69 protein-coding genes, 1 tRNA gene and 2 pseudogenes (2 of these 72 only partly in view) are annotated in these 52993 nt (G+C 66.1%); 57 read left to right on the plus strand and 15 right to left on the minus strand.

The genetic code is table 11. From position 1 onward, the window contains the following. The 4 genes from ACTIMO_RS06040 to ACTIMO_RS06055 form a co-directional block, all read right to left on the minus strand. A protein-coding gene (locus tag ACTIMO_RS06040) for a class I SAM-dependent methyltransferase (RefSeq protein WP_448181910.1) crosses the window boundary here: on the minus strand, positions 1 to 547 show its 5' portion. Its footprint begins 716 nt before the window's first position; only the first 547 of its 1263 coding nucleotides appear in the window; its start codon is at positions 545 to 547; the stop codon falls past the left edge of the window. Between the two features lie 151 nt (positions 548 to 698). Next, complete coding sequence (locus tag ACTIMO_RS06045) at positions 699 to 1979, minus strand: class I SAM-dependent methyltransferase (RefSeq protein ID WP_448181796.1); 1281 nt, start codon at positions 1977 to 1979, stop codon at positions 699 to 701. Next, positions 1976 to 2701 (minus strand): DUF1365 domain-containing protein, encoded by a 726-nt coding sequence (locus tag ACTIMO_RS06050; protein WP_448181797.1) that lies wholly within the window; start codon positions 2699 to 2701, stop codon positions 1976 to 1978. Before ACTIMO_RS06050 ends, ACTIMO_RS06045 begins: the two co-directional genes overlap by 4 nt. After that, the gene (locus ACTIMO_RS06055) at positions 2698 to 4074 is read right to left on the minus strand and encodes an NAD(P)/FAD-dependent oxidoreductase (RefSeq protein WP_448181798.1); all 1377 of its coding nucleotides are present in this window, start codon (positions 4072 to 4074) and stop codon (positions 2698 to 2700) included. The genes ACTIMO_RS06050 and ACTIMO_RS06055 overlap by 4 nt, the downstream gene beginning before the upstream one ends. A 220-nt stretch (positions 4075 to 4294) precedes the next feature. Here ACTIMO_RS06055 and ACTIMO_RS06060 point away from each other — a divergent pair, with 220 nt between their 5' ends. From ACTIMO_RS06060 to ACTIMO_RS06075, 4 genes and pseudogenes are all read left to right on the plus strand, one after another. After that, positions 4295 to 5248 (plus strand): LysR family transcriptional regulator, encoded by a 954-nt coding sequence (locus ACTIMO_RS06060; protein ID WP_448181799.1) that lies wholly within the window; start codon positions 4295 to 4297, stop codon positions 5246 to 5248. 82 nt (positions 5249 to 5330) lie between these two features. Further along, positions 5331 to 5459: a hypothetical protein gene (locus ACTIMO_RS06065; protein ID WP_448181800.1), complete on the plus strand. Its 129-nt coding sequence runs from the start codon at positions 5331 to 5333 to the stop codon at positions 5457 to 5459. 63 nt (positions 5460 to 5522) lie between these two features. Further along, a pseudogene (locus ACTIMO_RS06070) lies at positions 5523 to 6119 on the plus strand (SDR family NAD(P)-dependent oxidoreductase); the annotation flags it as partial. A gap of 154 nt (positions 6120 to 6273) precedes the next feature. After that, positions 6274 to 6897 (plus strand): DUF1349 domain-containing protein, encoded by a 624-nt coding sequence (locus tag ACTIMO_RS06075; RefSeq protein ID WP_448181801.1) that lies wholly within the window; start codon positions 6274 to 6276, stop codon positions 6895 to 6897. Here ACTIMO_RS06075 and metE read toward each other — a convergent pair. From metE to ACTIMO_RS06090, 3 genes are all read right to left on the minus strand, one after another. Continuing rightward, positions 6894 to 9215, minus strand: a complete 2322-nt coding sequence (metE, locus tag ACTIMO_RS06080; protein ID WP_448181802.1) for a 5-methyltetrahydropteroyltriglutamate--homocysteine S-methyltransferase — start codon at positions 9213 to 9215, stop codon at positions 6894 to 6896. The genes ACTIMO_RS06075 and metE overlap by 4 nt on opposite strands. Before the next feature lie 85 nt (positions 9216 to 9300). After that, on the minus strand, positions 9301 to 10203 hold the full coding sequence (locus ACTIMO_RS06085) for a methylenetetrahydrofolate reductase (RefSeq protein ID WP_055771925.1): 903 nt from the start codon (positions 10201 to 10203) through the stop codon (positions 9301 to 9303). Between the two features lie 238 nt (positions 10204 to 10441). After that, the gene (locus ACTIMO_RS06090) at positions 10442 to 11626 is read right to left on the minus strand and encodes an App1 family protein (protein ID WP_448181803.1); all 1185 of its coding nucleotides are present in this window, start codon (positions 11624 to 11626) and stop codon (positions 10442 to 10444) included. Between the two features lie 159 nt (positions 11627 to 11785). On the opposite strand from ACTIMO_RS06090, the gene ACTIMO_RS06095 reads away from it, so the two are divergent. The 3 genes from ACTIMO_RS06095 to ACTIMO_RS06105 all read left to right on the plus strand — a co-directional run bounded on the left by ACTIMO_RS06095 (position 11786) and on the right by ACTIMO_RS06105 (position 13712). Then, complete coding sequence (locus ACTIMO_RS06095; protein WP_448181804.1) at positions 11786 to 12139, plus strand: hypothetical protein; 354 nt, start codon at positions 11786 to 11788, stop codon at positions 12137 to 12139. 215 nt (positions 12140 to 12354) lie between these two features. Beyond that, positions 12355 to 12717, plus strand: coding sequence for a hypothetical protein (locus ACTIMO_RS06100; protein WP_448181805.1), 363 nt, complete (start codon positions 12355 to 12357; stop codon positions 12715 to 12717). A 140-nt stretch (positions 12718 to 12857) separates the two neighbouring features. Further along, complete coding sequence (locus ACTIMO_RS06105; RefSeq protein WP_448181806.1) at positions 12858 to 13712, plus strand: HNH endonuclease; 855 nt, start codon at positions 12858 to 12860, stop codon at positions 13710 to 13712. Positions 13713 to 14033: 321 nt separating this feature from the next. Here the strand turns inward: ACTIMO_RS06105 and ACTIMO_RS06110 are convergent, their stop codons facing one another. From ACTIMO_RS06110 to ACTIMO_RS06120, 3 genes are read right to left on the minus strand one after another with little or no spacing between them, the layout of a single operon-like run. Then, positions 14034 to 14276: a DUF3263 domain-containing protein gene (locus tag ACTIMO_RS06110; protein WP_448181807.1), complete on the minus strand. Its 243-nt coding sequence runs from the start codon at positions 14274 to 14276 to the stop codon at positions 14034 to 14036. Further along, positions 14270 to 14674, minus strand: coding sequence for an ImmA/IrrE family metallo-endopeptidase (locus ACTIMO_RS06115; RefSeq protein ID WP_448181808.1), 405 nt, complete (start codon positions 14672 to 14674; stop codon positions 14270 to 14272). The genes ACTIMO_RS06110 and ACTIMO_RS06115 overlap by 7 nt, the downstream gene beginning before the upstream one ends. A 41-nt stretch (positions 14675 to 14715) precedes the next feature. After that, positions 14716 to 15207: a hypothetical protein gene (locus ACTIMO_RS06120; protein ID WP_448181809.1), complete on the minus strand. Its 492-nt coding sequence runs from the start codon at positions 15205 to 15207 to the stop codon at positions 14716 to 14718. A gap of 283 nt (positions 15208 to 15490) precedes the next feature. Between ACTIMO_RS06120 and ACTIMO_RS06125 the strand changes: the two genes are divergently transcribed. The 10 genes from ACTIMO_RS06125 (at position 15491) to ACTIMO_RS06170 (ending at position 20441) form a co-directional block, all read left to right on the plus strand. Next, positions 15491 to 15805, plus strand: a complete 315-nt coding sequence (locus ACTIMO_RS06125) for a helix-turn-helix domain-containing protein (RefSeq protein WP_448181810.1) — start codon at positions 15491 to 15493, stop codon at positions 15803 to 15805. After that, complete coding sequence (locus ACTIMO_RS06130) at positions 15802 to 16134, plus strand: hypothetical protein (protein ID WP_448181811.1); 333 nt, start codon at positions 15802 to 15804, stop codon at positions 16132 to 16134. The genes ACTIMO_RS06125 and ACTIMO_RS06130 overlap by 4 nt, the downstream gene beginning before the upstream one ends. Then, on the plus strand, positions 16131 to 16367 hold the full coding sequence (locus tag ACTIMO_RS06135) for a hypothetical protein (RefSeq protein ID WP_448181812.1): 237 nt from the start codon (positions 16131 to 16133) through the stop codon (positions 16365 to 16367). Before ACTIMO_RS06130 ends, ACTIMO_RS06135 begins: the two co-directional genes overlap by 4 nt. Before the next feature lie 10 nt (positions 16368 to 16377). Then, positions 16378 to 16578 carry a hypothetical protein gene (locus ACTIMO_RS06140; RefSeq protein ID WP_448181813.1) on the plus strand — a complete coding sequence of 67 codons (201 nt, stop codon included), beginning with the start codon at positions 16378 to 16380 and terminating at the stop codon, positions 16576 to 16578. Further along, a complete protein-coding gene (locus ACTIMO_RS06145; protein WP_448181814.1) occupies positions 16575 to 16967 on the plus strand; it encodes a hypothetical protein in 393 nt (130 codons plus the stop codon). The genes ACTIMO_RS06140 and ACTIMO_RS06145 overlap by 4 nt, the downstream gene beginning before the upstream one ends. 133 nt (positions 16968 to 17100) lie before the next feature. Next, entirely contained in the window at positions 17101 to 17337 is a 237-nt protein-coding gene (locus ACTIMO_RS06150) for a hypothetical protein (protein WP_448181815.1), read from the plus strand. Next, positions 17334 to 17555, plus strand: coding sequence for a hypothetical protein (locus ACTIMO_RS06155; RefSeq protein ID WP_448181816.1), 222 nt, complete (start codon positions 17334 to 17336; stop codon positions 17553 to 17555). Before ACTIMO_RS06150 ends, ACTIMO_RS06155 begins: the two co-directional genes overlap by 4 nt. Further along, positions 17555 to 18367: a PD-(D/E)XK nuclease-like domain-containing protein gene (locus ACTIMO_RS06160; protein ID WP_448181817.1), complete on the plus strand. Its 813-nt coding sequence runs from the start codon at positions 17555 to 17557 to the stop codon at positions 18365 to 18367. The genes ACTIMO_RS06155 and ACTIMO_RS06160 overlap by 1 nt, the downstream gene beginning before the upstream one ends. 11 nt (positions 18368 to 18378) lie before the next feature. Continuing rightward, a complete protein-coding gene (locus ACTIMO_RS06165; protein ID WP_448181818.1) occupies positions 18379 to 19347 on the plus strand; it encodes a hypothetical protein in 969 nt (322 codons plus the stop codon). A 218-nt stretch (positions 19348 to 19565) separates the two neighbouring features. Continuing rightward, a complete protein-coding gene (locus ACTIMO_RS06170; RefSeq protein WP_448181819.1) occupies positions 19566 to 20441 on the plus strand; it encodes a hypothetical protein in 876 nt (291 codons plus the stop codon). A gap of 29 nt (positions 20442 to 20470) precedes the next feature. Here the strand turns inward: ACTIMO_RS06170 and ACTIMO_RS06175 are convergent, their stop codons facing one another. The 4 genes from ACTIMO_RS06175 to ACTIMO_RS06190 all read right to left on the minus strand — a co-directional run bounded on the left by ACTIMO_RS06175 (position 20471) and on the right by ACTIMO_RS06190 (position 22876). Next, positions 20471 to 21340 carry a hypothetical protein gene (locus ACTIMO_RS06175; RefSeq protein WP_448181820.1) on the minus strand — a complete coding sequence of 290 codons (870 nt, stop codon included), beginning with the start codon at positions 21338 to 21340 and terminating at the stop codon, positions 20471 to 20473. Between the two features lie 135 nt (positions 21341 to 21475). Beyond that, positions 21476 to 22111, minus strand: a complete 636-nt coding sequence (locus ACTIMO_RS06180) for a hypothetical protein (protein ID WP_448181821.1) — start codon at positions 22109 to 22111, stop codon at positions 21476 to 21478. Positions 22112 to 22192: 81 nt separating this feature from the next. Beyond that, complete coding sequence (locus tag ACTIMO_RS06185; RefSeq protein WP_448181822.1) at positions 22193 to 22525, minus strand: hypothetical protein; 333 nt, start codon at positions 22523 to 22525, stop codon at positions 22193 to 22195. 9 nt (positions 22526 to 22534) lie between these two features. Beyond that, positions 22535 to 22876, minus strand: a complete 342-nt coding sequence (locus tag ACTIMO_RS06190; RefSeq protein WP_448181823.1) for a hypothetical protein — start codon at positions 22874 to 22876, stop codon at positions 22535 to 22537. A gap of 46 nt (positions 22877 to 22922) precedes the next feature. Here ACTIMO_RS06190 and ACTIMO_RS06195 point away from each other — a divergent pair, with 46 nt between their 5' ends. The 28 genes and pseudogenes from ACTIMO_RS06195 (at position 22923) to ACTIMO_RS06330 (ending at position 41411) form a co-directional block, all read left to right on the plus strand. After that, positions 22923 to 23261 (plus strand): hypothetical protein, encoded by a 339-nt coding sequence (locus ACTIMO_RS06195; RefSeq protein ID WP_448181824.1) that lies wholly within the window; start codon positions 22923 to 22925, stop codon positions 23259 to 23261. A gap of 206 nt (positions 23262 to 23467) precedes the next feature. Continuing rightward, positions 23468 to 23836, plus strand: a complete 369-nt coding sequence (locus ACTIMO_RS06200; RefSeq protein ID WP_448181825.1) for a hypothetical protein — start codon at positions 23468 to 23470, stop codon at positions 23834 to 23836. Further along, positions 23833 to 24198, plus strand: a complete 366-nt coding sequence (locus ACTIMO_RS06205) for a hypothetical protein (protein ID WP_448181826.1) — start codon at positions 23833 to 23835, stop codon at positions 24196 to 24198. The genes ACTIMO_RS06200 and ACTIMO_RS06205 overlap by 4 nt, the downstream gene beginning before the upstream one ends. 415 nt (positions 24199 to 24613) lie before the next feature. Then, the gene (locus tag ACTIMO_RS06210; RefSeq protein WP_448181827.1) at positions 24614 to 25024 is read left to right on the plus strand and encodes a hypothetical protein; all 411 of its coding nucleotides are present in this window, start codon (positions 24614 to 24616) and stop codon (positions 25022 to 25024) included. Positions 25025 to 25084: 60 nt separating this feature from the next. Further along, positions 25085 to 25453, plus strand: coding sequence for a hypothetical protein (locus ACTIMO_RS06215; RefSeq protein WP_448181828.1), 369 nt, complete (start codon positions 25085 to 25087; stop codon positions 25451 to 25453). A gap of 392 nt (positions 25454 to 25845) precedes the next feature. Then, positions 25846 to 26682, plus strand: coding sequence for a hypothetical protein (locus ACTIMO_RS06220; protein ID WP_448181829.1), 837 nt, complete (start codon positions 25846 to 25848; stop codon positions 26680 to 26682). A 187-nt stretch (positions 26683 to 26869) separates the two neighbouring features. Beyond that, positions 26870 to 27589 carry a hypothetical protein gene (locus ACTIMO_RS06225; RefSeq protein ID WP_448181830.1) on the plus strand — a complete coding sequence of 240 codons (720 nt, stop codon included), beginning with the start codon at positions 26870 to 26872 and terminating at the stop codon, positions 27587 to 27589. A gap of 107 nt (positions 27590 to 27696) precedes the next feature. Beyond that, positions 27697 to 28191 carry a hypothetical protein gene (locus tag ACTIMO_RS06230; RefSeq protein ID WP_448181831.1) on the plus strand — a complete coding sequence of 165 codons (495 nt, stop codon included), beginning with the start codon at positions 27697 to 27699 and terminating at the stop codon, positions 28189 to 28191. Continuing rightward, a pseudogene (locus ACTIMO_RS06235) lies at positions 28192 to 28284 on the plus strand (HGGxSTG domain-containing protein); the annotation flags it as partial. 39 nt (positions 28285 to 28323) lie between these two features. Continuing rightward, positions 28324 to 28803 carry a hypothetical protein gene (locus ACTIMO_RS06240; RefSeq protein ID WP_448181914.1) on the plus strand — a complete coding sequence of 160 codons (480 nt, stop codon included), beginning with the start codon at positions 28324 to 28326 and terminating at the stop codon, positions 28801 to 28803. A 91-nt stretch (positions 28804 to 28894) separates the two neighbouring features. Continuing rightward, a complete protein-coding gene (locus tag ACTIMO_RS06245; RefSeq protein WP_448181832.1) occupies positions 28895 to 29104 on the plus strand; it encodes a hypothetical protein in 210 nt (69 codons plus the stop codon). After that, entirely contained in the window at positions 29101 to 29325 is a 225-nt protein-coding gene (locus tag ACTIMO_RS06250) for a hypothetical protein (protein ID WP_448181833.1), read from the plus strand. Before ACTIMO_RS06245 ends, ACTIMO_RS06250 begins: the two co-directional genes overlap by 4 nt. Before the next feature lie 218 nt (positions 29326 to 29543). After that, positions 29544 to 30128, plus strand: a complete 585-nt coding sequence (locus ACTIMO_RS06255; RefSeq protein WP_448181834.1) for a hypothetical protein — start codon at positions 29544 to 29546, stop codon at positions 30126 to 30128. A 156-nt stretch (positions 30129 to 30284) separates the two neighbouring features. Beyond that, positions 30285 to 30362: transfer RNA gene (locus tag ACTIMO_RS06260), tRNA-Val, on the plus strand. 389 nt (positions 30363 to 30751) lie between these two features. Continuing rightward, a complete protein-coding gene (gene terL / locus ACTIMO_RS06265; RefSeq protein ID WP_448181835.1) occupies positions 30752 to 32251 on the plus strand; it encodes a phage terminase large subunit in 1500 nt (499 codons plus the stop codon). 87 nt (positions 32252 to 32338) lie between these two features. Next, on the plus strand, positions 32339 to 33850 hold the full coding sequence (locus ACTIMO_RS06270) for a hypothetical protein (protein WP_448181836.1): 1512 nt from the start codon (positions 32339 to 32341) through the stop codon (positions 33848 to 33850). Between the two features lie 191 nt (positions 33851 to 34041). Beyond that, a complete protein-coding gene (locus tag ACTIMO_RS06275) occupies positions 34042 to 35103 on the plus strand; it encodes a phage minor head protein (RefSeq protein WP_448181837.1) in 1062 nt (353 codons plus the stop codon). A gap of 169 nt (positions 35104 to 35272) precedes the next feature. Further along, positions 35273 to 36463 (plus strand): hypothetical protein, encoded by a 1191-nt coding sequence (locus ACTIMO_RS06280; protein WP_448181838.1) that lies wholly within the window; start codon positions 35273 to 35275, stop codon positions 36461 to 36463. Positions 36464 to 36472: 9 nt separating this feature from the next. Further along, positions 36473 to 36820, plus strand: a complete 348-nt coding sequence (locus ACTIMO_RS06285) for a DUF2190 family protein (protein WP_448181839.1) — start codon at positions 36473 to 36475, stop codon at positions 36818 to 36820. Positions 36821 to 36830: 10 nt separating this feature from the next. Next, positions 36831 to 37904 carry a phage major capsid protein gene (locus ACTIMO_RS06290; protein WP_448181840.1) on the plus strand — a complete coding sequence of 358 codons (1074 nt, stop codon included), beginning with the start codon at positions 36831 to 36833 and terminating at the stop codon, positions 37902 to 37904. Between the two features lie 100 nt (positions 37905 to 38004). Next, positions 38005 to 38373 (plus strand): hypothetical protein, encoded by a 369-nt coding sequence (locus ACTIMO_RS06295; protein ID WP_448181841.1) that lies wholly within the window; start codon positions 38005 to 38007, stop codon positions 38371 to 38373. Further along, a complete protein-coding gene (locus ACTIMO_RS06300) occupies positions 38370 to 38798 on the plus strand; it encodes a DUF6093 family protein (protein ID WP_448181842.1) in 429 nt (142 codons plus the stop codon). Before ACTIMO_RS06295 ends, ACTIMO_RS06300 begins: the two co-directional genes overlap by 4 nt. A 7-nt stretch (positions 38799 to 38805) precedes the next feature. Next, complete coding sequence (locus ACTIMO_RS06305) at positions 38806 to 39195, plus strand: HK97-gp10 family putative phage morphogenesis protein (RefSeq protein ID WP_448181843.1); 390 nt, start codon at positions 38806 to 38808, stop codon at positions 39193 to 39195. Beyond that, positions 39188 to 39607, plus strand: coding sequence for a hypothetical protein (locus ACTIMO_RS06310; protein ID WP_448181844.1), 420 nt, complete (start codon positions 39188 to 39190; stop codon positions 39605 to 39607). Before ACTIMO_RS06305 ends, ACTIMO_RS06310 begins: the two co-directional genes overlap by 8 nt. Positions 39608 to 39616: 9 nt before the next feature. Beyond that, on the plus strand, positions 39617 to 39859 hold the full coding sequence (locus ACTIMO_RS06315; protein ID WP_448181845.1) for a hypothetical protein: 243 nt from the start codon (positions 39617 to 39619) through the stop codon (positions 39857 to 39859). Between the two features lie 9 nt (positions 39860 to 39868). After that, positions 39869 to 40387 carry a phage tail tube protein gene (locus ACTIMO_RS06320; protein WP_448181846.1) on the plus strand — a complete coding sequence of 173 codons (519 nt, stop codon included), beginning with the start codon at positions 39869 to 39871 and terminating at the stop codon, positions 40385 to 40387. 92 nt (positions 40388 to 40479) lie between these two features. Then, entirely contained in the window at positions 40480 to 41049 is a 570-nt protein-coding gene (locus ACTIMO_RS06325) for a hypothetical protein (RefSeq protein WP_448181847.1), read from the plus strand. Positions 41050 to 41222: 173 nt separating this feature from the next. Next, a complete protein-coding gene (locus ACTIMO_RS06330) occupies positions 41223 to 41411 on the plus strand; it encodes a hypothetical protein (protein WP_448181848.1) in 189 nt (62 codons plus the stop codon). Here the strand turns inward: ACTIMO_RS06330 and ACTIMO_RS06335 are convergent. Beyond that, positions 41364 to 41549, minus strand: a complete 186-nt coding sequence (locus ACTIMO_RS06335; RefSeq protein ID WP_448181849.1) for a hypothetical protein — start codon at positions 41547 to 41549, stop codon at positions 41364 to 41366. The two genes, ACTIMO_RS06330 and ACTIMO_RS06335, sit on opposite strands and share 48 nt — an antisense overlap. A gap of 33 nt (positions 41550 to 41582) precedes the next feature. Between ACTIMO_RS06335 and ACTIMO_RS06340 the strand changes: the two genes are divergently transcribed. The 12 genes from ACTIMO_RS06340 to ACTIMO_RS06395 all read left to right on the plus strand — a co-directional run. Beyond that, entirely contained in the window at positions 41583 to 44903 is a 3321-nt protein-coding gene (locus ACTIMO_RS06340; RefSeq protein ID WP_448181850.1) for a phage tail tape measure protein, read from the plus strand. After that, positions 44903 to 45928: a hypothetical protein gene (locus tag ACTIMO_RS06345; RefSeq protein ID WP_448181851.1), complete on the plus strand. Its 1026-nt coding sequence runs from the start codon at positions 44903 to 44905 to the stop codon at positions 45926 to 45928. The genes ACTIMO_RS06340 and ACTIMO_RS06345 overlap by 1 nt, the downstream gene beginning before the upstream one ends. A 4-nt stretch (positions 45929 to 45932) precedes the next feature. After that, positions 45933 to 47117, plus strand: coding sequence for a Gp37-like protein (locus tag ACTIMO_RS06350; RefSeq protein ID WP_448181852.1), 1185 nt, complete (start codon positions 45933 to 45935; stop codon positions 47115 to 47117). Next, on the plus strand, positions 47117 to 48133 hold the full coding sequence (locus tag ACTIMO_RS06355) for a hypothetical protein (RefSeq protein ID WP_448181853.1): 1017 nt from the start codon (positions 47117 to 47119) through the stop codon (positions 48131 to 48133). Before ACTIMO_RS06350 ends, ACTIMO_RS06355 begins: the two co-directional genes overlap by 1 nt. A gap of 8 nt (positions 48134 to 48141) precedes the next feature. Further along, on the plus strand, positions 48142 to 48621 hold the full coding sequence (locus ACTIMO_RS06360; protein ID WP_055772076.1) for a hypothetical protein: 480 nt from the start codon (positions 48142 to 48144) through the stop codon (positions 48619 to 48621). A 9-nt stretch (positions 48622 to 48630) separates the two neighbouring features. Then, the gene (locus ACTIMO_RS06365) at positions 48631 to 48990 is read left to right on the plus strand and encodes a hypothetical protein (RefSeq protein WP_448181854.1); all 360 of its coding nucleotides are present in this window, start codon (positions 48631 to 48633) and stop codon (positions 48988 to 48990) included. 48 nt (positions 48991 to 49038) lie between these two features. After that, the gene (locus ACTIMO_RS06370; protein WP_448181855.1) at positions 49039 to 49800 is read left to right on the plus strand and encodes a M23 family metallopeptidase; all 762 of its coding nucleotides are present in this window, start codon (positions 49039 to 49041) and stop codon (positions 49798 to 49800) included. Next, complete coding sequence (locus ACTIMO_RS06375; RefSeq protein WP_448181856.1) at positions 49797 to 50003, plus strand: hypothetical protein; 207 nt, start codon at positions 49797 to 49799, stop codon at positions 50001 to 50003. Before ACTIMO_RS06370 ends, ACTIMO_RS06375 begins: the two co-directional genes overlap by 4 nt. Before the next feature lie 70 nt (positions 50004 to 50073). Continuing rightward, positions 50074 to 50619: a hypothetical protein gene (locus ACTIMO_RS06380; protein ID WP_448181857.1), complete on the plus strand. Its 546-nt coding sequence runs from the start codon at positions 50074 to 50076 to the stop codon at positions 50617 to 50619. 7 nt (positions 50620 to 50626) lie between these two features. Next, positions 50627 to 52006: a hypothetical protein gene (locus ACTIMO_RS06385; RefSeq protein WP_448181858.1), complete on the plus strand. Its 1380-nt coding sequence runs from the start codon at positions 50627 to 50629 to the stop codon at positions 52004 to 52006. A 3-nt stretch (positions 52007 to 52009) separates the two neighbouring features. Next, positions 52010 to 52705 (plus strand): hypothetical protein, encoded by a 696-nt coding sequence (locus ACTIMO_RS06390; RefSeq protein ID WP_448181859.1) that lies wholly within the window; start codon positions 52010 to 52012, stop codon positions 52703 to 52705. 67 nt (positions 52706 to 52772) lie between these two features. Then, positions 52773 to 52993 carry the 5' portion of a hypothetical protein gene (locus ACTIMO_RS06395; RefSeq protein WP_448181860.1) on the plus strand. It continues 1327 nt past the right edge of the window, so only the first 221 of its 1548 coding nucleotides appear in the window; it begins with the start codon at positions 52773 to 52775; the stop codon falls past the right edge of the window.

Genomic DNA, 52993 nt, shown 5'->3' on the forward strand with positions numbered 1-52993 from the left:
AGTCGGGATCGTCGGAGAGCCAGTAGCCGCAGGAGTAGGCCATGTGGTCGTCGAGGATGAGGCCGTAGAAGTCGTTGGAGAGGTCGTAGTGGTGGCTGATGGCCGCGCGGTCCCGCAGCAGGCTGTGCAGGCGGCCCTTGATCTTCGCCTGGGATGCCGGCGCCGGCAGGGGCGGACCGAAGGCCCCGACCTCGCGAGCCACCTTCGTCAGCTGCAGGACGAGCTGCGGGGTCAGCCGCGGCATCGAGAGTCCGCGCTGCCCGATCACGGTCCACAGGTGGGTGAGCGCCTGCCCGAGGGATCCGGGGACGTCGAGCTCGCCGGTGACGTAGGCCTGGGACACGCCGAGCTCGCCCGGACTCCAGAGGATGCGGCGCAACGCGTTGACGCTGTTCAGGCGGACCTCGGGCTGGTCCTCGCCGCCCGCAGCGCTGCCGTCCCAGGCGACGAGCCGGACGGGGAGCTCCCCACCGACGATCGGTGCGAGGATCCCGGCGAGCTTCTGCGCGATCCCCTCCGTCCCGCTGCCCGATCGGCCGGTGGACATGGTGCCCTGCTCGAGGTCAGTCACGCGATACTCCTTGGTGGGACGGATGGGGACGGATGGGGACGGATGGGCCGGTTCGGGCCGGTTCGGGCCGGTTCGGGCCGCAGGGAACAACGAGAAGAGCGGGAAGCTCGGGACGAGCGCGGGCCCGTCAGGGCCGCCGGTCGAAGATGAGCTGCTGGACGTCCAGGTAGCCGGCCTGGAAACCCGCCCGCGAGTAGCAGAGGTAGAACTGCCACATGCGCTCGAACGTCTCGTCGAAGCCGAGGGCCGCCACGTCGTCGTGCCGCGCGAGGAAACGCTCCTCCCACAGGCGGAGCGTCTGCGCATAGTGGTCGCCCATGGAGAGGCGCTCGCGCACCCGCAGGCTGGTGTAGCGGTCGGTGACGTCCTCGATGGCGCGGACCGAGGGGATGAATCCCCCGGGGAAGATGTACTTGTGGATCCAGGTGTAGGACCGCCGCGTCGCCATCATCCGCTCGTGCGGGAGCGTGATGGCCTGGATGGCCACGCGGCCGCCCGGGGCGAGGACGCGGTCGATCGTCTGGAAGTACACGGCCCAGAACTCGTAGCCCACGGCCTCGATCATCTCGACCGACACCACGGCGTCGTACTGGCCCTCGACCAGCCGGTAGTCCTTCAGCTGCACCTCGACGCGGTCCGCGAAGCCGGCGGCGCTGATGCGCTGCTCCGCGAGCTCCTTCTGCTCGCTGGACAGCGTCACCGACACCACGGTGGCTCCGCGGGCGGCGGCCCGGAGCGAGAGCTCCCCCCAGCCGGTACCGATCTCGAGGACCCGCGTGCCCTGGCCCACGTTCGCCTGGTCGAGCAGGCGGTCGATCTTGCGCTGCTGCGCGGAGGCGAGTTCGTCCCACTCCACGTGCAGGAGATCCTTGCCGGTGGCATCGAAGAGAGCACTCGAGTAGGACATGGTCGGGTCGAGGAACAGGGCGAAGAGTTCGTTGGAGAGATCGTAATGCCGCGAAATATTCGAGCGCGTGTTGGCCGTGCTGTTCCGCTCGCGCCGGGGGGGCTTGGGCAGGGAGAGCCCGCGGAGCTTCTGCAGCGGCACGGGCACCAGGTGCGCGGCACGCGCCGCGAAGACCTGGATCACCTCGGTGAGGTCCGACGCCGTCCAGTCCCTGGCCATGTAGGACTCACCGAGACCGATCAGGCCGCTGTCGCCGAGCCGGGCGTAGAAATCGGCGGGCCGGTGGATGCGCATCTCCGGCCGTGGGCCGCCGCCGGGCGCGCCCAGGATGGTGCCGTCGTCGTGGATGACCCGGAGCTCGAGGGTGTTGACGGCCGCCGAGAAGATCTTCTCGGCGATGGTGGCTCGGACCTTGCCCCTCGTCCCGCCGGGGACGCCGGCGATGCCCGGCCAGGCGGCCGGATCGACGTCCGCCTGCGAGGGAACAACTGTGGTGCTCATCGAACTGCCTCCTGGTGTTCATGGAGCGGCCTGGGACTGATGGGCAGCCGCCGCAGCCAGAGTCTAATCCCCTGCCAGCGGATCTGGACGACGACGCGGAGGGGTGCCAGGGGGACCGCGAGCGCCATCCGGACCACGTTCGCGGGGGTCGCGGGCAGGCGGTGTCCGGTCATGGTGGCGGTGAAGGGTGCCTGCTCCTCGCGGTGCAGCACGATCGCGACGCCGAGTTTCTCGGCGGGCTCGGGCACGCGCATCTCGTAGTCCCCCTCCACGGGGTTGAACGGCGACACGTAGAACGCCTTCGGGGTGTGGGCCGTGCCGTGCGCATCGACGTCGAGCAGATAGCAGTGGCGCTCCCCGTAGGTGTTGTGCACCTCGGCGACGACGGCGGTGAGCGAGCCTGAGCGGTCATGGCACCAGTACAGCGACAGCGGATTGAAGAGGTGCCCGAGCACCCGGCCGCTCGAGAGCATCGTGACGCGTCCGCCGTCGTCGTTCCTGCCCTGCGAGTGCAGGAAGGCTGCCACGTTCTCGCGGATGCTGCGCCCGGGCGAGCCGAGATGGTCCTCGGGGAGGAACCGGGCGAACGGGGCGAGCCAGCGGGGCAGGACGGGGAGGTCGTCGAGGTCCACGAGCCAGCTGTAGCTGCGGTAGGTGAAGTCGTTGCGCAGCGGCGTCCGCCGGACGTGGCGGATCGTCGTCGGGTAGAGGAAGGCGCTCATGCCCGTACGTCGGCGAGTTCCGTGGCGGGGTTCCCGTCCCACGACCCGCCGATGCTCTCCGCGGCGCGACGGCCGGACAGGGCTCCGTCCTCGTGGAATCCCCAGCCGTGGTACGCGCCGGCGAAGGCGATCCGGTCGTCACCGAGCTCCGCCAGCCGCGCTTGGGACGCGAGGGACTGCGGCGTGTACTGGGGGTGCTCGTAGACCATCGTCTTCAGCACGGTCGACGGATCGATCAGCTCACCCTCCCCCAGGCTGACGATGAAGCGGTGGTTGGTGCGCCCCTCGAGGCGCTGGAGCCTTGTCATGTCGTAGGACACGAGAACGCGGTCCGGCGTGGCATCGCACGAGGGCAGGCGGTAGTTCCAGGAAGCGCGGGCGCCGTGCACGCGGGGCAGCACCGACTCGTCGGTGTGGAACTGCGTGGTGTTCACGGAGTACGGCATGGTGCCGAGGACCTCGGCGGCGTCGCCGCTCGGCTCCTCGAGCATCGCCAGGGCCTGGTTCGGATGCGTGGCGATGACGACGGCGTCGAACAGCTCGCTCGCACCGGCGGTCGTGACGAGGACGCCGTCGTCGGTCTTCCTCACGGCGGTCACAGGACTGGACAGCCGCACGTCGTCGAGGACGTCGACGATGCGCCGCACGTACTCGTTGGAGCCTCCTGTGACGGTGCGCCACTGGGGAGAGCCCTTGATGGTGAGCATGCCGTGGTGGTCCATGAAGGAGAACAGGTACCGGGCCGGGTAGGCCAGGGCCGTGGTCGGATCGCAGGACCAGACGGCCGATACCACGGGCGTCATGAAGTGGGAGGTGAAATAGGCGCTGAAGCGGCCCCGGTCGAGGAAGTCGCCGAGCGTGGGCTCCCCCTCGCCGGCGGTGCCCACCGAGGCGTCGTCACTGTGGCGCAGGAGCGCCCGTGCCGACCGCTGGAACCGCAGGATCTCGGCGAGCATGCGGAGATACCGGCCGCGGAGCAGCACACCGGGCTGGGCGAACACCCCGCGCCGGCCCTTGGCCCCCGCGTACTCCAGGCCGCAGCCGTCACAGCGGATGGACATGCTCATGTCCGAGTCCTGGGTAGGCACGCCGAGTTCCTCGAAGAGCCGGACCAGGGTGGGGTAGGTGCGGTCGTTATGGACGATGAACCCGGTATCGACGCCCGTCGTCGTGCCGTCCGCGAGATCGACCTCGTGGGTGTGCGCGTGACCGCCCGGGCGGTCGTCGGCCTCGAAGAGGGTGACCGCGTTGCCGTTCCGGAGGATCCAGGCGGCCGTGAGGCCCGAGACACCGCTGCCGATCACGGCGACCCGGCGGCCGGCCGGCTGCCCGCCGCGGGTAAGCTCGACGGAACCCGTCTCGTCGTCGGACATGTCTTCTCCTGCCGGTCGTGTGGCTGTACGGCGGAGCATCCGCAGGTTCCTACGGACTCGCCGCAAGCCGCCACACCCCGCCGGGACACCGGTGGATCGGACTCCAGAGACCTGTCGCACAGTTGATTCGGGAGAAGTTCGGAGCAACACAGATTCGGGATTGGTGCAACCACTTCTTCCGGTCAGGGGAATCATGGACCAGCCAGGGAGGACGTGCTAGATGGTCAATCCGATCCACCTGCGCACACTGCTCGAGGTGATCCGCCACGGGTCCTTCAGCGGCGCGGCCACCAGCCTGGGGTACACGGCGTCGGCCGTCTCCCAGCAGATGTCCGCCCTGGAGCGCGATACCGGGGCCACCCTCTTCACCCGCACAGCCCGCAGTGCCATCCCGACCGACGCGGCCCTCGCCGTGTCCCGCCACGCTGCGAAGGTGCTCACCGACATCGACGCCCTCCTCGCCTCCACGGCGCGCGCCGGAGCCGGTCCCGTCCACGAGCTGCGGCTGGGGATCTTCCCGAGCCTTGCGACGTTCGCGCTGCCCCGACTCCTCGGTATGCCGGAGTGGCAGCGGCTCGGCGTATCCCTCCGCGTCTTCGTCGGCGAGCCCGCCCACACCATCCAGGGCCTGCGCACCGGCGGCGATCTCGACCTGGCCCTCGTCTACCAGGTGGGGCAGGCCGGGCTCGCCTGGCCGTCGACGCTCAGCCGTCAGTGGATCGGCGACGACGACTTCCGCGTCATCCTGCCCGCGACCTGGGGGATCCGCAGCGGCGCCCGCATCACCGCGGACCAGCTGGCCGACATGCCGTGGATCATGCACCACCCGGGCACCGCCGACGCGACCGTCATCGAGCGTCTCTTCGCGAGCTGCAACCTCCACCCTCGAATCGCCGCCTACTGCGACGACTTCAACGCGACCCTCGAACTCACGGCCGCGGGCCTCGGCGCCGCCCTGGTCCCCGACCTCGCGATGGTGAGCCGACCCGAGGGGATCGTGACCCTCGACGTCCCGGAGATCCGGCTGGCGCGGAGCATCTTCGCCCTCCGGACGGGAGACGCGGACGACGCCCGCGTCCGCCTGTTCATGGATCACCTCGCCGAGATCCTGCACACCCGGAGCATCGGCCCCAAGCACACCCCGCACGTGCTCGCATCCCCCACCGCCCACTGATTCCCCGTTGCGGGTCCCTCGGAGCCGTCCGTAGGCTCGAGAGACCCGCGGGAGGAACCCCCAGGGCATCGGAGGAGCGAGCATGCGCATCAGGAACAGTGTCGTGGTCATCATGGGAGCTGCGAGCGGGATCGGACGCGCGACGGCACTGCGCTTCGCCCGCAGGCACGTGGACCTCGTCCTCGCGAGCAGGCGCGTCGAGGCGCTCTAATCCCTCGTCACCGAATGCACCGCCCTCGGCTCACGGGCCGTCGCCGTCCCGACGGACACCTCCGAGTACGACGCCGTGCAGGAGTTGGCCGGCCGCGCCGTGGAGGAGTTCGGCCGCATCGACGTCTGGGTCAACAATGCGGCGGTATCCTTCTTCTCCCCCTTCCTCGACGTCCCGATGCGGGACTTCCAGCGGGTGATCGACGTCAACCTGATGGGGTACGTCCACGGAGCGCGCGCCGCCCTCGAGCGCATGCAGGATCAGGGGGCAGGGGTGCTCGTCAAGGTCGCCTCGATCATCGGCGAGGTCCCCCAGCCGTACACCTCCGCCTACTCCGTCTCCAAGGCCGCCGTCCGCGCCCTCGGGGTCAGCCTCCGCTCCGAACTGACCCTCGACCGGCAGAAGCGGATCCACGTGTGCACGGTGCTGCCACCGACCGTCGACACCCCTTCTTCGACCACGCGGCGAACTACACGGGGCGGCGAGCGGTCGCCATGCCGCCCGTGTACACGGCCGACCGTGCAGCGAACCGTCGCGGGCAGTGCGCTCCTCGGCGCAGCACTCGGCGCCCTCGTCCTCGCCGAACCGCTGAAGACCGGGGTCCCCGTCGTGGCGGGCAGGGCTGCGACCCTGGTGCGGGATCTGCTGGGCGCCGACTGACGGGAGAGCCGTCCGGCGTCCTGCACGCCGTGCGTCTTCCCTGGACAGGAGGACGGCCCGTACGCCGGGAGGATGCTCGAGCGCCGGAACGCCAGGAGCTTCACGCCGCCCGAGGGCGCGACGGCAGCCGCACCTGCCCGTGCGAGGATCGAGCGTGACCTCCCGATCCCTGAGCTGTCCCGGCCTTCCCTTCCCTCTCGAGCCGCACGGCGGCGCCGCTCCCCGCGATCCGGACGTGACCGGCACGGTGGTGCGCCTGACCGCGGGGGCGGGCGCCGATCTGTTCCTGGACCCGCGGGGCGTCGAGGGCCCCCGCCCCGATGCGGAGCGATGGACGGCTCCCGTGGACGGTGACTTCCAGCTGCAGGCCCATGTGGCCGCGGGTTTCGTCGCCGACTTCGACTCCGGCGTGCTGCTGGGCTGGTTCGACGACGACACGTGGTTCAAGGTGTGCGCCGAGCGTGATCCCGCCGGGATCACCAGGGTGGTCTCGGTCGTGACGCGCGACGGAGCCTCCCACTATTGCGACAGTTGGCCGATCGACGGGTCGGGCACCCGCCTCCGCATCAGCCGGATGGGCGGCGCCTTCGCCCTCCATGCGTCCCACGACGGCGACCGCTGGTCGCTGGTCCGCTACTTCTCCGTCGGACGGAGCGCCGCCGAGACGCTCCAGGTCGGGTTCGTGGCGCTATCCCCCGCAGGGTCGGGCACCTGGGCGACCTCCACCGACATCCGGTTCAGCCGGACCACGCTCCTCGAGGTCAGGGACGGCTCCTAGCCGCGCACCTCCACGGCGGCACGGACGGCCCCCGCGGCAGCGACCAGGTTCCGGAGCGACTGCTCGGTCTCCCGGTAGCCCCGGGTCTTCAGCCCGCAGTCGGGATTCACCCACAGCTGTGCCGCGGGGACGTGGCGCACTGCCCGCTCCAGGAGCAGCCGGATCTCCTCCGCCGGCGGGACACGCGGGGAATGGATGTCATAGACCCCGGGGCCCACACCGCGAGGGAAGCCGTGCTCCTCGAGATCGTGCACCACCTCCATGCGGGAGCGGGCTGCCTCGATCGAGGTGACGTCCGCGTCCAGGCCGTCGATCGCGGTGATGACCGCACCGAACTCCGAGTAGCACAGGTGCGTGTGGATCTGCGTGGCGGGAGCCGCCGCCGCCGTCGCGAGATTGAAGGCCCGCACCGACCAGTCGAGGTAGGCGGGCTGGTCGGCACGGCGAAGCGGGAGCAGCTCGCGCAGGGCCGGTTCGTCGACCTGGATGATGCGCGTCCCCGCCCGCTCGAGGTCCAGCACCTCGTCGCGGAGGGCGAGTGCCACCTGGAAGGCGGTGTCGGCCAGCGGTTGATCGTTGCGGACGAAGGACCAGGCCAGGATGGTCACCGGACCGGTCAGCATGCCCTTGACCGGCTTGCCCGTCAGCGACTGAGCGAACGACGTCCACGGCACCGTGATGGGTGCGGGCCTGCTGACATCGCCCCAGAGCAGCGACGGGCGCGTGCACCGCGACCCGTAGGACTGCACCCAGCCGTGCTGCGTCACGTCGAACCCGTCGAGGTTCTCGGCGAAGTACTGCACCATGTCGTTGCGCTCGGGTTCACCGTGCACCAGGACGTCGAATCCGAGCTCCTCCTGCAGGGCGATGACGCGGCGGATCTCGTCCTGCAGCGCAGCCTCGTAGCCCGCTGCGGAGAGGTCGCCGCGGGCAGCCCGCGCACGTGCGGATCTCACCTCCGTGGTCTGCGGAAAGGAACCGATCGTCGTCGTGGGGAGGAGCGGCAGGTCCAGGGCCGCCTGCTGGGCGGACCGCCGCTCCTCGAAACCACCGCGGTCGAAGTCCGACGGCGAGAGCCCCGCCGCACGCTCGCGGACCGCGGGAACCTCGACGCCGGGGGCCGAACGCCGACCCGCGAGGACCTTCGCCGCAGCGGCGATCGCGCGATCCGCCGAGCCCGGATGCGCGACATGGCCTGCGAGGATCACCACCTCCTCGACCTTCTGGTCCGCGAAGGACAACCACGAACGGCGCTCGTCGGGGAGCGACTGCTCGACCCCGGTGTTATGCGGCACATGCTGCAGGGACGTGGACGTCGCGACGGACAGGGACACCCCGTCCGCCCTCAGGCGGTCGAGCACGGCCACGGCCTCGCCGAGGTCCGCCTTCCAGACGTTGTGTCCGTCGATGATCCCGGCCACCAGGGTCTTCCCCCTCAACAGCGCCAGCTCCGCGGGAGCGGGGACAGCTCCCCTGACCAGGTCGAGGTGGACCGCCTCGACACCCGTCGCGGCGATGGCCCGGAGACGCTCCCCCACGCCCCCGTAGGGCGTCGTCAGGAAGATCGCAGGTCGCCCGGCCACCCCCGACAGGTGCCCGTAGGCACGTCGGACGGCGTCGTCCACCACGGCGTCGGGCAGTGGCGTGTCCGTCACGAGCGCAGGCTCGTCGAACTGGATCCACCGCACACCGCGCTCCTCGAGCCGACCCAGGAGATCCGCGTACAGCGGCAGGACGTCGTCGAGCCGGTCCAGCGGATCGAAGCCGCCACCCGCTCCCTCGGCCGCCTTGCTCAGCAGGAGGAACGTGACGGGTCCGATCAGCGTGGGCCGGACGCGGTACCCGGAGTCGGCTGCCTCTGCGACCTGGCGCAGCAGGGTATCAGGGTCCAGCGCGAACGGCGTCCGCGGCCCGATCTCGGGGACGAGATAGTGGTAGTTGGTGTCGAACCACTTCGTCATCTCGAGCGGCGACCTCTGCTCGTCACCGCGTGCGAGCGTGAAGTAGTCGTCGATCCCGAGGGGGCCGCGGTCCGCGGCGAGGTCGGGGAACCGTTCGGGTATCGCACCCAGGAGCACTGCGGTGTCCAGCACCTGGTCGTACATCGAGAAGGACGCGGGGATGGAGGCGTCGTGCGGGTTCAGCCCGAGGCCGGTGAGGCGCGCGTAGGTGGTCTCGCGCAGCCTCCTGGCCTCCTGTTCGAGGGTCGGAGCGTCGCTGCGACCGGCCCAGTACGCCTCCAGGGCCTTCTTGAGTTCCCGGCGCGGGCCGATCCGGGGGTATCCGATGATGGTGCTGTGCGGGAAGAGTGCGGGCATGTCGATCTCCTGACGGCTGTCGTGGATGGTAGGGCTGTCGTGCGTCAGGGCGCGGCCATCGATCGAGCCGGACCGGTCGGACGTTTCACAGCGAGGCGGCGAGGCCTGCTTCGGGCGGGCGTTCGAGGTCGAGGGCGTCCAGGACATCCAGCGCGGCGGCATGCTCGTTGAACGTGTACAGATGGATGCCCGGGGCGCCGTCGTCCAGCGCAGCCCTCGCGAGGCCCACCGTCGCGGTGACCCCGACCCGCCGTCGCTCCTCATCGGTGCGTGCGCCGTCGAGCTTCGCCCACAGGGTCTCGTCGACGTCCACTCCCGCGAGCCCGGCGAGCTTCTTCAGACGCCGTGTACTGGTGAGGGGCATGACACCCGGGATGATCGGGATGGTGACGCCCGCCCGCCGTGCCCGTGTCACGAGCCGGGTGTAGTCCGACGGCGTGAAGAAGACCTGCGTGATGGCGAAGTCGGCACCGGCCTCCTCCTTGGCGAGGAGGACCTCGATGTCCTGCTCCACGCTGGGCGAGTCGGGGTGGCGGGTGGCATAGGCGGCGACCCCGACCGAGACCCTGCCGGCGGCCAGCTGAGCGGTGCGCCTGCCCTCCACCTCGCGGATCAGGCGGACGAGGTCGTCCGCGTGCTCGACGTCGCCCGCAGCCGGCTCGAAACCCTCGGGGGCATCGCCCCGCAGGGCGAGGATCCCCCGCACCCCGCCACCGATCAGGCGCTCGATGATCTGCGTCAGCTCGGTCCGGCTCGTGCCCACGCAGGTGAGGTGCGCCAGGGGTCTCAGCGTCGTCTCGGTGAGCAGGCGCCGCAGCAGGTGGATGGCCGTCTCGCGGTTGCTGCCGGCTGCGCCGTACGTGACGGACACGAAGTCCGGGCGCGTGTCCTCCAGCCGGCGGATGGACGTCCACAGGGATTCCTCGGCGGCGGGATTCCTGGGTGGATACAGCTCGTAGGACAGGGCGGGATAGGTAGGTGGCGGCATGGGTCCTCTTCGTACGTGCCCGCAGCTGCGCCGTGCGCGCCGGGAACGATGGTGTGCAGGGGAACGACCGGCGCGGACACCGGCGGTACTGCGTACGAATGTCAGGCCCACATGGAGGCACCCACACTTCCTCGCGGAAGTCGCTGACCCGCTACCTCAGTAGCTGAACCACACGCTACGACACATGATCGGGACCATCAAGTGTGCGGCTGTTCATGACGCGGCCACACCGAGGGCGTCAGTCGGTGGTCCCGGGGACGTCGGTCTCCTCCGGGACGTCAGCGGACCGGACCTCGCTGCGGATGATGCCGAGTTCCTCGAGGCGGGCCGACATGCCCGCGCCGTCCGCAGCGTAGATCCAGGTGATGCCCGGGGTGTCCCGCATGCCCGACTTCGAGCGGCCACCGGCCAGGACCGCCTCTCCGGCGGAGAGCTGCCGGATCGCGATGGCGCGCACGTTCTCCGGATGGCGCCGGGCGAACTCCGAGTAGATGGCCTCGTCGTGCTGGCCGTCGTCGCCCACCAGCAGCCATTTGACGCCCGGGAACTCCTCGGCGAGCCGCTCGAGGGAGGTGCGCTTGTGGTCCTGGCCGCTCCGGAACCAGCGGTCGCGGGTGGGTCCCCAGTCGGTGAGCAGCTTCGGTCCCGCCGGGTAGAGGTTGCGGGAGAGGAAGCGGGACAGCGTGGGCGCGACGTTCCATGCACCGGTCGAGAGGTACAGGACGGGGGCGGAGGGGATGGTCCGGACGATCCTCTCGTACAGGACGGCCATTCCGGGAGTAGGGGTGCGCGCGTGCTCGTCGAGCACGAAGGTGTTCCACGCGGCGAGGAACGGGCGCGGCAGGGCAGTGACCATGACCGTGTCGTCGATGTCGGACACGACCCCGAACTGCGTACCGTCCGCGACGATGCGGACGGGCGCCTCGACGGTGCGCGACTGCCCGGACTGCACGGTGATGGTGTGCCATCCGGCGTCCAGGGACACCGGTATGCGGGCATCGACCACACCACCGCGGTCGGCCACGACGTCGTGCACCGCGTCACCGACGGTCACGTGCACGACGGCGTGGGCGACGGGTGCGCTGGTGAAGTTGCGCCAGCCGCGCATCCCCTCCTGCAGTGGCTTCAGCGGGCCGGACTCCGAGCCGCCGCCGGTGTCCCGCGGATCAGCGAGGACCACGCGGGCGAGAACCCGGACCCACGCCGTCGTGCCGTAGCCGGTGTAGGGGATCACCGTGTGCACCCGGCCGCGTCGGACAGCGAGACGGGTCTGGAAGCGCAGCCAGGCATCGTCGAGGCGCAACGCCAGGTGACGGTCCGTCGCCGGTTCCGGCGGCACGGCGTCCCGGTCGGCGCCGGGTGACGGTGCGGGAGCCGCCGACGCGTTGGCGGGATCCTGGGGACGGTCTGAAGGAGGACACATGCCTCCCAGTCTGGCACGGCCCGCACCGGCCGACGAGGGGGCACTCGCCGAGGTCACGACCGGCTAACGACTTCACCCGGGAGGAGCACGCGGGTTGTAGCGGAGGGGCGCGGCTGCGACGCTGGGACCTCGGCTCGGCACACGATCATCGGGGGATGCATGGCACGGGAATGGGAATCGACCGGTCTCCGCGTCGAGGAGGAGCCTCTCCTGCGGGGCTGGGACACGGCCGCCCGCGACGACTTCGCGGGCTCCGCGGCGGACCTGGCGCATGCCATCGCGTTCGGCGCCGCGCAGGAGGCCCTCGAAGCGGTAGCGGCCGGCGGCGGCACCCTGACCGCCCAGGACGCCCGCGCACTGCATTTCGCCAATGAGATGGCGGAACTGCGTCACTACGGACCGCTGGTCGCCGTCGAGCACGACCGCCCGGTGCTCGCTCACGGCGTGCGGATCCTGATCGACGGCATGGAAGACCTGGGCCTGTGGAGGGAACGACGCCCCTGGGTCCTCTGATGCCTGCCTGACCCCTCACGCCGTCGGAGCGCCCGCTGACCACGCCCGGAGCGCGCAGCAGGACTCCTCCCCTACCGACCCATCCGTTGCCTCAGTGGCGTCGAATGCGTGCTGGTCGGCGCCCCTGTGCGCGGCCCGCCGTGCACACGCGGCTCAGTGTCGGCCCGGGCAGCGGTGGAATGCCGTCGGAGGCCCATATGAGGCGGTCTCTCTCGATGGATTCACAGGTCATGACCCAGCGCGCGTCCCGGGTGTCGGTCTCGGCCCTGCCCTTCCTGCTGCGCGTCCGCTGCGCGCCCCGGATGGTCGTGCAACGCGCTGACGTCGTGCAGGCAGGTCGGGCGATCGCCTCCTCGGGCGGATCCACCCTGCCGCTGCTCGTCGAGGTATCGGCACTCAGGGAAGTGACCTGGGATGCCCGTCAGGCCGTCCTCTCCTACCGCCACCCCGCACGCGTCGTCATCCTCGGTTCCGACGCCGTCGACCTCGTCCTCACGGCCTTCACCGTCCGCTCGCCGATGACGATCAGGTTCTTCGCCGAACGAGACGACGCCGTCCGATGGCTGCTGCAGGGCTGAGTCCTGGAGGACCGAAGCCGTCCGGGTTCTGACCGTGCACGGGAGACCGCCCGGCGACAGCCCGCACAACTGTCCACGTGACCGCGCCGTTCGGATGCGATGCGGAACACGCTGCGGCTGGTCGTGGCAGACTCGGCACCATGGTGGCCTTGATCATTGCGTGGAGCACGACGGGTCCGCAGTGGCCGGGGATCTACGCCGCCGATGCGGAGACGGTCCGGCGCACGGGCATCATCCGGCGGCACTGGCCGCTGCCAGGGCCTCCGGTCGCTCCTGTCGGGGCGGACGTCTGGCTGCTGATCGCGCACGGAGGACCCGCTATGCAGGGCATCGCGGGTCACGGCGTCGTCGCAGGCGTTTCTCCGGGGACGTCCGATGGACAGGGTATCGACGTCGACTTCGATCTCCTGGTGCAACACGGCGACCAGATTCCTTCGTCACTCCTCGAGAACACGGAGCAGGGCTTTCTCACATCGGCGGCCGCGTCCGGACTGGTGGACGACCGGCAGGCTGCAGGCCTGAGGAGCCTGTGGGCTGCGTCGGTCGTCCCGGCCCAGGGGGCAGTGCATCCGCCGCCGGGTGTCCTGCCGCCGCACCTCACCCGCCGCCTGATCGTGGATCGTTCCGAGTACGACGACGACCTGCGGCGCACTGCCCTCGCCCATCGGGGCTCGGCCTGTCATGCCTGTGGGCTCGACATGGAGTCGACGTACGGGGAGCACGGGCGGGACCTCGTCGCACTCCACCACACCACTCCCCTGGCGCATCTGACGGACCGGTATGACGTGGACCCGACAGCGGACCTGGTGCCCCTGTGCCCGAACTGCCACGTTGTCGCCCACAGCCGATGGCCGGTGTCCTATGGCGTGGAGGAACTCCGGACGATGCTTCGCAGCGGAGGCCACCTGCGCGGCGAGATCGTGACCGATGAGCAGCTCGCCGCAGAGGCCGCCGCTGAACGACTGCTGCGGGCGGACGGGACCCCTGGGACGTAGCTCAGGCGGTGGCCCCTCAGCCGGGACCACGCCCTTGCTGGCGGCCCTGCGGACACACCGCCAGCGGGCACCGCTCATTCGGCATCAGGCGTCGATCGCCGATTCGTGGCGGCTGCGCCGGCAGCGATCATCTGATCGAGGGGGTCGCCGTCGGGCGCGCGGCGACATTCGTCGCGGGCAACAAAAAACCGCCGGACTCAAGGGATTACCCTCGAGTTCCAGCGGTTCGTCGTGGAGCTAAGGGGATTCGAACCCCTTTTCGAGCGGCGCGGTTGGGCGTGTCCCCCGGCATTCCGCGGCAGGAAGAGGGCTGACGCGCAGCTATACGGTGCCATAGCGGCCGATAGTGTTCACGTTGTGAACAGGCCTTAGACGCCGCTGCATTCGTCGGACAGTCATCGGCGAGTAGGCCGGAGCCTGCTCCGTCGTCAGTAGATGCGCGAGCTGCTGGCAGTAAAGAGTGACGCTGCCGAAGAGGTCACGAATCGCACCCTCCTTCGAGCCCTGGTGCTTGAGGTGCTTGCCCTCAAAGTCGAGGATCAGCCGATCCCGCTCGGTCAGCATGCTTCCTCTCTCTGAATCAGTTTGCGGATCAGAACGACCTCGTTGGGTGACAGAGTTGAAATGTACGTGTGGATGTTCGCTGGCATCACACCCAGAATCTGCGCGACACCTACCGGACTCTCGCTGACCCGCAACGCGTCAATGAAGTCCGACGCCCTGATAAGACGGCGGGCTGCCCACACATCGGCCTGACGCTCCTGCCTCGGCGTCGTACCTTGATGGCGGTACAAGGCATGACCCAGCTCGTGCCCGAGCGTCGTCCCGTACTGCACGACACCCAGGCGCGGCCGCAGCCGGATTGTGTGTGATCTCCAGTCGTAAGCGCCCCACCAGCCATTCGGCAGTGACCCCTCAACCACCGTGACCCCAGTCTCAGCGATGTATTTCTCGAAGTCCATAAGGCCTCAGACCCTACGGACGAGCCCTGACATTATGTTGCCTAAGGCTCGTTCGCCTCGGGATCAACGTTCGGATCGCCCTTGTGTGCAGCAAGCCGGTAACCGTCAGCGTCGATTACATCCTGCAGCATCACGGTCTTCCCCGAAGCTGAAGTCGAATCTGCATCGGGCCACGGCGTCTCGTACGCCTTCCGCAGGTCCCGGGCGATCGTGATCAGAAGCTCCTGAGCTTCCTTCGGGAGGTCTCCTGCCCCAATGATGCGCAGCACTCCCCTCTCCTCGGCCTCCATGGGCAGCCCCAGACTGACGGCATACGCACGGATGACGTCCGCGATCGGGACGTTGAGGGCGCGAGACAGGCCGGCGATGGTGCGCGGATCGGCAAAGCCGGAGGCCGGACTGTTGGCAGCCTTCTGAATCGCCTTGGCGGTCGGGTAGCCGCCGGCGTCTCGCTCAAGGCGACCGTAGGAGCGGTCGCCTTTGCGGTTGAGGATCAAGTTCTGGATACCGTCACCAGGGAATGTTGTAGTCATGGGGCAGATGCTTTCGTTCCTTGTTGGGCCGTGCAATCCACTGCTTTCCGTACCGCCTACTGGTAGGCGTAAGCCCATCGTACGGTTTGCGCCTACTAAATCTTGTGATGCTGAAGGGCCTACCGCCCCACCATTGGTGACTAGCTTCGCTCCCCTAGTTGACGAGTGACTACTGGTAGGCGTAAGTTACACATCAAGCGGTTGCCAATAGGCGACTACCAAGGGAGAATAGGAGTGCACGTTGTTCTATCGCAGACCCAAGCGTTGGAGGAAAGGAACCTACATGAAGCTCACCAGTCCCGAACGCCTGAAGACGTTCGTCATCACGCAGGACGACGTCGAGGCAGCCCGCAAAGGGCGCCCCATCGACCCCCGCAAGATCCCGCAGCGCGAACTGTCCAGGCGGATCGGCGCCAGCCACTCGCTGATCTATCAGCTGACCTCTGGACGCAACCGCACCTGCACCCCCGAGACAGCTGAGCGCATCGCGGAGGTTCTCGGCGTCGACGTAACTGTCCTTTTCGACCCCGTAGAACCAACTGCTATGCGGCAAAACGGCACTGGTCAGGCGTCACGCCGACAGGCGGTGCCAGCATGAGCAACGTCATCGATCAGCTGGTCCTCGAGATCGACACTCCGGACGACGAGAAGGGCGTCGAGCGGGCCCACCGCAACGCTTCCGAACCGTGGAAGACCGTAGCCATGCGAGCCCTCGAAGCAGAGGCAGCATCCGGGCTGACGTTCGACAGCTACACGCTCGAAGCCGTCCGCGGTGTCCCTGAAGCTGACCACCCGAACCGGTGGGGCGGCCTCTTCCACGCAGCAGCGAAGCGCGGCGTCATCCGGAAGGTCGGCTACCACCAGTCCCTCCGCCCGGGCAGGTCCGGCGGCGTGTGTGCCGTGTGGGTGGGATCGGGCCAGCCGTGATCGACGACCACTACACGCCGGCGCTCCTCGCCGAAAAGCTTCACGTCTCCGCCTCGATGGTGAAGGCCAAGGGGCATTCCGGTGAGTGGCCGTGCTTGAAGCTCGGGCCCCGCACCATCCGCTTCACCGAAGCGCATTACCAGCAGATCGTCGAGCTCACCGAGCACAAGCAAAAGCCGACCGAATCGACCCGGGACCGCAACAAGCGGCTCCGCCAAGCACTAGCCAGCTAGGAGAAACACCATGGACCACATCTGGAACGCACTCGACGCGTGGGCGGACAAGCTCGGCGTGAAGCTCGGGCTCCTCTGCAACGAGGAGGAGTGCCGGAAGTTGGACGCCGACGACCGGGACGCGAAGAGCCGGGACGAGAACGTCACGGAGTTCACTCGCCTCCGGAACCAGCAGGACCTGCTCGGCGCAGCGAAGGCGGCAGCAGCATGACCGCCGTCGCGACGAAGGGCCGAGAGTTGCAGCTCTCGACCCTTCCAGAAATCAGCACCGCTCAGGTGGTTTCTTTCCTGTCCCAGCCTACCAACGCCGACACCAGCGACGTCCTTGTGCAGCTGTGGGCCAACTCGACCCCGGAGGACGCCGACAACGGGTACTCGAAGCAGGCACGAATCCTCGCGGCGGTCCTCGACCGGAACGTGAATCCGTTTGTCGTCTCCGACGCCATGGAAGCTGTCGCCACTCTGCACCGGCTGCAGGCCGGCGACTGCCTGGTCAACATGTACGGGGTCCCGAACACGGACCAGAACCGGGACAGCTGGCTCGACCACGAGCAGCAGAACCTCACGACCGCAGTGGTCGCACTCGGCGGTAACCGGTGAGCCGCCCGCCCGTGTTCGACGAGACCCGCGAAGTAGTCCGGTCCGTCCTCTGCCTCCTGTGCTGCGCCCCGATCCTCGCCTGCGCGTTCATCATCGCGGACGTCCTCCGATGATGCGCACCGAAGGCACACGAATGGCCAGCATCAGCCGAGTGATGCGCGAGCAGCACGTCGGGTACGCGACAGCCGAGCACGTCGACGCAGCCTCGTGGAAGGTCCGCGAGCGAGTCGCCGAGAAGACGGGCCGCTGCCCGCACTGCGACAACGACGCCGACTCCTACGAATGCGGCCGCGACGACCGCTACGGCTGCTTCCAAGACCCGACCCCAGCCCACCGCTGGAAAGTCACAACCCCGAAGGACCTCCCATGAGCACCGAACGCGAAGACCGTACCGCCCACTGGGGTACATGCTCCGACGAAGACTGCCTCACCAGCATAATCATCTACCCCCACTCATCCGCCGTCGCCGACCTGCCAGACGAGAAGGAGTGGGAGGACAGCCTCCTGTTCATCGAGTGCCCGGTTTGCGGAGACGACATGGAGTGGGGCGGAACTGACCACCCCGCAGACATCATCAGGGGCTACTGATGACTGCGACGATCGCCGAGACAGGCCTGATCGACGGCCTTTCGAACCAGGAGTATCACTCGCACGCCAGCCTGTCCGCGACCGGGTTGAAGATCCTCGCCACGCAGACGCCGGCGCACTACCGGCACCGCATGGACAACCCCGAGCACAAGGGCATCTTCGACGTCGGTACCGCCACCCACTCCCTCGTCCTCGAGGACGACCACTCGAAGATCCGGGCTCTCGACTTCGCTGACTGGCGGACGAAGGCAGCCCGGGAGGAACGCGACGCAGCGTATGCCGACGGCATGGTGCCGCTTCTCAAGAAGGACTACCTCGTGGTGAAGGCGATGCGGGACAGCGTCGCCGCCCACCCCGTCGCCCGCCTCGCCCTCACCGGCGGGAAAGCTGAGCAGTCCCTGTTCTGGCAGCACGACACGGGGGCCGCGCTCAGGTGCCGGCCGGACAAGCTCGACCTCGAGTCGCCCATCGGTCCGATCGTCGCCGACCTCAAGACCGCGGCGTCCGCGGATCCCCGGAAGTTCGGGAAGACCGCGTTCGACCTCGGCTACCACCAGCAGGATCCCCACTACCGCGACGGCATCCACGCCGTCACCGGCGCCCGACCCGACTTCCTGTTCATCCTCGTCGAGAAGGCACCCCCGTATCTCGTGTCCGTAGTGGAACTCGACGCCGAAGCGATCGACCTCGGCAGGGCCGCCAACCTTCGCGCCATCCACACCTACAACCACTGCCGCGCCACCGAGACCTGGCCCGGCTACCCCGAAGCCGACCCCATCAGCCTGCCCGCCTGGGCAACCCGAGAAGCATAGGAACCCCGACCATGACCGACCTCGAACTCCACCAGCCGCAGGAGATCGCCCAGTTCGGCGACTCCCAGAACGGCACCGACCTCGCCGCATGGGTCGCTGACCTCGGCGACGCATTCACCCTCGCCGACAAGATCTGCCGCACCCCGTTCGCGCCCCGCGACTTCCAGGGCAAGCCCGAAGCAGCGGCCGTCGCCATCCTCCACGGGAAGTCCCTCGGCCTCGACCCCCTTGCCTCCATGTCGTCGATCTTCGTCATCAGCGGTCGCCCCGGCCTTTACTCGAAGGCCATGCACGCCATCGTCCTCGCCGCCGGACACCAGGTGTGGGTCGAGTCCGAGTCCGCGCAGGAAGTCGTCGTGAAGGGCAAGCGCCGCGGCTCCGACGCCGTGTCCACCGCACGGTGGACCCCCGAGCGGGCGCAGCAGGCCGGGTACGCGTCCAACGCGAAGTACAAGACCGAGCCGATCGCCATGCTCCGCGCCCGCGCCATCGGCGATGTGTGCCGAGTCGTCGCACCCGACGTCCTCGCGGGCCTCGCCTACAACGAGGCCGACGTCGCCGTCATGGAAGACCTCGGCGAGCACCCCAAGCCTTCCCAGCAGTCCGCCACTTCCCGCCTCGCCGAGGCAGCAGCCTCTACTCCCCCACCGACGGCGCCCGAAGCAGCCGGGCCCGCCGAGGCTGAATCCACGGAGACGCTGTGTTCTCGCAAGCAGCAGACCGACCTCGGCAACGCGCTCAAGGCCCTCGGCTACACGACGAAGGACGACATGCTCGGCGTCGTCACAGGGTGGGTTGGTCGCGAGATCAGCGGGTCGAAGGACCTCACTGTGAGCGAGGCGAAACAGCTGACCGACGAACTAATCACCGCTGCCACCGAGAAGAACCAGGCGGCCGAGGACGTCGTCGACGCTGACGGGGTCCTTTCCGATCCTGTGGTCGACGAGGCCGCCGACGCAGCCTGGTTGGCCGGCAACTAACACCCTCCTTCTGCGCTGCTCCGCATCCCCTGTAATGCGGGGCAGCACCACCCTCTACCTCAAGGAAACACCATGCGAACCATCACCAAGCCCGAGATCTGCAACTCCTGCGGCGCACCCAATGGAATCACCGGCGAGTGCAGGTGCTCAGATTGAGCCCGCAAATCCTGTCTCTAGGTGCTGGAGTGCAGTCGACCGCGCTCCTCCTACTGTCAGCCATGGGGAAGCTCCCCAAGCTTGATGGGGCGATTTTCTCGGACACCGGCTGGGAGCCAGCGTCGGTGTACGCGCACCTCGATCGCATCGAGAAGGAGATCGCCGAGCCCGCCGGCATCCCGATCTACCGCGTCTCCTCCGGAAACATCCGCAGCGACGCACTCGACCCCGCTCACCGCTTCGCCTCGATGCCGCTCTACATCAAGAACCAGGATGGCGGCGACGGTATGACCCGGCGCCAGTGCACCAGCGAGTACAAGCTCAAGCCGATCAAAGAGCAGGTCCGCCGCTTACTCGGCGCCGAGCCGCGAGAGGACGGTAAGCCGGGCCGGGTGTCCAAGGGTCTTTCTGTCGATCAATGGATCGGAATCAGCACGGACGAGCGCGATCGGGCCCTCGATCAGGAGGGCAACCTCAAGACCGGCGATGTCTCCTACTCTCGCAACCGATACCCGCTGCTAGAGCTGGGCATGAGCCGGGAGCAGTGCATCATCCTCCTGACTTCGCAGGGCTTCGGCTCCACCCCAAAGTCAGCATGCATCGGCTGCCCGTTCCACACGAACCGCCAGTGGCGCGACCTCCGCGACAACAATTCAGCCGAGTGGCAGGACGCTGTCGACTTCGACGCTTCTATCCGGGCCGGGTCGGCGAAGGCTAATGCCCAGGGCCAGCCGCTGCTGGGTCAGGCTTTTCTCCACCGTTCGCGCCTCGCACTTTCCGAGGCTCCAATCGACCGAGTTAGCTACCACGAGTGGGCCAACAGGCAGGGCAACCTTCTGCATGCCATCGCGGCCGCCGAGTTCGAGGAGTCCCTGGAAGACGACAGCTCGCTGGGCGGGTGCAGCCCCTTCTCCTGCAGATCGGGCGGCGACGACTAATGACCACTCAAAGCCATCGGAGGCATCAGTCAGAACGACCGGGTCGTCCCGCCTTCGTGAATCTGGAACGAGTTCGTATCGCCCACGCGCCACACTGCAGCAATGTCGTGCTCGCCCAGGAGCTCGAGCAGGTCCCCATTCGGTGCGGCCGGGAGCAGCAGCCGGCAGGGTTGGCCGTCGACGTATCGCCGGTAGTCGAGCAGCTGCCCGAGTCCACCACGCACGCTGTTACGCGTGGCATCAGCCTTCGCTTCGTACAGAACGCCCTCCGTGGCGTCATGTATGTCCGTGAAAAGCGGCATCGTGCTGCCCTTCGGATACACCTTGAAACGGTCGAGCTCACGTCCACGGCTGTGCAGAACCTGCTGGAACACCTCAACGAGGTCCTGCTCCCGCTTCCTACTCGTGCCTGCATTCACGGCGGTGCGCTCGAACTCGCCGACAGTGTGAGCCTCGAGCGGCACTCGTACCGCGGAGCCCGTACCCGTGGGCGCGACGGCTTTCGAGCTCACATCTTCGTCGCGGCGCAGCACCTTGCCGACCGGGCGAAGGTGAAACACGAAGACGGTGCGCATGACGCCGTCCGCTCCTGGAGCGTCCTCGGTCGAATGGGGATGCTCGTCATCGAGTGCGAACTCGCCCAAGTAGATGCGGGTCAGCCCGTTCCCGGTCGCGGCCTTGCCACTCACGCCGAAGACACGGACTGCCCGACCGTTCAGCTTGTGGTCGCGAAGGGCAAGGTTGCCCCGGTGCATCTTCTGCGGACCCTCCCGGTCCATGCCGGTATAGGAGAAGACCTCGCCGTCGGTCGACCACCCGTCGAACTCGTACCCGTTCTCACTACCCACCTTCGGGTCAGAGAACAGCAGCACATTCGGCGACGAGCTCGGCGTCTCCATTCCCTGGAACCTCGTACCGCCGTACATCCCGGCGATTTCCTCACGCGTACCCGTCCAGCCGACGGGAGTCCCCCACTCGATAGTCATGCTGCGAACCCTAGCGACGATCGGTCGGCAGCGCCGGCAGCTATCCAATCAGAGGCGTCCGCGCCCCTCGAGGAAGTCGACTACCTCCTGTCCGAGCACGGTTGCAACCCCCTTTCGTTCGTCACGAATCTCCTCTTCGATTGCCTGACGCTGCTCGTTGGAGCCTTCAACCCACTGAGGCACCAGCCGCTCGAGCTGAGTGATCGCGTCGAGGATCCGATCCTCACTCTCTGCTTTCTCGTCATCCGAGCTGGTACTTGCCAATGCCCTGTAACGGAGAGCGACGAAGTGTTGCGGCCAGATTTGCAGCAACCTTCCAAGGCGAGCCGATTCGTCACCCAACAAGAGCAGCCTGAACATCTGGCGATCGAGTTCAAGCGCTATCTCCTGAGACCGGGCAAAGTCAGGACCCGGGAGCGTGACGAACTGATTCATTGCCGCCAAATAGGAGACCACAGCGTCGACAAGGGCATCTTGACGAGTGTTAGTTCGCACCTCCGCCATCTCTTCCCGGAGGAGTTTTTCCTGAGACCTCAGCTGCTTCTTCGCTATCTTTCGTTGCGCTTTATTGCTTCGCTTCACGACGAGCAGGGCGACCCAGACGCTGACGCCCGCAGCAACAAGCGCACCGAACGTCCCATCGAGAAGAATCTGCCACCACTCAGTACTGATCCACGGAACCATGAGCAGATCCTAACCGGGGCAGCAACTTACGACTGCATCCAACAGGTGAATGTGCGGTCGGCAGCGTCTTCATGCAGAGTTCTAGCCGCCCTCTCTCGAATTGTCTTCGATAGCGAACATGACCGCCAAGAGCAGAAGCAGCATCACGAAGAGCCAAGTCGTCCAGCCCACGACCCAATACGTCGCGAGCATATTCGGTTGGTCAGAGAAGACGACATAAAGGCAAAACATAATGGACACGAGGCTAGTGACGACGGCGGACTCTCGCCCTTTGCCGGTAATCCAGTGAGCGAAGGGGTGCAGCTTCTTCAAATCCTTACGTCGCCCGCGCAGTGTCGGCTCCAAAGCTACGACGATGAGCAAAGTCGGGATCACCTGCGCCATGAGAGCGGCAGTACCGGGAGTCATTTCCATGAAACTAAGTTAGCGCCCCTGCGTCTTTTCCTTGGTTTCCTGGTACTGCAGCACGCCAAAGAGAACGATCAACCCCAACACTGTGACCCCGAAAGCGATGCGGATGAAGAGGCCAGCGAATCGCTCCGACATGACGCCGTACAGGCCTCCAGGGTCAGCTACGTGCGCAAGCGAGACGAGTGTCCCGGTAAGGCTCAGCCCGACCACAAACCATCGTCCCGTGATGAACGTGTTTCTCGCGTCTTTGCCGAGCTTCCCGTAGTCAATCACGCGGCCTTCGATTGCAAGGATCACGAGCAGAACGGGGAACACCTGAGCGAACAAGGCCGCGGATTCATTTGTAAGAGTCACCGCTCCAACCTAGTCGAGGCCCGATCGAAGGGCGAAGAGGTATCCAATGGCCTGGTTCAACGCTGACGACAAGATGCATTCCCACCCGAAGGTCCGCCGTGCCGGCCTCGAAGCGATCGGCCTGTGGCTGGTGTGTGGGACGTACTGCACGGATTTCCTGACGGATGGAAAGATCCCCGGCTGGTTCGTCGACTCCTGGCCTCGCGGGAAGACGTTGGCGAAGAAGCTCATTGCCACCGACTTCTGGGAGGCGGACGGCGACGACTACATGTTTCGGAACTGGGCCGAGTACCAGCGAACCAAGGACCGGGTACTCAAGGACCGGGCGAGGGCAAAGGAACGGAAGGATGCGTGGCTCGCACGGCAGGACAGGAACGGCCGATAAGCCCGTTCAGAACAAGGCTGGAACGCCGTTCCGAACACCGCAAGAACGGTGGCGGAACAAAGGACCAATACCAATACCAAGACCAAGTACTTAAAGAACCTCCCAGCCCTCGAAGGTTTTCAAGATGAAATCCAAGACAAGCAAGCAATCGTTCAGGACATTAAACGCGAGGTGTGAGTCGTTTGCCTGCTGAAAATCCGGCACCCGTGACCCGACCCCAGGCATTCCTCTTGGCTCAGCTTTTACACGAGATCCGGCCCCGCTGGTCCATCGAAGCCATCGTGTCCCTGATCGGGAAGAACCTCGGCACGATCCCCAGCTACCCGGCCCTGTGCGAGGCAGCGATCCGGGTAGCGAACGACCCCACCAAGCAGACGCCGGCCATCATCTTCCTCGACGGGAAGCACTGGGAACGCCCCGACCAACCCCGCGAAGCACCACCACCCGGGCCACCCTGCGAAGACCACCCCGAACAGCAAGCCCACACCTGCCACTGCTGCAAAGCCGACATCCTCGTCGGCGACAGACCACCCACCCACCAAGGCAAACACTGGACACCAGGAGAACGATCATGAGCACCACCCACAACACGCGCTACCCCGTCTGGTCCGAGTGCGACCAGCACCAAGAGCCGGACTTAAGCGACGACCCGCGCTACGACTGCGCAGGGAACAACCCTGGATGTAGTACGGCTTCCCTGCTCGAGTGGCCGTTTCCCGACGAATGGGAGACCTACACCGTTGCTTGTCTGGGGTGCACCACGTTCTATGCCGAGCAGGAGGAATGGGAGTGCACTCACGAGTACGGGGAAGGACTCGACTGGTCCGGCGTCATCTGTAAGACCGTCCCTCCTCGGCACTACTGCAAGGAATGCTCCGAGGCCAACGAGGATGGCGAGTGGGGGCAGCACGAAGACTTCGACGAGGCCATCCGATGAGCGCGAACACCACACCCTCCCGTAGGGCGACCGACTCCCCCGACTCGCGACCTTCGCGGGCGTTGGTGGCTGAGGCCCGGTTTGAGGAGGCGAAGGCGATCACGGATGCGTTGGTGGTCCGGCTGAGCCGGGAGCGTTCGGAGTTGTCGGGCACGGCGGATAGGGTGCGTGTGCGCGTGTCGCGTCGGGTGGAGGTGACACGGATTGCGTTGGTGGATGCTCGGGCGTATGAGGCTCGGGTGTTTGCGGTGTGGGAGCATGAGCGTTCGTTGTTGGCTGGGCGGCCCGTGGCGGGGGTCAGGGGCGACGCAACGGCCCGTCGGGCCCACCAGTCCGTCTCGACAAGTTCTGGGGCTTCTGAGCGCCTTCAACGGCTCCCGATGGGCGGCAATGCAGCGTCGGGTAGGAGGGGCGCGTGAACGGCGGGTCATGGGAGTTGGTGGTTCCGGCGCCGGCCGACTGGATCAACCTGAACCAGCGCCTGCACTGGGCGAAGAAGGCGAAGCTCACCAGGGCATGGCGGTCAGCGGCGCACATTCGGGCCAGGCAAGCCCACCTGGTCATGGGTCTCGACAGGGTCAGCATCACCATGACCGTGACGAAGCCGACCGCCCGGCCGTACGACGTCCACAACCTCATGCCCACCGCGAAAGCCGTCGTCGACGGGCTCATCGACTACGGACTGTGCGCCGACGACTCAAACCAGTACATGACCGGCCCCGACCTCCGACCCGCGGAGACCAAAGGCCCAGCCCAAATCATCATCACCATCACCGAAATACCGGCCACCGGTAGTGGCTTTGCCGCCTACAAGCCGGTAGAATGAACTGACACGTAGAAGCCCCGCACTGCGCGAACAGCCGGGGCACGACCGGAGGTTAGTCCGATGAACACCAGCATAGACACAACCCGCGGGAAGCCACTCGACCACGGCATCCTCTCCGGAATCCGCCGGCGCAACACGCCCCGCCAGGCACGGCAGCACGCCGCGGGCATCGAGCGGACCATCGACCAGGCGAAGGCGTCCGTCGCCGCGCAGCAGGACACCGAGCGCCAGCAGGACATCGCCGCGAACCGTGAGCGCAACGCGCCCGTCCCGTTCACCTCCGAGGAGTTGAAGGCCGCCCGCGCCGTCCGCACCACCTCCGGGTGGCACCGCGTTGCCAAGGTCAACGCGAAGTCCGTCAGCGTCGAGACCGGCTACTCGTGGACCGACCGCTACACGCTGGCTCAGATCCTCGAGGTACGGGCATGAGCGCCGGGGAGCAGCGGGAGATTTGCTCACGAGCTGAACTCCATGCGCTCCGCCCAGGCGCAGCGGTCCTCACCTCCGATGTATCCGACACCGTCGTCCTCCGCTCAGGGGGTCGCTACGCCGTAGGTTTCATCAACGCGGACGGCGGCGAGCTGACACCCGATGTCCTATGGGAGTTCGGCGGAAAGCCGTTGATCGTCCCGTGGGAGCCAGTGCCATGACCATCCCATCGTTTGTGGACGCGCTCGAAAGCTACGCGTATGCCATCGCGTGTGGTGCCTCATCCATCGTCCAGGCGGGCCGGTTCGCTGACCTGACGGCCGCCCACCGTGCCCGCACGATACTCAATCGTTAAACGGCAACCTGCTGCTCCTTGACCATAAACTGCGGTAGTGGAATCACTGACCTGCCTCCTCATCGACGAGGGCAACGCGAGAATCATCCCCTACTGCTTCCCAATTGGGCGGGAGTGGTGGCTGCAACTCTTCAGCGGCACTATAGGCGCCATCATCGGCGCTGTAGTAGCTGCCATCGCAGCTGTGTGGGTACTCAATCGAACCAACGCTAAACAGCAAGAACTGTGGGAAGCATCGAATCTCGCGCAGGCCATCAGGGACGGAGAAGCGCGAGAGGAAGCACAAGCATCTTTGAAGAAACAGCTTGAAGCGCAGCAAGCTGGCATTGACCGAAGCTTTCGACACCAATCAGAGCTAGCGTCCCTAGAACGCGTGAAGGAGTGGGTGGGGGCGCTCGCCTCGGAGGTGTACAACATCACCGTGGCAGCGGGTATAGATGAGGACGCCATGATTGAGGCTTCGGCTGCGACAACCATAGCCACCAACCGACTTCGGCTTGAACTTGTGGGTAAGGCGGACGGATTTGCACCAGCGCTGAATTATTTCTGTCAGCGTTTCGACGCAGACAACTACGCGGTAAGCCGATATTATGTTCAGTGCGAGTTGAGGAAGTTCACAGTTGAGCAGCCGCAGATGAAGTTCATCTTCGAGCAGCGGAAAATTGTTGCCGCAATGCGAGACCATTTCATAGATTTACTTGGTGAATGGCTGTCCCAGCCGGAGCGCCGATCCTCCTTAGAGGAAGAGATCAAATCCATATGCACCAATGAAGTTCTTTGCAAGGTGGCAGATGACGGATTCGTCGACTTAAGCTTCCAGCGGCGTTTACTCGAAGAACAGTACGGACAACTGGGCTCGGATTCAGGAGTGTGAGTCGGATGGCTGAGCGTGCTGCGACGAAGCGTGAGAAGGGTGAGCGCGTGGCGCTTACGACGGCGCGGGCGTCGACGGCCGCAGACTTTCACGAAACCACGCACGGCCGCTACCGCAACCTGTTCCGGCTGATAAGCCGCATCGCAGCCAGGAACGGAATCCGCCGTCACATCGGTAGGCTCGAACGATGAGCGATGAGAAGGCCGGAGAGCCAGAAGAGATCCCCGAGGATGGACTCCAAGACGAGCGAGAGCCCGACTTGAATGTCGCGGACATAACGACTAGCGGACGCGGCATGAAACTCAGCCGCATGCGTGAGATTGAGAAGGCCGACAATGCTGGCGAGCCGCTTGACATCACACCCGAGGAGCGCGAGCAGTACGAGAAGGCGAAAGCGGACCTCTCAAAGGTGATGCGATCGTTCTCGCAGAAGCTCAACGAACCTTTCGAGGGGATCAGTAAGAAGCTCCAGGGAATCATCGCGCAGAGCGTCCAGTCACCGAAGGTAGAACTCAAGAAGACCTCGCCGGAGAGTTACATACCGTTGAGCGCCACCCGCGGTGCGGCCCAAGCAGTAGGGGATCTGCTGCCCAAGCCCGTCCGACCGGACGTTGCTGGCGTCTCTGAGGAGGCGATGGCTTCAATGCAAGCAGCGAGACGAGAGCGCGATGATCGTCAGGCGGCCATTCAGGACAACACCTATGACATGGCTATGGCCGTGCAAGGGATGCTGACGGAGATGCAGACAGAATCTGGGCGGGTCGGAAGGCAGTCAAAGAAAGACACCAAGCGGTGGTGGTGGGTCTTCGGGGTGGCGGCACTTACCCTCGTGTTCGCTGGAATTGCTGCCATCCCGATCATGGCTCCCTTCTTCGTCGACCTCTGGAGGTACGTAACTGGTGGCTGAGTGTGGTGCGAAGAAGCGTGGCGGGGCAACGTGTCAGTGAACCGTCCGCGTCAATCGCTAGGCTCGAACGTGACGCGGAACACGCCGCTCACCAACGCAGGAGAACCATGACCGAGGAAACACCCACGGAACTCACCGCCAACTGGACTGACGAGCAGAAGGACAGGCTCCGCGACGGTATCGAGGAGCTGATTTCCGAAGAGGATGATGAGTTGCAATTTGCTCTCGATCTCGTCTTGGGTCTTAACCACGACAACACAGGCAACAACATCGGACTCACCCTCGTAACCCCGGGTGGAGTGATCTCCGGCAAGGCAATCACGCGAACCGAATGGAAGAAGCACTACTACGAAGCATTCGCTGATCATCCAATGCAAAGCGTGGTCGAAGACCACGACGCGGCCTCCGACCAGAAGTGGGAGCGAGCGGTTCAGGTTCGCAAGGAGCTTGACGTCTCAAAGCCCCCGCGCCGGTACATCTTCCTGAAAGAGGTGACGATCCGCGTCGGCTCCAACTTCCCCATCACTCAGCAGTTCCTGAAGGTCTACATCAGTGAAGTCTCTGCATGGTCGCTCCACATGCTCCCCGGTTACGAGGCGTAGGTGAGTGGGGCGGAGTGCGGCGCGAAAAAGCGTGACGGCAATTCGTGCGGCGCTCCGCCCATGCGGGGCCAGAGGCGGTGCGGCCGCCACGGGGGCAAGTCCCCCCAAGCTCAGCGAGCCGCCGCCGCTCGGTTGGCAGAACAGGAAGCACGAGAGACCACGGAGAAAGCGATCGTCACACTCGGGCTACCCCAGGACATCGACCCGGCGAAAGCCCTCCTCGACGAGATCAGCCGCACCTATGGCACGGTCCTGTGGTTGCAGGCCAAGGTGCGAGAGCTCGAGCCTGACGAGCTTGTGTGGGGCAAGACCGAGACACAGCAGGGCATCGGACCGCAGGGCCCCGTAGACACGACCACGGAGAAGGCCGAGTTCAACACCTGGTACCAGCTGTACCTCGGGGAACGGAAACACCTCGTCGCAGTCACCACCGCAGCACTGAAGGCCGGCATCGAGGAACGCCGCGTCCGGCTCGCTGAGCAGCAGGGCGACCTCGTGGCCGCCGCGATCAGGTCCATCCTCGACGCCCTCAACCTGTCCCCGTCGCAGTGGGAACTCGTTCCCACTGTGGTACCTCAGGCACTTCGCGCACTCGGCGAACTCACGCCCTGAATAGCGCCCGATAAGCGGTAGAGCGGCGAGTAATACGGGTAGAATCGTACGTATGGAATCAGGGACGAGGGCGCGGCCGGTAGACCAGTCAATGGGTGAGGCCACCCTCGAGGAGATCTGCAGGCGCGCATGGGAAGCACTGCCCGGGTCCACTCCCTGGGCCGAGGTGCCCGAGAAGGTAGGCCGCACCGAATACCGGATTGAGGTGCGTGGCATCCTCACCGCCGCCGCGGACCTCATGCCCATCGAAACACTCCACGGAGCCGACGGCGCCAGCGTCTGGCTGAGAGGCGACCAATGAGTCGTTTCGACCGGCTGAACTGGACATGGTTCTGCGTCGGATACGCACTGGTGATCGCTTGGGGGCTCTCGAAGGGAGACCTTGCGCCCGCACTCTTTGAGGGGCTCATGGTTGTGCTTCTGATCGCGTACGCGCCACTGACGATCGCCGTCATTTTTGTCATCACTAAGGGCAATATCGCGTACTGGTCCGGGGCTCCGGGCAGGAAAGGGCAGGCATGACAGAGACGCTGACGCCCGTACTCGAGGCGACCCTGTGCGGGGCGCGGTGTGACGCCCCCCTGTATGACGGGTTCACCCTGTGCGAGACGCACACGTCGTACCTCACTCGGGATCTAGCAGCGGTCGGGGATGTGTGGGCAAACCTCAGGGTCACGATCCGCCGACAGGACGCGACGAGCTCGGCGATCGGCGGCGGCGCGACCGGTTCTCGTCCGTGCATGGACCTCGACGCTCACGACAAGGGCGAGACTCTGGCCTCCGTCTTGAATGGGTGGGCTGGCGCCCTGGCCGTCGACTACCGGACTCGTCGCGCGACCGAAGCTGCGGTGTTCCTCGCTCAGCACATCGGCATGGTCATCCGCGAGGACTGGGCGGGCGACCTCGCACAAGAACTCGCCGCATCCCTCGCCGAGTGCCGGCGGGCAACCGACCGGGCCCTCGACGTCATCAGCCTCGGCATCTGCGGGTTCGGGGACTGCGACGGACTTGTCACCGCCGTCGTCGGATCCCCCACCGGGAAGTGCCGGACCTGCCACGCAGTGTGGGACGTCGCCGAACGGCAACAGTGGATGATCGGACAGGCCTGGCACGCAACCGGTTCCCTCCGCTTCCTCGCCAAAGCGCTCCGGGAAGCGAAGCACATCAGCACCCCATACGAGACGCTGAAGAAGTGGGCGCAACGCGGCAAGCTGTACGGCCGATGCGACCTGAGCACCCGGGAGCACATCTACACGGCTGCTGACATCTGGCACTCATGCCAATTAGCACCCCCAACAGGGGTCACTGTTACGCTTGACAGTTGATGGCTGTCCCCATACTGTTCTCATAGTGCGATCAGTGGCTCCAGAAGCGGGGCCACTTTTTCGTACCCGCCTCAGTCTGATTGGCGGTAAGGCCACCGGGGAGAATGCCAAGCGTCCGAGATGCGCTGAGGTTACCCGAGCCACAACTCAATATTGGGCGGGATAGCTCAGTGGTAGAGCGGTCAGGATGACTTCCTGGCATGGACCCCGGTTCGACTCTTGCGGGTCCCGCCCCTCAGATGTACCTAGCTGACCGGCGCACGGAGGCTAGGGAAACGCGGCCAAGTAACCTGCACGCCGGTAACCCCCGAGGCCGGACGCAACCGCAGACTTCCACAACGTACCGACCAGCCAAGCGGCCCGCCCTGCACCAATCGATGAGGGCCAGCAGCAGCGCACGTCGGACGCAACACCGGGCACCACCTCATACCTGCGGCCGAAACAGACAGAGGCACACACCCCCGACCGACCACAACCACGGGAAGGGGGAACTGACATGTGCGAAGTCAACTACTGGCCCTACTGAGGCCACCAGGTAGGGCGCCGGTCAACCCCCAGAGGCCGGCGCCACCCAACCATCCGAGGGGAACCCAGTGAGCGCGTCCTGGTTCGAACGAGCAGCAATGCAGTTCGAACCCAAACGGCCCGCTCACGTCTGGGAAACCCCCGGGGCTCTCGCGAAAGCGATCGAGCCAACCACAGTCCAGACCCCCGCCCTCGACCTCATCGACCAAGCACTCGTCGACGTCGAAGCGGGACGCATCAACCGGCTGATCATCAGCATGCCCCCACAGGAGGGTAAGAGCACGAGGGTCACGAAGATCGGGCCCCTCTGGTTTCTCACCCGCAATCCTGAGCGGCGCATCGCTGTCGTGTCCTACGCGGCGTCACTCGCGCAGGAGTTCGGCCGGGACATCCGGAAGCACATCACCGACAACTCCGGCCAGGACGGCACGCTAGACCTCGGGCTGCGCATCGCATCCGACAACGGTGCCGTGTCCGCGTGGTCCCTCGAAGGGCACAAGGGCGGCGTGAAGGCCGTCGGCCTGTCCGGCGGCCTGACCGGCAAGCCCGCCGACATCCTGTTCATCGACGACCCCGTCGCCAACCGCGACCAGGCAGAGTCGCCCACGTTCCGTGAGCGGGCCAAGAACTTCTGGCGGTCCGTCGGATCGACCCGACTCGCGCCCGGGGCGCCCGTCATCCTGATCCTCACCCGCTGGCACAACGACGACCTCGCCGGCTACCTGCTGTCCCAGCCAGACGCCAAGAGGTGGCGTGTCATCAACATCCCAGCCCTCGCCGACCACGACCCGAACAAGGGCGAAACCGACCCCCTCGGCCGGGAACCCGGCGAGTGGATGAAGTCCGCACGGAAGAACGAGCTCACAGGCCACATCGGGCGGACCGACGAGGAATGGGAGCAGATCCGGGTCCAGTCCGGGCCCCGCGATTTCGGCGCCCTCTACCAGGGCCGCCCATCACCCGACGAGGGCGGGACCTTCCCCGCCGTGTGGGCGCGGTACGACCAGCCACTGTGGGTGGAAGCCGCGAACGGTGCACGCACCGTGCCAGGCGTCGGGGAACGCGACGACCACGAACTCATCCAGTCGTGGGACATGGCGTTCAAAGACACCGCCGGATCCGACTATGTGGTCGGGACGGTATGGCTGCGGATCAACGCGACGATGTACCTCCTCGACATGATCCGCCGGCGCATGAACTTCAACGACTCGTGTGACGGTGTCGAAGCTTTGTCCGCGAAGTGGCCGCAAGCGGCCGCGAAGCTCGTCGAGGACAAAGCTAACGGGCCCGCCGTGATGAACGTACTTGGCAAGCGGATCCCCGGCCTTATCCCCATCGAGCCTCGCGGATCGAAGTACGCTCGCGCCTCAGCCATCAGCCCGTACGCCTACTCCGGGAACATCGTCCTCCCCGACCCGAAGCTCCTACCGAACGTGGAGGAGCTGGTCGAGGAAGCGAAGCAGTTCCCGAACGGGGCGCATGACGACACCGTCGACACCATGTCTCAGGCTGGCGACTACCTACTCGGGCACCGGCTAATCCAAGACGACCTGTTCGAACCGTACGTGGAGGAATGGCACGGCATCGCGCCCTACTGATCCTGCACCCACCACCCGCACGCTCAAACAGAAGGACGCACTGTGGGCAAGATCCTGCAAGCTCTCGGCCTCCAAGAAGCAGCTTCGGTGACATCGGCTGGCGACAGCACGGTCACCGTTTCGGCGGGCCAGTGGGAGACGGTGATTCACCGCCTCGAGGAGTCGTACGCGCAGCTGCAGCTCGCGGCCGAGGACTCTGGGTGGGCGAAGCTCAACGCCGACCTCATCAACGAGTTCTCCCGCGACGGCCTCAAGCGCATCGCGACGAACGGTCGCCTCATGGCGATCGCGAACCCGCTGATCAAGCGGGCCCTCGGGATCCGTCACGCGTACGTGTGGGGTCAGGGTGTGCAGATCAGCGCCCGCGACGAGGCCGTCAACGAGATCGTGCAGGCGTTCCTCGACCGTGAAGACACGAAGGCCACGTTCACCGGCGCCCAGGCGCGTGAGCGGCGCACGAAGGCGCAGGGCACGGACGGGAACATCTTCCGCGCCCACTTCACCAATCCCCTCGACGGGACCGTCCGCGTCCGGAACCTGCCGTTCGACGAAATCACCGACATCATCACCGCGCCCGGCGACAAGACGGAGCCGTGGTTCTACCTGCGCGTCTGGCAGGAGACCACGCCGACGGAGACGTTCGGCGGGAACGGTCTGACCCGTGAGCGGAAGGCATACTACCCGGCCCTCACCTACCAGCCCCTCACGAAACCCCGGAACCTCGGCGGCGTCGAGGTCCGCTGGGACGCGCCTGTCCTCCACGAGAAGGTCAACGATCTCGAGGGCTGGCTGTGGGGCATCGGCGACACGTACGCTGCCCTCCCCTACGCCCGTGCTTACAAGGAGTTCATCGAGGACTGGGTCCTGCTGGTGAAGTCCCTGTCGAAGATCGCCTACCAGGCCGTGCCGAAGAAGGGCCTCGAGTCGCAGAAGGTCCGCGCCGCAGTGCAGGCGGGCCAGACCGCACCCGCCGGAGGCTGGGCCATGGGCTCCGAGGGCACGAAGATCGAAGCGGTCCCGAAGACCGGGGCCACCATCGACTCCGACTCCGGCCGCCCCGTTGCCGCCCTCGTCGCCGCAGCCATGGGCGTCAGCGTGATCGACCTCCTCGCCGACCCCGGACAGGCCGGGAACCGGGCCACCGCCGTCACCATGGACCTTGTCAAGCGCCTCGAGATGCGCGGCCGGCAGGAACTGTGCGAGCAGACCGACCGGGCGACCCTCGACTACGTCATCGAGCAGGCGATCATCGCGCCCCGCGGTCCGCTGAAGGGCACCGTGCTCCGCGATGGCGACGGGCTCAAGGCAGTCCTCGCCGGTGACGCTGAGCCGACCCTCGAATTCACGTGGCCGTCCCTTGACGAGGTGCCGCTCGACATCCTGATGAAGGCTATCGAGATTGCCGACGGAACCGGTAAGGTCCCGGGCGTCGAGATACTCAAGCTGATCCTCCACGCGCTCGACATCGACGACGCCGACGAGATCATCGACCGGGTCACGAACGACGACGGCGAACTGATCGACCCGCTGGTCACCGCCGGCGACGACGCAGCCCGCCGTTTCCGCGCTGGTCAGGACCCGTCCGAGGCCATCCGATGAAAGGCCATCCTTCGCCCAAGGAGCAGATGCGGGCGGGGTGGGCGTCGATCACCTTCGACCACCGGTCAGCGAAGGTGAGCAGCATGACTGTCGAGGAACTCGTCGCTTTGGATGACGACTGATGCGCGTCGTGCAGTTCGGGAAGTTCGGCAGGTTGGTCGAGGACGAGTACGACGTGTTGGAGGGTGACGATGAGCATCAACGCCCGCACACTCGCACTCCTCGTGGACCGGCGCGACGACCTCGCGAAAACCCTCGACGCTCAGACACTGGCGCTGACGAAAGCGTGGGTCGAAGCGTGGGACACCCTCGCACCTGACTTCGACGCTGCCCTCTCGGAGCTGCTCGCTGCGGCGAAGGACGGGCGCCTGAGCGGCTCGCAGGTGGCACGGAACATCCGACTCCGGAAAGCCCTCACCCTCGCAGCGGAACGGCTCGACGATCTCTCCCAATCAGCGGTGGTGACAGCCAAAGCGGACGTAGCTCGAACCGCCCTGGCTGCAGCGCAATCACAGATCGAGGTCATGACGTCGCAGCTACCACCCGCAGCCCAGGTGGCGACCCTGCCCACATTCACCCAGGTATCCACCGCGGCCATGGACGCCATCGTGCAGCGCACCACCAAGCGCATCGTGAAGGACACGCTCCCTCTCTCCGATGACGCGCAGATGGCAATGCGCCGCAACCTCGTCCGCGGCATCGCCGTCGGCGACAACCCGCGAGTCACCGCACGCCGCATCCTGCGCGAAACGGAAGGCCGCTTCAACGGTGGGCTCACCCGGGCACTCACCATAGCGAGGACCGAAACACTCGACGCCCAACGAGCCGGGGGCCAAGCCGCCGACCTCGCTAACCCCGACGTCACGGCGGGCTGGATCTGGGGTTCAGACCTCGATGCGAGGACTTGCATCGGTTGCCTCTCGAAGCACGGCACCGAGTACCCAAGCGATGAGTCAGGGCCCAATGGACATCAGAACTGTCGGTGCGATCGCATCCCGAAGACAAAGACGTGGAAGGAACTCGGATTCGAAGGCATCGAGGAGCCGCCGTCGCTCACTCAGGACTCGGAAGAGTGGTTCGGGAACCTCAGCGACAAGACGCAACGCCAGATCATGGGCCCCGAACGCCTCGCTCTGTATCAGCAAGGTTCCGTCCAGTGGTCCGACCTGGGCCGGGTGCAGCAGAACGCCGGGTGGCGGGACAGTGTGACCATCACACCCGTGAAGGACCTGCGGGCGTCAGTCCTGGCGTGACGGCCGATAGCTGAGAGCACCGCAGAAGCGGCACTGCTGAGACATGCGAGCCCCCGTCATGTCGAACTGCAAGCTATGCAGCACCCACTCGTGACCTGGGCACTCCCCCGGCTTCCCGCCGTCATTCGCATCATCCATGCCCACCCGCACATCGTATAGGAGGCCCTCCGTGGCTGTAGCGATCACAGAGTCGGTCGACACCCTGACCGGCAAGCTCGAGAAGACCGGCGCGAAGCGGTTCCGCATCAAGATCATCGACGAGGGCGTCGGCTCGTCGGGCACGTACCCGAAGGCGACGCTGGAGCTCGCCGCGAAGGAAGGCGTGTTCGGTAAGGGCGTCCACATGTACCTCGACCACCCCACCGCCCTGGAGTCTATGGACCGGCCGGAGCGGACGGTGAAGGACCTCGCCGCCGTCCTCGACGGGCCTGCCGTGTACGAGGCCGGCGCTCTGTACGCGCCGATCAAAGCGTTCTCCGCCTACGCGGACACCATCGAGGAGATGAAGGACGACATCGGCGTCAGCATCCGCGCCAGCGCCGAGATCGAGATGGGCGACAGCGGTGAGCGGATCATCACCCGCCTCGTCGAAGCGCAATCCGTGGACTTCGTGACGAAAGCCGGGCGCGGCGGGAAGGTCATGGAAGTCCTCGAAGGCGCCCGGGTCACTCACTCCGCGATCACGAATGGCGTCGCCGAAGCGACAGCGAACCAGACCCGCGACCTCCTCCGCACCGCCGTGAAGGACGCGCACGGTGGCCTCAACCGGTACACGTACGTCCGCGACTTCGACGAGGCCCTCGTCTGGTTCACCGCGTCCTCCGACTACGACGAGAGCTCGAAGATCTGGCAGCGCGGCTACACCCTCGCAGGCAACACCGTCACCCTCACCGGCGAACCCGCCGAGGTCCGCATCGAGACCAGCTACGTGCCGGTCTCCACTCCCACCACGGAGTCCAAGAATTCCCCACCGATCCCGGCTGGGGTAACCGAAAGGAAGGAGCCCACCGTGGCTACAACCCAGATTGAGGAAGCCGAGCTGGCGACCCTCAAGCAGGACGCCGGCCGGGTCACCGCGCTGGAAGCCGACAACGCCGACCTCCGCAAGTCGGTAGCAGAGTCCGTGATCGCCGAAGCGTTCGCAGGACTCGAAGCGCCCCGCACGAAGGCCCGCATCCTCGAGTCCTTCACCAGCACCGGCTCGACCATGACCACGGACGCGCTGCGCACCGAAGCCACCGAGTCCGCCGCGGAGATCAAGGTCCTCCAGGGCGCCGGCAAGGTCGAAGGCGTCGGCGAAACCAAGACCGTCGGAGAGTCCAAGACCATCACCGACGACGACATCGTCAACGCCCTCTAGGAGGCACCCATGAAGAACCAGCGATACACCAACGCGCTGCACATCAGCGTGCCAGTACCCGAAGGCGTGAAGTCCGGCGAGCCCGTCAAGGTCGGCCAGATTTGCGGAGTCGCCATCATCGACCGCGAAGCTGACGGCACTGCCACCGTCTGGCTCGACGGGTCCTACACCCTGCCCGTCACCGGAGCCGTCGCCAACTTCGGGGCGCCCGTCTACATCCGCGAGGACCGCGGCCTCACCGCCACCGCGGCCGGGAACTTCCTCTTCGGCACCGCTCTGGGGACCAAGGGAACCGGCGTCGGCCCACTCGAAGTAGCCCCGATCGGCTACACCACCCAGACCGCCGCTGGCGCGTAAGGAGACCACCATGGACACACTCGTCAACGAGGGGTTCCGCAAGGCACCCACCCACCAGGAGCGCGTCTTCGAAGCCGCCCGCCTGTTCAAGGCCGGGAAGTCCGGCGCCGACTACTTCAAGCAGGCCACCCTGCTCGAAGCGTTCTCCACCTCGGACTTCCCCGTCCTCCTCGGCCAGGCCTTCTCGAAGCAGGCTGTCACTGCGCAGAAGGACGCCGTCAAGGAGTTCGAGCCCCTGCTAGTCGACATCACCGTCGACGACTTCAACCGCCGGAAGCTCGTCGACCTGTGGTCCGGCGACGCCTTCGAGACCGTGAAGCAGGGCGGCGAGTACAAGGGCGGCACCCTGAACGAGACCGAACTCGATCACGGCAACGCGAAGCACGGCAAGTCGTACGGGCTGACGTGGGAGCTGCGCCGCAGCCGCGACTTCAGCGCGCTCGCGAACTTCCCGAAGTTCCTCGGCAACGGCTCCATCAAGGGCCAGAACAACGCCGTCGCGGACCTCCTCGTGAAGGACAACGGCTGGAACGCGGCCCTGTTCGGTGAGATCAAGGCGCTGCCGTTCACGCCGGAGAACCTCGACGCGGCGATCAAGGAACTCGCGATCCGCGAGAACCACCGCGGCGAGCTCGTCGACGTGTCGGACCTCGTCCTCGTGCACGGCCCCGCGCTGCGCACGGAGGTCACCCGCGTCCTCAAGGCCACCGAGCTGGAGATGCAGCTCATGGACGGCAACAAGGTCACGAAGACCCGCGTTGTGAACCCGTTCGCGAACGTCGTCACCCCGCTCGAGTCCCGCACGATCGGCCAGCGCCTCGGCGCCAGCCAGACGACGGCGTGGGCCATCGTGCAGGGCAAGTCCTCGGACCTGCCGTCGATCATCCGCACCCTCCTGTCGGGTGAGGAGACCGTCGACATCCGCGTCAAGCGCGACCAGGGCGCAAGCGTCGGCGGCGGCGACCTGCCCATCGAGGCGGGCTCGTTCAACGACGACACGATCTGGTTCCGCGGACGCGACGTCTACGGCATCGACCCGGGCTTCACCCCGGGCGTCTGGGCTTCGACCGGCGTCGCCGCGTAGCCAGCACCACCCGCCCCCGGTGGGATGACCGCGACTGTCTCGTGGCATCAATCCCAGTACGCGCCCACCGGGGGCACCCCCAACTTCCAGAGGAGTCGTCATGGCCATCAACTACGGCGAGCCTGTCGGCCGTGTCCGACTCCTCATCGCGGACCTTGACGAGGACGCGTTCATCTTCCAGGACGAGCACCTCAACGCCTACCTGTCTCTCAACGACGAGAACCAGCAGCGGGCAGCCGCTGATGCCCTCGACGCGATGGCGACGACCGAGTCGCTCCTGTCGAAAGCGATCCGGACGCAGGACCTCGCGACGGACGGCCCAAAGGTCGCAGCAGACCTCAGGAAGCGGGCAGCCCAGCTGCGGGCCAAAGCCGACGCGGACGACGCCGCAGCAGCGGATCAGCCGTTCTTCGAGATCGTCCCGTTCGGGTCCAGCTTCAAGCCTGAGGGCGCGGAGTACCGCTGGTGAGCCCGATCCCCCGGTACCGGGTCATACCGCCCGGCTGGGCAGCACGGCACCGGCCGGTAGCGGCGGCGACCATGCAGTCCCCTGCCGTGTTCCGGCGCATCAGCGCAGGCCCTGCTCCCTTCCCTCTTCCCGAGGGCTGGGACGGCTCGCAAGAGATCTGGGGCACCTCAGATGTCCCGGTCCTCGTTCGTGTGCAGCAGCTCAACCGGGAGGGCGTCACAGCTTCCGCGGAGCAGCCAACGACCGTGCACCAGTACCTCGTCACCGCACCTGTCGACGGCCCCCCGATCCGGTCCGGCGAGCAAGGCGACGTCATCGACGTCGAGGGACGCCGCCTCCGCATCATCAACGAAGCGTTCGGCACCTACCTGTGGGAACGCGACTTCACCTGCGTGGACAACCTCACCCAGCAGAACCCCGACTAGAAGGACGGTGAGCCCGTTGACGAACAGCGTCTACTTCGACGGGGCCGAGCTGAATCAGCTAGCCGTCGTCATCGGCAAGGCAGCAGCGAACACGGGCAGGCTGGCGCAGCTCGTCATGCGAAAGACGGCACGGGACATCGTCGCCGACGCGAAGTCTTTCGCACCCGTCGACACCGGAAACCTCAAGAACTCCATCGGCCATTCAGACCTGCGGACAGTGGGCACCTCGGATGACATGGCAGTCGAGATAGGGCCAACGGCGAACTACGGCATCTACGTTGAGTTCGGCACCACCCAGCATGCCCCAGCTGCCTTCATGGGCCCGGCTGCTGACCGGCGCTTCGGACCATTCGAGCAGTCCATGGCGCAGCTCGCCGAGGACGGCCTGAATGGTTGACGTCATCGCGCTTCGGGGCGCCGTACAGACTGCCCTGTCGACGATCACAGGCGCCACCTTCTACGACGGGTACGTGCCGGAGAAAGTCCCAACCGACCCGGCCGGGTTCGTCCTGCCCTACATCGTTCTCTGGGCTGGTGTCGGCGACGAAATCCCAGAGCGGGACCTCTCCGACCTCGTGGACCTCGACGGGCTGCGCTGGGACTTCCAGACGACAACGGTCGCCGCGTCCGCCGGCCTGTGCGCCCAGGTCGGCGACGTCGTCCGCAGGAAGCTCACCAACCTGCCCCTTGGAAGCCACCACGTCCTCCCCAACGAAGACGGCTTTCGGCAGGAAGTGCCCATCCTCGACCAGACCATCACCCCAGCCCGGTTCATGCTGCCCCACCCGTGGCGGCTCGAAACAACGTAGGAGCCCCTCATGCCCGCTGACTTCGTCCGCGCCGTGTCCAAGCGCACCGGCAGGAAGATCCCCCACCCCGTGCCCCGCGCACACCTCGAACTGTTCAACCTCCGCGAAACCGCCTCCTCGAAGCGACGCACGGAGCAGGTGACTGAACCCGTGCAGCCCGCAATGGAAGCACCCGTCACCGAACCGCAGACCCCCGCACCCAAGCGGAGGACCACCACCATCACGGAACCGGCGACGCCGGACCAGAAATAGGAGAGCACCATGCCTAAGTCCTTGGCCGACGGCCGCAAGAAGGTTTCCCTGCTCGTCGAGGAACCCGCCAACCCCTACGCCCCCACGATCGCCGAACTCAATGCCGGCATCGACGCGTCCTGCCGGATCCTGTCCTCCGACTACATGCTCGGCCCCACCGACTCCGACAAGATCCCCGAGAAGGAGCTCTGCAAGGAGGGCAACGCCAACGCGATTGGCGCGTCCAACTACCAGGCGCGAATGACCCCGTTCCGGTACTGGGACGAGACGACGAACGCGGCTCACGCCACGGAGGACGAGGTCTACCAGGCGCTGAAGGAGAAGGGCACCGAGTTCTTCGTGTACGAGCGGGACACGGCGAAGAAGTCAACGGAAGCGTGGGCTATCGGCGACGAGGTCGAGGGCTACCGGATCATCACCGACAACCCCCAGCGTCCCTCCGACATGGGCGGTTACCAGAAGCGCGTCGTCCCCATGGAGGTACAGGACGCCTTCCTCAACGGTGTTGTCGACCCCGTCTCCGGCTAACACCCGCATTACCAGCGGGCGCGTGTGTCTCAGCCTCCACGCGCCCGCTGCACCACCCCTCAGGCTGCCCCGACCTATGGAGGCTGAACCCCATGACCGACACCCAGATGAGCACCGAAGCACTCGACCCGGAGACGTTTGACCTCGCCGGTTGGATCAGCGGCGCCAAACCCCACACCGAATCAGTGACGGTGTATCAGCGCCCCGACGTCATCGGCGACCTCGCGCAGCTCGAGCGCCGCATGAAGATCGAGGAAGCTGCCGTCGGAGTGGAGACATCCGTCGGCGAGGAGACGTCGCCGGCCAAAGCTGAGTACATCGCTCTCGCCCGCAAGTTCACGGAATCCGCTCTCACCTTCTACGTCCGCGGCATCGACGTCGACGAGCAACGCAGCATCACCGAGAAGCTCGGCGACGACGCAACCAAGGAACGCCTCGGATCCGCCACGATCGCCGCGGCCATCGTCGCCGTACAGCCGCCCAACGGCGAAAAGCGGGATGTAACCCTGACCGCGGACCAGGTCGACGATCTGCGGAAGGCCGTCGGCGACACGCAGATGTCCCTGATCAACAACGCCTGGCTGAAGACCACCCGGGAGCTTCCCTCCGTGGACGCAGATTTTTTGCGCGCACTCTCCTCACCCAAAGATGGGGACAAGTAGTAGCGGCGCTCAAAACATCTGAGCGTTTCCAGCGCCCGCCGTCCGCTTACATGGGCGGGCGTGAGTGGGGCCAACGGGACCACCTGCTAACCCTGGCCTACACCCTGTACCTCGAGGGGATGCACTCATGCGGGTTCCCCAAGCACGTGTGCATGCACCCGGAAAACGACGGCATGTTCGAAGTTCCCGGCGTCACCACTGTCTGCCACGCGGACGCGGCGATCGAGCGCGAGAACCGGGAACGGCGGGCCAACAAGACCTACGAGCCCGAGCCGGGCGAGATCTTGTCCGTCGTCTACACGAGGGAGGGGCCGCTACCCGCGCTTGCCCCACGCCGCAACGATCGCGGCGACGACTCCTAGCAGGAGGAGCGGTAGGCCCAGCGCGAAGAACAGGGCGTAGGAGATCGCGTTCATCACCGCGACGATTCCCAGCACGGACAAGAGCAACCCGACCGGGATAGCGATCAGTGCGGCCCTCCGCATCGTCAACGTATCCATAGGCGAATCATAACCAAATAGTGGAGGCCCATCGTGGCGACGAGATCCGTTATCGTCCGGCTTCAGGCCGAAGTGGGCCAGTACATCGCGAACATGCAGAAGGCCGCTCAGTCCACTGAGCAGCTGGCGAAGCGTGCGGTCCGCTCTGGGCAGGAGCAGCGGCAGGCACTGGACCAGGTCGGGCAGGCCGCGACGGTCGCAGGGGCAGTGACTCTCGCCGGGGTTGGCTTGGCAGTGAAGACGTACGCGGACTTCGACAAGCAGATGTCGAAGGTCGGGGCTGCCACGCACGAGACCGAAGAGAACATGGCCGCCCTCGGAGACGCCGCGGTGCGAGCCGGCGCCGAAACCGCGTTCTCTGCGGAGGAAGCCGCGAAGGGCATCGAGGAGATGGCCAAGGCGGGCGTCTCGACGAAGGACATTCTGGGCGGTGGGCTCAATGGGGCTCTCGCTCTCGCTGCGGCGGGATCCCTTGGAGTCGGTGAGGCTGCGGAACTGGCGGCCACCGCAATGACTCAGTTCGGCCTGTCGGGCGAGGACATTCCTCGCATCGCGGATCTCCTCGCAGCTGGCGCCGGCAAAGCCCAGGGCTCAGTGCAGGACATGGGTGAGGCTCTGAAGCAGGCCGGCCTCGTCGCTGACCAGACCGGCTTGACCATCGAGGAAACGACAGGCGGTCTCGCTGCCTTTGCGTCCGCGGGCCTTGTCGGCTCAGACGCGGGGACCTCCTTCAAGTCCATGCTGCAGCGTCTGAACCCTTCCTCGAAGGAAGCCAAAGACCTGATGTCCGAGCTGGGTATCAGCGCATACGACGCGCAGGGCAACTTCATCGGACTCTCGGAATTCGCGGGGAACCTCCAGACGTCCATGAAGGATTTGACGGTCGAGCAGCGAAACGCTGCTCTGTCCACGATTTTCGGATCGGACGCTATCAGGGCAGCCTCCGTCCTGTACGAGAACGGCGCAGCTGGGGTCGAAAAATGGGAAGAGGCAGTCAGCGACGCTGGCTACGCCGCGGAGACAGCTGCGATCATGCAGGACAACCTGGCCGGCGACCTCGAGAAGCTCGGTGGGGCGATCGACACCGTGTTCCTGAAATCGGGTTCCGGGGCAAACGACTTCCTGCGCGGTGGCATCCAGCAGGTCGAAGGGTTCGTCGACGCAATCGGCAAGATCCCTACCCCGGTCCTGACTGGTGTGACTGCTGTCGCGGGCCTAACTGGCGGGGCACTCCTCCTCGGAGGAGCGTTCATCACCGCGATACCCCGCATCGCGGATACGGTATCCGCGATTGGCGAGCTACGGTCGTCCTCCCCCCGAGCGACGACCGCCATCGGGAAGCTAGGTGCAGCTGCAGGCATCGCGACTGTGGCTCTCGTCGGGCTGGAAGTGGCATCCAAGCTGGCGGGTACCGGCTTGGACGACATCGGCTCGAGCACGGAATTCGAGACAGCGATCCGGCAGCTGTCCCAGGACGCTGACGCCGGAGCTGAATCACTGAACGAGCTGTCCACCGCTTCAGGGTCGTCTCTCACGAGCGTCGACGGGCTCGGCGCTGCACTGGAAACGGTGGACCTCAATGGCTTCCTGAAGACCCTTGACTTCGTCGGCTCCGGCTTCGGCGTCTTCGATACCGAAGTAGGTCTCGCCGAAGGCGTCCTCTCCAAGTTCGACGATGCCCTGACCGGGCTCGTGAGCAGCGGCAACCTGGAACAAGCAGCTGATGGATTCCGGCAGGCCGTCGCCGAAGGCGAGAGGGTCGGCAAGACGATGGACGTCGTCGCCGAGTCCTTCCCCGGCTACATCGACGGGCTGCGGGAACTCAGCAACACGGCCGGCGTCACCCTGACCGACCAGGAGCTCCTCAACTGGGCCATGGGTGAAACACCAGCCGCGATGGACGCCGCATCCGCAGCAGCGGAAGGGGCCGCCAACGGCATCGGGACTCTCTCTGATGCCGCGGGTCAAGCTGCCCCCATCACGGAGGAGATGGCGGACAGGCTCGAAGACGTTGGGCTGACAGCTGAGGGCACCATCATCTCCCTGAGCAAGTACACGGAGGCGCTCTTCGCCGCAGGTCTGGCTCAACTCTCCTCCCGTGACGCATCGAGAGCCTTTCAGGAGTCCATCGATGCCATTGCCCCCGGGATCGAAGGGCTCGTCGCGACGTATGGCGGGCTCGGTGACGTTCTGAATGAGACCGGCACCGACTTCAACGACCAGACCGACGCAGGCCGTGAGGCTGGCGCCATGTTCGACTCCATCGCGAGCTCGGGACTGGCGTACACGCAATCCCTTGCGGACGCAGGAGCCGGACAGGACGAGCTGACGGCCAGCATGCAGTCCACCTATGACGCGCTGATCGTGGCCTTCGGGCAGTTCGGCGTGACAGGTACGGCCGCTGAGGACCTTGCTTCGAAGATCATGACCATCCCCCCGGGTGTGGACATCCAGACCTACTTCTCCGATCAAGCCATTCTCATGGCCGCTGAGACAACAGGTGCGGTCGATGCCATCCCGAAGGACGTTCAAATTCGGTCGGCGATGTCGGCTGCTGCGAAAGAGACTGCTGACGCCACAAAGAAGTCCGCCGAGGACATCCCGAATCAGGAAACCATCGATTCGTGGATGTCCGATGCGGCTTTCATGGAAGCGATCCGGACTCGGGCGGCAGCGTTGAACATCCCCGAATCGGAGGCTATTGCGTCGTTCATGTCGTCGGCGGCCCGCAATGAGGCTGACAACACAACGTCGGCGATCCTTGGCATCCCGGCAGGCGCGTCCGTCACGTCGTTCATGGACGCCTATGCCCGAGACATGGCGTACCAGACCCGAGACGCGGTCAATAGCATCCCAACGAACAAGGTCGTCACTATCACGACCCGGAACGAACGGGTCGGCGTTGGACAGAACGGGCTGAATGCTTTTGGTGGGCGCCTTCCAGCGCACTACGACGGTGGCCGGCTCCCCACGACAGGGCCGGGCACGGAGCGGCAGGACGGCATCCTCGGCATCTCCTCAATGACGGGGGCGCCGACGACGTGGGTTGACGCGGGAGAGCACATCACCCGCCGGTCCATGACGGAAAAGCACAGCGGCCTACTGTGGGCCATCCACCGGGACGACCCGCGCCTGTCCGCACTTCCGGCGTTCGCTGATGGCGGCCGGCTGGGCAGAGACTATACGCCCGGCGGAACTGGTATGGGTGCGCCTTTGATCGCACAGCACACTCACCACCACACCCATGTCAGCGCGGACCCGGGCCTCGGCCACGAGTACGCCTCACGCATGGCGACCATCGGCGAACAACGATCCCGCGACATGGCCGCAGCATACGGAAACAGGAGGAACTGATGCCCAATCTCCTGCTCGGCATGTCCGCACCCAGCCCCAGCACTCCCTCCGACAGCGCAGACCTCAACGGCATGCGGATGCGGTGGGAGGGCTGGGACGGGTCAATCTGGGACGTGTGCGACCGCCGGTCCGGCGTGTTCCTCCTCTCCGGGCTACGCGGCCTCGGACAGCCCACAGGCGTCAGGTTCCGCAACAGCCCGCCGGGCTTCCACGGATCCCAACACCAGGGCACCCGCTGGAATGAGCGGGAAGTGTTCTGGCCGGTGAAGACCTGGCACGAGGGGAAGGGCACCCAGTTCATCGAACGGGACCGGGCGTTCTTCGACACGATGGACCCAGAGCGAGTCGGGCGTTGGGTTGTCGTCCAGCCGGACGGCGGCGAGGAACGCCACCTCGAGCTCCGCTACGACCCGGAGAAATCCGTCGACGACGGTGTGGAGACCATCCCCTCGCTGCAGGGCTGGGCCCGATACGCGCTGTACCTGACGGCGGACCAGCCGTTCTGGGCAGGCAAGCCATCGGTGAAGTCGTTCGACCCGCCCCGCCCGGAGGACCCGTTCTTCGAGCCGAACGGGCCGGGCCTGTTCAACATCGGGCAGGGCTTCACGACGGCGAACGCGACGATCGACAACCTCGGCGACGTCGAGTCGTTTGGGCGTTGGTACGTCGACGGTGAGACCGCCGCTGGTGCTTGGGTGGGTGTCGGAGCGCGAACCATCACGATTCCCTTCCCCGTCCCGGCCGGGCACTGCCTGGTCATCGAGTCGGACCCGACGAAGATCGGCGCCGTCCTCTACCAACTCAGTCCCGCCCAGGCGGCGCTCAGCCCGGCGGACAGGATGAAACCGTCGGAGCGGGTATTCGGCGTCGACCTCATCAACCCGGTCAACCGGTCCAAGCAGCTCGGCGCTTCGCCAGACTTCGCGCCGGTCGCTGTCGGCCGCCGCGTGAAACTCGCCGTGAACTTCGAAGGGAACGGCGTCGTCGAATTGCACCTGCCGTCCCTCTACAAGCGAGCGTGGTGAACCCTTGAAGATCACCGTCTACGACAAGGACCGCCAGTTCGCCGCACAGGTCGGCGCACCACTCGAGCTGACGATCACTCCGCGAGTGTTCCCTCTCATCGGGACGGCCCGCATGGTCCTCCCGCTGCAGGTTACTGGCACGGACGCGGACCGCATGGTCCACGCCGACGTCGTCGCCGCGCTCCGGGCACCATCGGCCCGGGTGGTCTTCGATGACGGCGATCCCGAAGCCGTGTTCTCGGGTGTCGTGGACGAGGCGACGGAGACCAGCGACGGTGACACCCTCGAGGTGCTCGTCCTGTCCGACGACAGCCTGATCGGGGCGATCCTCGGCTGGCAGGTCCCCACCGCTGGCGCGTCCGGGTACACGATCGACCAGTCCGCTTCCGAGTACCGGTCCTACACCGGCAAAGCCGAGACCGTGGTCAAGAACGCCGTTCGTGAGAACGGGGTCACCCGCCTGCAAGTCCCCGGGCTGGTCGTAGCCCCGGACTTGGGGCGCGGCGCGGTCATCCCCGGCGGGGCGACGCTGCGCATGCACCCACTGCCCGACCGGATCTTCCCGAGCGTCACCAATGCCGGCATCGGGCTCCGGATCAGGCAGGTCGGCTCGCAACTCATGTTCGACGTGTACGTGCCCCGCGTGTACCCGTACGAGCTATCCGTGAAGGCGGGGACGCTCAAGGCGTACAAGCACACCCGCCGTCGCCCCACTATCACCCGTGTCGTCGTCGGCGGGCCCGGCGAGGGCAAGGCACGCCGCTACCGGCGCCTCGTCGACGCAGCAGCCGAGACCACCTGGGGGTTCTGCGGCGAAGGATTCGTCGACGCCCGCGACACGAAGGACGACACTGAACCCGAGGACGTCGCGAAGACCATCGCGACCATGGACGCCCGAGGGTGGGAAGCCCTCCGCGAGGCGGGGAAAGTCGACACCCTGTCCATCACCCTCGCCGAGACCACAGCGTTCAGGTACGGGACGGACGGCGTGCTCGTCGGCGACATCGTCCCGGTCCGCACTCCCGCCGGTGTCATCAACCAGCCCGTCACCGAAGCAGTCCGGACCGTCGTCGCACCCAACGTCATCGTGTCCGAACCGGTCATCGGTGAGCGCGTCGATTCGGCAGCCGAGACACAGAAGAACCTCGCCGCCGTCAAGGTATCCCAACGCAAGGAAGAGAGAGCCTGATGGGCATCGAATCGCACTTCTACGACACCCTCCCCGGCCAGGGCATCAACGAGATTGAGTGGTCGGAATCCGCCGGTTCCCGAGGCCCACGCTATGGGGTGTCGAACCCTTCGGAGCTGCTGTGCACGGCGCACCCTTCGACCCCGTACGCCGTGAACATCAGCCCCGCCCCCTCAGGGTTCTGGGGACACGGGGTGTGGGACACATCGGACAGCACCGTCACGGTGGTGTGCACACCGCCCGCGTTGAACGCCCGTCGCTTCGACCTCATCGCACCTCGCCGAGACTGGACGCCCACCGGTGGCGGGCCGACCACCATCACGAAGGTGCAGGGCACGTCATCCCGATCGATCCCCACCGGCCGCGAGACGAGCCCGGGCGAGGTCGACGACCAGCCGCTCTGGCTCGTCGAGTGGCTCGGTGGGGAAACCCAGCCCCAGTCCATCACCGACCTGCGCGTCTTCGGCGGTGGCGGAGGTGGACAGATCGCCATGAACAAGATGGCCCTCGAGTACCTCAAGGCACCGGGGGCGAGAGTCACGATCGACGGCACGCTCTACCAGTACGAGCCCATCGGTAATGGCGTCTGGGACTGGTCCATCCGCGACGGTATCCAGCACATGGAGTTCTGGACCGGTAGCAACGGGTTCGGCTGGGCCGGCGGCGGCCGAGCCTGGGATGTCGGGCCTCTCTCCCACGACGCGAACTACGCAGTCAACGCTGGCTTCGCGGAGCAGGGCCCCCTGTCGGGGTCCATCAAGATCCTTCGGCGCGGCTACTACGAGGGCGGGTCCATCACCACCCCCCGCACCACGAACGTCGGCAACGCCGGGGTGATCCTCAGAAACGGGCGCGGCGACGTCATCACGACCGGCAACACCTCCGGATACCTCTGGGAGATCTCGACGACGTTCCCCCGCACCCTCTTCCAGGCTGGCGAGGTCATCCGCTTCGGAGCAGTGTCGATCGGGTCCGGGACCGTCGACACCCGCGTCCGCATCGACAAAGTCGGATAGAGGCACCCATGTCACGCTCCGATCTCATCAGCGAGCAGTACATGTCCCGACGAGCGAGGTTCTACCTGCTCGTCGCCGCGGGCCGCCACCTCATCATCGGGCTGCTCTGCGTCCTCGACCCAGGGTCCTTCACCTCCGGCTCTTACCAAGGCATCATCGACGCCGTGGCGGGCATCTCGCTCGGCGCCGGGATCGTGTTTTGGGGCTACCTGTTCCTCATCACCGGAGCGGCCTGCCTCATCGCCGCGGTAGTCGGGAGGGAAGCCGCAGCACGCGCCGGGCTCCTGTTCTCCGTCGTCACCACAGCATGCTGGGCCGGCGGGTTCTTCGCATCCATCTACGGCGGAACCTCCGCAGGCTACACAGGCGCCGTCATCTGGACAGCGGTCTTCCTCAAAGACGCGACCATGCTCCGCCAGCCACTGCGCAACCCATTCGAACCACTGATCCAGAAGGTGACGGCCGATCTGACACGGCGCGACAAGTAGGGGACACACATGCAGATCGACATCGCCGCCCTCATCGTGTCCCTTACGGGTCTCGCCGCACTGGTCTGGAGCATCATCCAGGCCAGGCGCGGACGCAAGGACACCATCGCGCAGCAGAAAGCCGCCAACGAACTCGCCACCCGCGAGCAGTCCTGGGAGGAACTGACCGAAGGCAAACGCATCGCCGAAGAAGATCTCCGGACTGAGCGCACCACGACCCGGGACCTCCGCCGTGAGAACGACGGGCTGTACCGCGACATCCGGACCCGCGATGAACTCATCGCGAAACACCGCGTCTGGGACATCGACGCACGGCACCGGTTGAAAGACACCGACATCGGCGAGCCTCCTCGCCTTTACCCAAGCTGAGCCCTGTCGAACGGTGGGGTTTTTCCGTACCCTGCGAAAGGGGCCCGCATGACCGTTTTCAGTAGACATCCGGTGGACAACCCATCCATCAGCCAGCCGTTCGCCAACGTGAACGGGCGGGAGGCTACCAATCATCTCGGCACCGACTACCGCCCGGACTATCCCGGTCAGGTCGGCAAGATCATCTACGCACCCTGCGACATGTTCGTCGTCTGGGCACGGGGAGGGACCTTCGCCGCGGACAACCCGTGGGAGCAGATGCCGAACAACGGGAACAACGGGAACAGTGTCATCGGCGTGTGCCCGGCGCCGCATCAGGCCACCTACTCCATGTACTGCCATATGGACGAAATCTGGGTGAAAGAGGGCCAGTTCGTCACGGCGGGAACCGCGCTCGGGACGATGGGCTGGACCGGCTACATCATCCCGAATGACCCAAACGGCACGCACCTTCACTGGGAAGTGTTCATCGACTATGCGGACGGGGCCTACCCCGAAGGCACCTTCTATGGGCGCGTCAACCCACTCGACTACTTCAAGGTCGCAACCATCACCCCCGTCGCACCAGGCGCCGGTGGCTCAGCAGCAACGGAAGAGGAAGACATGGCACTCACCAACGAAGACATCGACAAGATCGCCGACCGGGTCCTGACCAAGGTCGTCACCGACAACAAGGGGAAGGGGCAGAACAGCCTCGCCTGGGTGCTGACGTCGCAGCGGGCCTCCCGCGATGAAGATCGCCGGCTCCTGGCGGACTCCATCAAGGGCGCCGTGGCGACCATCGTCGCCGCGATCAAGGGGGCCAAGTGAACAAGCTTGCCCCCTACGCGAAGGCCGTCGTCGCCTTCATCGCCCCTGGCGCCACGATCCTGACGGGTGCAGTCCTCGAGAACAGCGTCGGCGGCACGGCCGTCACGCAGGGCGAGCTCATCACCGCGATCTGCGCGACGGTCATCACCGCCGCCGGCGTGTACGCCATCCCCAACGGCACGGGGAAACGCCGCGCCGAATAGCACCACCCCTGCAGTACCCGGGCCTCCTAGTGGGGTCCATTTTCATGCCCAACCCCACTAGGAGGCCGCCGTGCCGGACATCTACTACCCGGGCATCGCAGCTGGCGACGCCGCATCTGTCGGCCCGGACGGCGTCGTCAGTGCCATCGTCACTTCGAACACCGCGTATCAGGTGTTCGAGGAGGACGACACGACGTTCAGTAACCCCTTGACCATCAAGACGCCGTCCGGGCTCACCCGCCTGGACGTCCCGGTCGGGGCGCTCCCGATCTTTCCCGACGTGTACGTGGTGTCTGAGAACTTCCACCACATCTGGAAGTCCGGGGACCTGAGCTTCCGCCGCGACTCCAACGACGCGAAGGACGCCGCGGTCATCGCCGCACGAGACGACGCCGAGTTGGCTCGCATCGCGGCCGGCCTCTCCGCTGAGGCAGCCGAGGAAGCGGCGCAGTTCGCGCAGGGCCCCACGGACGAGCAGGTCGACGAAGCGCTCAAGCGAGCATCACGCCCGTCGAACCTCGCCCTCGCCCCGGACGGCGTGCCCTACATCCTCCTCGGGGCCAACGAGATCAGCATCTACCGCGGCACCGACGGCTACTACTACTTCACCGAATAGGAGCCACATGGCCCTCCCCCAGGACGACCCGGCCATCAGGCTCCTCACCGAGCAGAACGCCGCCGACATCTACGCACCCCGCGACCAGGTCGAGGACCTCGTCGCGGACGGGCTCGCGTCCAACACGGCACCGGCAACAGCCGCCGCAAACGCTGTCAGCACCGCTCTGGCCGGCGCGGACGTCATGAAAGGCTCGGACGCTCGAGCGCTTCGCAGCGTCACCGCCCCCTCCTACGCGATTCCATTCACCGACGCGTCCGGCTACGTGTCTGGTGGCGTGCAGTCCGACGGCAGGTTCAACCACGAACGGCCGCCAAAGGTACAGGGGCAGACCGACGTGACCCTCCGTCCGCTGAACAACACCGGCTGGCTCATCCCCTTCACCGACCCGCAGGGCTACGTCGCCGGCGGCATCCGCATGGACGGGACCGCCGAGTTCTTCAAGCTGCGCCTGTCCCCCGCTAACGTCCTGCAGCTCGCGAACGAGACGGTCGGATACACGAAGTCGTCCCGCTCCCGTCTCGCGACGATCGGCGACTCCCTCACCGACGGGTACTTCGGTGGGACCGGCGGCCAACGAGCAGACTCCTATCCGACGAAGCTGCAGGCCCTCGTCCCAGCGGGAGTGCAGGTGTTCAACGTCGGCACGAGCGGCTTCACCGTCGACGAGGAAGCCGTCCGCATCGGCGCTCTGCCTGTCCCGCTCACTGTGACCGGCGGGACCATCCCAGCATCAGGACCAGTCCCGGTCACGACGACCGCCGTCATTGGGTGGCGGCCGTCCGGCACCCTCCGCAACCTCCCCGGCAGCCTCGCCGGGATCCCAGGCATTCTGTCCCGCACGAACAGCGACACGTCCTTCACCTTCACCCGGTCTACCGCCGGCAGCGAAGTGGTCGTCCCCGGTGCGCCCGTGTTCGTCCCGGACTACACCGGACATGCCGGAGATACCGCGATCATCCTGCTGGGCCGCAACAACGTGTCCTTCTCCGTGAAGGGAGCCGACGCAACGATTGGCGAGCACGTCGCGAAGGGCATCGCACGCATCGTCGACTGGCTGTCACCGGCCATCAAGCAGGTCCTCATCGTGTCGAACACCACCGCCACCAACGAGACCGCCGGGGCCGCCGGACACACGACCGTCACGGACATCAACGCCCGGCTCAAGGCGGCGTACCCATCGCGGTACCTTGACCTCCGTACCTACCTGGTCAAGCAAGCCATCTACGATCTCGGACTCACCCCGACCGCGGCGGATACCACGGCCATGAACGCCGATACCCTGCCGCCCTCGATCATGGACGACAACACCCACTGGTCGAAGGCCACCGCTGGTCTCGTCGCCGCGCACATCAACGACTACCTCACCACGAGAGATTGGGTGTAACCCATGCCCGGACGCGCCATCGTCGCCCCCGTCAGCTTCGGCGACACGACACTGCCCCGCATCGACATCAGCTACATCGCGCCCCTCGCCGGCGCGACACTCGACTTCGCCGTCGACCAACTGCCACTCGGGCCGCTCGCGTCGTGGCCGAGCCTCCTCGACAACGTCACCGCCCCAGCGGACGGGGCCACCGCGCCCCAGGTCATCAACGACGGCGCATCGAAAACCGTCCGCTTCAACGGCACCTCGGACCGGATCCGGATCCCCGCGGTCATCAACGCAGCGCACACGATCGTCGCCGTCGCGAAGCTCCGGGCACCCATCCCCCTGGACCAAATCTTCTTCGGGAACTCCTCGAGCACCGAAGGAGCGATCGGCATCCCGGGCGGCGGCGGTAACTACTCCGGCTACGGAGGCGGCACCATCATCGCCATGAACCCAGTCGTTGCCCCTGACGCGAACTGGCACGTCTTCATCCTCACCCAGTCCGGCGCAGGATCAGCGGTCCGGGTGGACAACGCCGAGACAACCGGCACCCTCCCCATCGCGCAGCGCAACGGCATCACCCTCGGCTTCGGGCCCGCCTCCGACAACAGGTCAGACGTCGACTACAAGCGGGTGGCACTCATCCCCGGCACCATGACCACGGCGACCCGCACCGCGATCGTCGCGCAGCTCAAAGCCCAGTACGGCATCTGACCCACTCACGCAGAGGGGATTCACCAGCGACGGTGACTCCCCTTTCCCATGCCCGTAGGAGGGTGCAATGCCGGAATCCCCAGAGACACGGGTGCTCACAGAGGCGAACGCGGTCGAGCTCTTCAGGGAGCTCTTCAGGGACATCACTCGGGCCCCTTTCAACGTGGTCTTCGACGCTCCCATCTGGACCGAGGAAATCATCGAGCAGAACACCGTCGGGCTCCGCCTCGCTGGTCAGACCCCCGGCTTCCACCAAGCCCCAGCAGGGTTCTGTAAGTTCCTCGGCGA

This window comes from Arthrobacter sp. CP30, assembly GCF_053470025.1.

What these genes read in the sequence shown, in the direction of transcription:
- ACTIMO_RS06170 (WP_448181819.1), top strand. Translation starts at nt 19,566, where the DNA reads ATGGGGAAGCTCCCCAAGCTTGATGGGGCGATTTTCTCGGACACCGGC.
- ACTIMO_RS06230 (WP_448181831.1), top strand. Translation starts at nt 27,697, where the DNA reads ATGACCGAGGAAACACCCACGGAACTCACCGCCAACTGGACTGACGAG.
- ACTIMO_RS06060 (WP_448181799.1), top strand. Translation starts at nt 4,295, where the DNA reads ATGGTCAATCCGATCCACCTGCGCACACTGCTCGAGGTGATCCGCCAC.
- ACTIMO_RS06285 (WP_448181839.1), top strand. Translation starts at nt 36,473, where the DNA reads ATGAAGAACCAGCGATACACCAACGCGCTGCACATCAGCGTGCCAGTA.
- ACTIMO_RS06160 (WP_448181817.1), top strand. Translation starts at nt 17,555, where the DNA reads ATGACTGCGACGATCGCCGAGACAGGCCTGATCGACGGCCTTTCGAAC.
- ACTIMO_RS06095 (WP_448181804.1), top strand. Translation starts at nt 11,786, where the DNA reads ATGGCACGGGAATGGGAATCGACCGGTCTCCGCGTCGAGGAGGAGCCT.
- metE (WP_448181802.1), bottom strand. Translation starts at nt 9,215, where the DNA reads ATGCCCGCACTCTTCCCGCACAGCACCATCATCGGATACCCCCGGATC.
- ACTIMO_RS06360 (WP_055772076.1), top strand. Translation starts at nt 48,142, where the DNA reads ATGTCACGCTCCGATCTCATCAGCGAGCAGTACATGTCCCGACGAGCG.
- ACTIMO_RS06085 (WP_055771925.1), bottom strand. Translation starts at nt 10,203, where the DNA reads ATGCCGCCACCTACCTATCCCGCCCTGTCCTACGAGCTGTATCCACCC.
- ACTIMO_RS06345 (WP_448181851.1), top strand. Translation starts at nt 44,903, where the DNA reads ATGCCCAATCTCCTGCTCGGCATGTCCGCACCCAGCCCCAGCACTCCC.
- ACTIMO_RS06275 (WP_448181837.1), top strand. Translation starts at nt 34,042, where the DNA reads ATGAGCATCAACGCCCGCACACTCGCACTCCTCGTGGACCGGCGCGAC.
- terL (WP_448181835.1), top strand. Translation starts at nt 30,752, where the DNA reads ATGCAGTTCGAACCCAAACGGCCCGCTCACGTCTGGGAAACCCCCGGG.
- ACTIMO_RS06250 (WP_448181833.1), top strand. Translation starts at nt 29,101, where the DNA reads ATGAGTCGTTTCGACCGGCTGAACTGGACATGGTTCTGCGTCGGATAC.
- ACTIMO_RS06320 (WP_448181846.1), top strand. Translation starts at nt 39,869, where the DNA reads ATGCCTAAGTCCTTGGCCGACGGCCGCAAGAAGGTTTCCCTGCTCGTC.
- ACTIMO_RS06125 (WP_448181810.1), top strand. Translation starts at nt 15,491, where the DNA reads ATGAAGCTCACCAGTCCCGAACGCCTGAAGACGTTCGTCATCACGCAG.
- ACTIMO_RS06390 (WP_448181859.1), top strand. Translation starts at nt 52,010, where the DNA reads ATGCCCGGACGCGCCATCGTCGCCCCCGTCAGCTTCGGCGACACGACA.
- ACTIMO_RS06370 (WP_448181855.1), top strand. Translation starts at nt 49,039, where the DNA reads ATGACCGTTTTCAGTAGACATCCGGTGGACAACCCATCCATCAGCCAG.
- ACTIMO_RS06245 (WP_448181832.1), top strand. Translation starts at nt 28,895, where the DNA reads ATGGGTGAGGCCACCCTCGAGGAGATCTGCAGGCGCGCATGGGAAGCA.
- ACTIMO_RS06225 (WP_448181830.1), top strand. Translation starts at nt 26,870, where the DNA reads ATGAGCGATGAGAAGGCCGGAGAGCCAGAAGAGATCCCCGAGGATGGA.
- ACTIMO_RS06130 (WP_448181811.1), top strand. Translation starts at nt 15,802, where the DNA reads ATGAGCAACGTCATCGATCAGCTGGTCCTCGAGATCGACACTCCGGAC.
- ACTIMO_RS06290 (WP_448181840.1), top strand. Translation starts at nt 36,831, where the DNA reads ATGGACACACTCGTCAACGAGGGGTTCCGCAAGGCACCCACCCACCAG.
- ACTIMO_RS06175 (WP_448181820.1), bottom strand. Translation starts at nt 21,340, where the DNA reads ATGGAGACGCCGAGCTCGTCGCCGAATGTGCTGCTGTTCTCTGACCCG.
- ACTIMO_RS06255 (WP_448181834.1), top strand. Translation starts at nt 29,544, where the DNA reads ATGGACCTCGACGCTCACGACAAGGGCGAGACTCTGGCCTCCGTCTTG.
- ACTIMO_RS06195 (WP_448181824.1), top strand. Translation starts at nt 22,923, where the DNA reads ATGGCCTGGTTCAACGCTGACGACAAGATGCATTCCCACCCGAAGGTC.
- ACTIMO_RS06140 (WP_448181813.1), top strand. Translation starts at nt 16,378, where the DNA reads ATGGACCACATCTGGAACGCACTCGACGCGTGGGCGGACAAGCTCGGC.
- ACTIMO_RS06115 (WP_448181808.1), bottom strand. Translation starts at nt 14,674, where the DNA reads ATGGACTTCGAGAAATACATCGCTGAGACTGGGGTCACGGTGGTTGAG.
- ACTIMO_RS06165 (WP_448181818.1), top strand. Translation starts at nt 18,379, where the DNA reads ATGACCGACCTCGAACTCCACCAGCCGCAGGAGATCGCCCAGTTCGGC.
- ACTIMO_RS06365 (WP_448181854.1), top strand. Translation starts at nt 48,631, where the DNA reads ATGCAGATCGACATCGCCGCCCTCATCGTGTCCCTTACGGGTCTCGCC.
- ACTIMO_RS06150 (WP_448181815.1), top strand. Translation starts at nt 17,101, where the DNA reads ATGGCCAGCATCAGCCGAGTGATGCGCGAGCAGCACGTCGGGTACGCG.
- ACTIMO_RS06110 (WP_448181807.1), bottom strand. Translation starts at nt 14,276, where the DNA reads ATGCTGACCGAGCGGGATCGGCTGATCCTCGACTTTGAGGGCAAGCAC.
- ACTIMO_RS06310 (WP_448181844.1), top strand. Translation starts at nt 39,188, where the DNA reads ATGGTTGACGTCATCGCGCTTCGGGGCGCCGTACAGACTGCCCTGTCG.
- ACTIMO_RS06090 (WP_448181803.1), bottom strand. Translation starts at nt 11,626, where the DNA reads ATGTGTCCTCCTTCAGACCGTCCCCAGGATCCCGCCAACGCGTCGGCG.
- ACTIMO_RS06215 (WP_448181828.1), top strand. Translation starts at nt 25,085, where the DNA reads ATGAACACCAGCATAGACACAACCCGCGGGAAGCCACTCGACCACGGC.
- ACTIMO_RS06050 (WP_448181797.1), bottom strand. Translation starts at nt 2,701, where the DNA reads ATGAGCGCCTTCCTCTACCCGACGACGATCCGCCACGTCCGGCGGACG.
- ACTIMO_RS06205 (WP_448181826.1), top strand. Translation starts at nt 23,833, where the DNA reads ATGAGCACCACCCACAACACGCGCTACCCCGTCTGGTCCGAGTGCGAC.
- ACTIMO_RS06055 (WP_448181798.1), bottom strand. Translation starts at nt 4,074, where the DNA reads ATGTCCGACGACGAGACGGGTTCCGTCGAGCTTACCCGCGGCGGGCAG.
- ACTIMO_RS06100 (WP_448181805.1), top strand. Translation starts at nt 12,355, where the DNA reads ATGGATTCACAGGTCATGACCCAGCGCGCGTCCCGGGTGTCGGTCTCG.
- ACTIMO_RS06065 (WP_448181800.1), top strand. Translation starts at nt 5,331, where the DNA reads ATGCGCATCAGGAACAGTGTCGTGGTCATCATGGGAGCTGCGAGCGGG.
- ACTIMO_RS06295 (WP_448181841.1), top strand. Translation starts at nt 38,005, where the DNA reads ATGGCCATCAACTACGGCGAGCCTGTCGGCCGTGTCCGACTCCTCATC.
- ACTIMO_RS06385 (WP_448181858.1), top strand. Translation starts at nt 50,627, where the DNA reads ATGGCCCTCCCCCAGGACGACCCGGCCATCAGGCTCCTCACCGAGCAG.
- ACTIMO_RS06155 (WP_448181816.1), top strand. Translation starts at nt 17,334, where the DNA reads ATGAGCACCGAACGCGAAGACCGTACCGCCCACTGGGGTACATGCTCC.
- ACTIMO_RS06335 (WP_448181849.1), bottom strand. Translation starts at nt 41,549, where the DNA reads ATGGATACGTTGACGATGCGGAGGGCCGCACTGATCGCTATCCCGGTC.
- ACTIMO_RS06355 (WP_448181853.1), top strand. Translation starts at nt 47,117, where the DNA reads ATGGGCATCGAATCGCACTTCTACGACACCCTCCCCGGCCAGGGCATC.
- ACTIMO_RS06120 (WP_448181809.1), bottom strand. Translation starts at nt 15,207, where the DNA reads ATGACTACAACATTCCCTGGTGACGGTATCCAGAACTTGATCCTCAAC.
- ACTIMO_RS06180 (WP_448181821.1), bottom strand. Translation starts at nt 22,111, where the DNA reads ATGGTTCCGTGGATCAGTACTGAGTGGTGGCAGATTCTTCTCGATGGG.
- ACTIMO_RS06045 (WP_448181796.1), bottom strand. Translation starts at nt 1,979, where the DNA reads ATGAGCACCACAGTTGTTCCCTCGCAGGCGGACGTCGATCCGGCCGCC.
- ACTIMO_RS06105 (WP_448181806.1), top strand. Translation starts at nt 12,858, where the DNA reads ATGGTGGCCTTGATCATTGCGTGGAGCACGACGGGTCCGCAGTGGCCG.
- ACTIMO_RS06185 (WP_448181822.1), bottom strand. Translation starts at nt 22,525, where the DNA reads ATGGAAATGACTCCCGGTACTGCCGCTCTCATGGCGCAGGTGATCCCG.
- ACTIMO_RS06330 (WP_448181848.1), top strand. Translation starts at nt 41,223, where the DNA reads ATGTTCGAAGTTCCCGGCGTCACCACTGTCTGCCACGCGGACGCGGCG.
- ACTIMO_RS06145 (WP_448181814.1), top strand. Translation starts at nt 16,575, where the DNA reads ATGACCGCCGTCGCGACGAAGGGCCGAGAGTTGCAGCTCTCGACCCTT.
- ACTIMO_RS06325 (WP_448181847.1), top strand. Translation starts at nt 40,480, where the DNA reads ATGACCGACACCCAGATGAGCACCGAAGCACTCGACCCGGAGACGTTT.
- ACTIMO_RS06315 (WP_448181845.1), top strand. Translation starts at nt 39,617, where the DNA reads ATGCCCGCTGACTTCGTCCGCGCCGTGTCCAAGCGCACCGGCAGGAAG.